Here is a 54,827-nt window from a genome sequence, read left to right as displayed (position 1 = left end):
CGTCCTAATATATTAAATAGTTCAGATTCATCTATGTTATAAAAGTCAGATATATCACGTATAAAGTGGTCAGACATAGCTTTTAATCCTCTTTCGACTTCAGATAAATAGAAAGCTGATACGCCAAGTTCTTTACCAAGCTTCGCTAAACTAAGGTCCGCATGTGCCCTCAATTGGCGTAAGTACGTTCCAGCTGTTACTTGTTTGGAAAGTTTCGCCGCTTGTTCTTCTGCTTCCTTTTTGATAGCTAATAAGTTTAGTTCGTTATTATTTAACACTAAAAACCCTCTCCTTGTAAATTGTAAATATTAGTAATTGTTATTAGAAAAGTTCTATTCTATTAGACTATTTAAAAGTATTATATAAACTATTATACACTCTTTTGTAAACCATTAAGCTTACAAAATTAAAATTTTCTAATTTTCTCTTGATTTGTAAAAATCGTTATTCTATAATTATTTTGTTTCATAAGCTTATAGGTTTACAGACATACATACAAAAATACATAGACCTAGAACGTTTGTTCTGATAAAATAATCTTATTAACCCAATTAAAAAATTTTTTTTGGTTTTTTCTCTTTTTTGCGTTACATGACCTACTAGGGGTCGGATTTAATAGTGCAAGGGAGGAAAAGCCAGTGTTAATTCGATCTATAGGCATAGAAATTGATATTCATACTTACCTATCGTCAAAAGGATTACATAACGTAAGGCCAGTTGGTAGAAACGTAATGGCATGCTGTCCATTCCACGAAGATAGCAGCCCGTCGTTCGGTGTAGATACGGAGACAGGCGTGTATAACTGTTTTGGATGTGGTGCTAAAGGTTCGTTTGGACACCTGGTGAAGTACCTAGATGATTTTGATACGGTGTATGATGCTGAAGATTACTTAATAAACATGTTTGGACGGTACGCAGTAGACGTAGACGAACCGATAGAACTTCAGTTTACAGATGACCTGCTAGGTACCGATTATTGGTTGGAAGAAGAATTGACAAGACAATACGATTTTCGTCATCCATACCTCGGTACTAGGGGTATCAGCGAGAAGTGGCAGTCCTTAATGGGAATCGGTTTTTGTAAGCGTTCAAACGCAATAACAATACCGTGGAGAGATTACCAGGGACGACTACTAACATTTAAAAAACGTAGTGTGATGAAAAAGAAGTTTTGGTACGATCCAGTGATGCCTCCTCGTGTTAAGGCAGAAACATTGTGGGGGCTGGATAAAGTTTTAAAATGGCGGCTAAATAAGGTGGCAATAACAGAAGCGGAATTAGACGGGCTGTCCGTGTGGCAAGCGGAACAAGTCGGTGATATCGGGATTGGCGGTAACCAATTCAACGATGAACAAGCAGCAACTCTGATCAAGACGATGCCGAGCGACACAGAGTTCATTTCATTCACGGATAATGACGAAGGTGGCATACTCGCTACAGAATTGATAGCAGAGAGATTAGCAGGACGTTTTAAAGTGTCACAAGTAGATTGGGGAATAATCGAACGTGAGGGTGTCAAGGACGCTAATGATTTAACTACGGATGAGGTTAGGTTATTACTAGCGAATAGGAAGACTGTAGGTTTGAAATTGTTTTGAAAAATACTAAACATTAAAAGGCGTGTAGGGGGATCGAAGGGAATGGAGACATTTAAAAAACTAAGCGACGAAGAATTGGTTGCAGCATATCAAAATGGGGATGAAGAAAGCTTTAATGAGCTATTCTTTCGTTACAATAAAGCTCTTTTAGCAAAAGCGAGACGTGCTGGTGAACAGTACAAATCAATCGATATGGAAGATTTCTATAGCTATTTCCTTGAGAAATTCCAAAGAGCGGTTGAACGTTTTGATTTAAGTCAGAACGTACCATTTAGCGCCTTTTTCAAACTAAAAATGTCCAAAGTTACCTACGATTACGTTAAACGTAAAGTGTACTCTAAAGTACGCAACGAAGACGGCACACACAAACAGTCAATCAGAGAAAGCTACACAGTTGTTTCGTACAACAGCATCGTAAGTGAAGAAACTTCCGAAAACGACGGATCAAGAGTCGGCGGTACGAGTTTCGAAGGAATCCAAGTAGACGAAGCTTCTACGTATGACCATAAACAACCCATTGAAGAGACTGAATTATTCCACTATATCCAAGATGTCAGCGATCGAGACGCTAAAATCGTATCTTACCTGGTTCAAGGTTATAAGTACGATGAGATTGCTACATTAATGGGACGTGAAGGAAACGCAAGTGCATTACGAAATTGGACAAAACGTGCAGTTAACCGCATCCGCAATAATACAATTGAATTTTTCCATAATAACGAGTCGGCTGACCAAGCACACTACTTACAAAAAATTATACAGTAACACCAATAACGTCTATCGAGAAATCGGCAGGCGTTATTTTTTTTTGTCTAAAAAACGTTACAACAGCAATTTGGGGTCGGATTTAATAGTGAAAGGACGATAAAGAAAGGAGATGAAGTGCATGGGCAAACGTCGTGAAAGCGATACTTGGGTACCGCCAATCATCATCGTAGATTAATTTTTTTAAAATTAGCGTTACAAACCCGAAAATGGGTCGGATTTAATAGTGAGAGGGACGAAACGGCGTCCTAAAACAAAATAACGGAGGGAAACGAATGAGCTTAAATGTTAACGATTTAATCCTGGCTGAAGGCGATGAAGCTAGAAAGTTAGCCGAGGAAAAGAAAAAGAAGAAAACGAGTTACGTAAAACTGAAGGATGGCGAACAGTTACGAGGTTTCTTATTAACGACTCACTTCATGATGTACATGCGTCACGGTGATTACAACAAAGGAATCAAGTCACACACTTGTTTAGATCCGAAAAACGGTAAGAACTGCTTGAGCTGTCAGCACGGTACAAAACGTGTGAAAGCAACATTAGTCCCATTCTACAACGTGGACACGAATCAAATTGAAGTATTCGACGCATCTAATAAGGCGATGAAAGTAATCAACTCTTATAAAGATGAGTACGAAGAAGAGGCTACAACTACACCGATTGCGTTAAAACGTAGTGGTGAAGATACTAGCACAACATACAGCTTAATGCCTATTCGTGTGAAACCGGCTGAGAAGGACTTATTCGTATTACCGGAGGATGTCAAGATTGATAACGAGTTCTACTTATCAGCATTGAACCCACCGGATGAAGACTACATCCGTGAAATCCTTGGATTAACGGCTGCACCTGCTGAAAGCCACGGTGATTCACCAGTGGTTGAGTTAGACAAACCAACGGATATTTCGGACGACGATCTACCGTTCTAGTACGTAGGGGCTTCGGTCCCTTCGTCTAGCATTAGCAAACTATTAAACGATAAAACGAAACTATAAAAATAAATCGGAGGCTATTAAAAATGAAAAACGAAACTACTTTAAAAAACGGTGAATTAACTAGCAGCGAGGCTGTAACTAACGTGAAGGAAACGTATCATGCGATTTACATCGTACTAGGTTTATCTAAAGACGGTATTGCGGAAGGCAGTTCAGTTTTAGAATCAGTTAAGAAACTATCTTTAGAAGAAGCTGAAAGCCAAGAGGCAAAGGTTGAGGTAGGTAGAAAGACTATGTCGTCTGCTAAAGCACAAGGTGATGAAATATTACCAATAGCAATTGAATTAGCGGCGTTAGTAGTAGCTAGTAAAAACGATGAAGGGAAAGTAGTTTATAACGTTGAGTCTCCGGTTACGGATAGTTTTGTTTTAACGTTTGATGCTGATGCTGAAGAAGGTGAAGATCAGTTTGATAAGCATTCGGATGCAATTTTGGAAACAGTCGTGGAACGTGTAAAAGCGGCCGAGAGTGAAGAAGAAGCTGAATAATAGCTAATCGGGAGGTGTAGGCGTCATGGGCGAAGTGTTAACGGGCGTTTTAGACGCCCTAGACCAAGCCGACAAAACCGAGAAGAAACGAACCGAACGAGCTAAACGAGCAGCGAAAGAAAAGAAGAAGCCGGAAACGATGGAAGAAGCGTTTGAACGAGTTTTACAAATGAAACTAAAGCCGGATGAACGAACTATTGTAATCGACATAAAACGGTTATTGGAAACTGGCGAGTTAGAACGGGTTGATCCGACGAAGAAACTATCTAAAACGGAAGTATTCACATTACACAAACAATACGACTACATACGACGTGAACGAACGAAGCAAGAGGTTATCGATACAAAGCCGGATAACTTTTGGATTGTCCAGGATACGATGACGCTAGGCAAGATACGGGAGATGCTACAGACAGAACCGTCGACCGCATGGGATACGGAAACAACTGGTCTTGATATTTTCAACGACAAGGTTGTAGGTTACTCAGCGTACTTACCGAAGCATGATATCGCATTCTATGTCCCATTTGGGCACACGACAGGTCAAGCACAGGTTAGCGAAGAAGAAGCGCTATTTGTTGCGAAAGAATACCTTAGCAATCCAAAGAATAAAACGGTTTGGCATAACTTCAAGTATGACGGCCATTTGTTGCTGAATCATGATATCACGGTAGCGAACCCATATTGGGATACGCAAGTTGTCGCTAAGATTTTATTTGAGCACGAGAGTCACAGATTGAAAGATTTGTATGCGAAATACGTACTAGGTAAACCGGATAAGGCGGTTATGTTCGAAGATTTATTCGATGATATGAAAATCTACGACAAGGACGTTATTCTTTCGGGAATCTACGCTGCTGGTGACGCCTATAAGACCTACAAGCTTATGGAATACCAAAAGCCGTATATCGACTCGTTAGACAACTTAAAAACAGTGTGGTATACGATCGAGCAGAAAATACTACCTGTCGATTTATCGATGGAGCGTACTGGTTTCTGTATTGATTTTGATTACGTAGCTGAACTATTAGCGAAATGGAAGCCGAAACTAGCTGAAGCAGAAAGGGAGATGTTACGTGCGTTTCAAATCGATGAAGCGTTTCTTAAAGAAATGTCGGAAGTCACTGGTAAGGAGTATACCGAATTTAACGTTAACTCACCAAAGCAGCTACAGTATTTAATTTATGACTATTTGGGAGTGCCAGGAGACTTCGGTAAGAAGTTTAAAAAGGCAGAACGATCAACGGCTGCTGTCGTAGTCGATGCAATGTGCGAAGAACACGAATCTCTGAAGCCGCTGCTAGAATTCCGTAAGCTAGGAAAGATTGTGAATACGTATCTTGAGAAGTTCTATACGGCTATCGAACCAGCGACAGGTCGAATTCATTCTAAGTTTAAAAATGCTAGTGACGAGGAGCAGAATAAAACGAGTTCTGCGACTGGAACAGCTACAGGACGATACTCTTCGTCTGAGTACGTATCAGCAAAAAATAGTGCTACGGGCGATACGGCGAAGGGAACAAACCTACAGAACATACCGTCAAAAGGTTTTGGCGTCGAAGTACGACGTTGCTTTGTACCACGTCCTGGATGGGCTATGATTGGGGCCGATTTATCACAAATTGAGCCGAGGGTTATCGCTCACATTCTAGCTACGTTCTATAACGATAGATCGATGCTGCAGTTCTACTTAGACGGAAAAGACTTGTACATCGAGATGAGTATGTTCGCATTCGGATTTGAACGAGAGTTTTGTGTGGATGGTGCCTACGATCCAACAGGTTCATTCCAACCTCGTAAATTGATGAAGCAGGGTGTGCTTAGTTATCTATACGGATCAAGCGCACGAAGCTTTGCTATTGCGATGAACGTTAGTGAAGACATTGCTGCAGACTTCTTTGAGAAGATGATTGAAGCATTCCCAGGTCTTGAGGCATTCCGTGAGGATGTTATTCATCAGCTGTTGCACCGTGGTAACGTGGCGTATGCGGAAACGTTGTTTGGTCGTAAGCGCCGCTTCCCGGATTACCGGAAAAACTACGCAGAGCTTCAGCGATTGAATAAGACACCACGTTGGAAGATGTCTGCAGAAGACAAGGCTAGACGTAATAAGCTATGGGGCTTAGTTGCTGGTGCAGAACGTGCTGCGTTAAACATGATTATCCAAGGTTCTGCTGCGGATATTCTGAAACAAAACATGGTCGAAATGCACAAGTTTACTAAGGAACGAGCTTACGAGATGAATGCGTCCATTCACGATGAAATTATTGATTCTGTACCGGTAGAACATATTACACCGGAGCTTATCGAAGAGATACGTTCTATTATGTGTAACACAGTTAAACTGTCGGTTCCGCTGAAAACAGACATCGTAATTATGACGAGATGGATGGATGAGTGCAAGCCGGAAGATTGGGATTTTGAAAATCACTGTCCGAAAGCTGCGTAGTTAAAGTTATGGATCCAAGGGCGTGGTCTGCTGAAGACTGATTCCGGGCTGCGCTCTTTTCTATTAACATAAACAACCTAATTTTAAGGAGTGAATAGATGAGTAACAAAATAACCCAAGAAGATATCGATAAGATCGTAGCAAGAACGCATTGGGTAGTTGAGGAGTTCCACGGTAAATGTACAGTAGTAGTTGCAAAATTACCGAACGGCTTTATCTTAACTGATTCGAGTGCTTGTGTAGACCCTGCAAACTACGATATCAATATTGGAATTGAGTGTTGCAAGAAGCGAATAATCGACAAGATTTGGTTATTAGAAGGTTACCGATTACAGTGCGAAATTTACGAACTCAAACAGAAGGGAATGGGATATTAATTATGTTTAAAGTAAAACATGCGTCACATTTACACGAGAAAACGATTAGCAAGTTAAACGAAAAGGCCGATAAATCTTTAGAGGTGTTCAAGAAAACGGAACAAAATCTAATGGAGGCAAACGCTGGCTTACATGAGACGGTTGCAGCGATTGATTACGAAATGGACCAATTAGCACACATACGTATCCAAGCGATTTCACAGTTGAAAACGAATGAAAACGTCCTAACGAATATCAAAGGTATCTTAGGTAAGGAGGACACGAATGGACTACAATAAACTATTTGGTCAAGGTGGGATGGAAGAAGCTAACGAGCGGTCTTTACGTATGCACAAAATCAACGAAGCTGCAGAATCGATAGAGGAAGACCCAGCGGTAGAGATGGCCATAAATTGTTCTGTTGCAATGGCGGCGAAGATATTTAAGACTGCAGCAGAAAACGGATTTAGCGAGGATCAGTCATTTGAGTTAGCGCACACAATGTTTAAATCAATAGTTATGCAAGGCGTCCGACAATGAGGGACGTCTTTTTTGATGCCAAAGATGCGGCTAAGTACAGCGAAACTCCACCGAATATGACAGACCAAACGCTCGCTGAAGAGTTTACGGAACAGGTAAATGCGTTCTACAGCTTACCACGTAAACCAAGAGTGCGTAAGGAAATCGTATTCAATCCAAGTGGTGTAACGAAGTGCGCTAGGGAGCTTTACTACATTAACACGAACGCTAAGTACGACACGTTACCACAAGTACCGTGGCGAGAGCGTATGAGTCGTAATGGAACAGGTTCCCATGATGTTACACAAGCGGATTATCTACGTATGGAGGAGGAACTGAAGGCAGCTGGTATCCCAGTTAAGTTCAGATTCGTTGAAGCCGAAATCAGTGGTGAAAAGTCGTATAACGTTGGTGGCTACACAGTTAAGCTGCGTGGACGTGCTGACGGTAAGATTGCTGTCCTGGATGAAGAGGGTAATGAAATCGACTATATCGTTTGGGAGAAGAAGACGAAAGACAAACGTAAAAACTTGAACAAAATCATGAAGCAGGGGAATCCACAAGACGAGCATAAAGCCCAGGGCATCAGCTACGCATTAATTTGGGGCGTGAACAAGATTATGTTCGAATACGAATCACTGCAGAAACCGGAGTGGAAGGACATTGATCCGGAGAAACCGGACTTGAAGCACTACTACGTTGAAATCGAAAAACACGAAGCACGAGCGTTGCTGATTAAACTTTCGAAGGTCGTACAAGCGATTGAAGAAGGTAAATTACCTGCGCCCGAATTAGATAAGTGTGGCTTCTGTACATTCAAAACGCAATGTAAAAAGGATGGAGGTTATGAAAATTGACGTTTGATTTTGGAGAAGCGGTAAAACAGTTGAAAGCTGGGAAACGTGTTGCACGTAAGGGCTGGAACGGTAAAGGAATGTTCCTATATTTAGTTCCTGCTGCTGCGTATGCACCTTCTACAGAGATTGCGAAAGAAGCGTTTGGAGGACAAGACGTTCCTTATGGTGCTTACATCGCAATGAAAACAGCGCAGGATAACGTCGTTCCGTGGTTAGCATCGCAGACAGACGTACTAGCTGAAGATTGGGTAGTAGTTTAACAGAATACAAGGCGATTGGTCGAAATGACTGGTCGTCTTTTTGTTTGCACGAAGGGAGGTGAGATATGTGCCAACAATGGTTCGTCACTTCGTCGTACCTGGACGTGCTCAAGCGAAACAGCGTCCACGTTTATACCGTGGAGTAGCCTATACGCCGCAAGCAACTAAGGATTATGAAGCGAAGATGCGTAACGAATACGTAGAAGCTTACGAGAACGAGGATCCGCTACAAGGAGACTTGACCGTAACAGTACGTGTTTACTTCAACAAGAAGAATCACGGTGACCTCGATAACTACGTGAAGACACTAGATGGTCTTAACAAGGTAGCGTGGGTTGATGATAAACAGATTAAAGAAATTCACGCATTTTTAGTAATCGACAAAACGGTGGAAGAACGAATGGAAATCACGATTTCACCGCTGCAATAAACCAATTAAAAAGTTATAGGAGGTACGAAAATGAACCCGAGAATAAACCCACGGTCAGCACAGACAGGATCTATATCAGAGGCAGCCGTTGAGTGGGATTTATTACGACAAGGCTTTAACGTACTTAGTCCAGCAGTGGTAACACGTTATGACCGTGTTGTCGAAGTTGCTGAGAAAAATTACGTAAGGGTTCAAGTGAAGACCGCTAGGATCGATGCGAGAGACGGGAATTTACGAGTGACTTATGACACGCCGTATAACCCGTCTGAAGTCGACCTTATTGCGGTTTACAGCCCATCAAATGGCCAAGTCTATTACATCCCAATCGATGACATACCGGAAGGGGCGAAGGGGTTCACGTTACGTACAACCGAGCGTATCTACAACCGAAAAAAGAGAGCTGGGTTAACAGCAAATGACTATAAAAAATTTCCGATGGAGGTAGTTAAATGACATTAATTATGAAAGAAGACGGCAAACGTCAATTGCCGTTCGATGAGCCACGTTTACGTGCATTCATTCAATCGATTACAAGCCGTTTCCCTAGTCTAGACACGAAGGAATACGAGCAACGTGTAATCGATTTTGTTAAATCTAAGAAAGAATATAAGGCTGAACAAATTACGAATCGCTTGATTAAAGACGCAATGGACCGTATCGGTATCGATAATGGCCAGCATCCGGATTGGACTTATATTGCGTCAGCAATCTATCTGCGCTCAATGTACAAAGCGGCAGCAAAAAATCGTGTATACGATCCTAGCGAGAAGTACGGCAGCTTCTATTCTTTAATTAAAACGTTGACTACAAAAGGTGTGTACGACGCAGCGTTACTACGTGATTACACGAAAGAAGAAATTAACGAACTAGGAGAGTGTATCGATGCTGGAAAAGATGAGGATTTTGAGTATATTGCTTTACGTACGTTGGGAGATCGCTATTTGGCGACTGACCACAGCAAGAATATTTACGAACTTCCGCAGGAAAGATTCTTAATCATTGCGATGACGTTAATGCAACAGGAAGACCGTTCTAAGCGATTGGAACTAGTAAAAGAGTCGTACTGGGCATTAAGTAATCGTTATATGACGGTGGCTACACCTACACTAGCAAACGCTGGTAAATCGCATGGCCAACTATCTAGCTGCTTCATTGATACGATTGGTGACTCGCTGCAAGGAATCTATGATTCTAATACAGACGTTGCGAATCTATCAAAAGGCGGCGGTGGAATTGGAACGTACTGGGGCTTTGTTCGTGCGAAAGGTTCTACTATTAAAGGCTACAAAGGAATCGGCGGTGGTATTGTTCCTTGGTTAAAAATGTACAACCAAACGGCTGTGTCGGTCGATCAGCTTGGACAACGTCCTGGTGCGATTGTAGCGTGGCTTCCGGTTTGGCATAAGGACATCTTCCCGTTCCTAGATTTAAAGTTGAACAATGGTGACGAGCGTTTACGTGCTCACGATTTATTCCAGGGACTAGTTATCCCGGATGTGTTCATGGAGCAAGTAGAAAAACGTGGTGAGTGGTACCTATTCGATCCGAAAGAAGTATTCGATAAGAAAGGCTACTACCTGGACAACTTCTACGATGAGAAGAAAGGTTCCGGTTCTTTCCGTGAGAAGTATTGGGAGTGCGTTAACGACCCTAATTTATCGAAGGTACGTATTAACGCAATCGATATTATCAAACCGATGCTGAAGTCACAACTAGAAACAGGTACCCCGTACATGTTCTACCGTGATGAAGCTAACCGTAAGAATCCGAATAAACACGCCGGGATTATTTACTGCTCGAATCTGTGTGTAGAAATCATGCAAAATATGAGTGCAACGGTATTCACTGAAAGCCAAATTGATGAAGAGTACACGGTTATCCGTAAACAAAACGGAGACTTCGTAACTTGTAATCTATCGTCAATCAATCTTGGGAAGGCAGTTCCGGACAAAGTTCTAGAACGACTGATCCGCATTCAAGTACGTATGCTAGACAATGTAATCGACTTGAACGAAGATCGTATCGAAGTGAAACAAGCTGTGGCTACGAATAGAAAATATCGTGCGATCGGTTTGGGTACGTTCGGATGGCATCACTTACTGGCGCTAAAAGGTATCAAGTGGGAGTCAGAAGAGTCGGTAGAGTTCGCAGACATGTTGTACGAAATGATTGCATATTACACAATCCAGGCTTCTATGGAACTAGCAAAAGAGAAAGGCGCTTATCCGGTATTCGAAGGTTCTGATTGGGCTACTGGTGAATACTTCTTAGACCGTGGATACGTTGGTGCGACTAGAGAATACACGAGATGGCATGCGTTAATGGACGATGTGTCTACGTATGGTATACGTAACGGTTACCTAATGGCGGTAGCGCCTAACGGTTCAACATCAATCATCGGTGGCTCAACGGCTTCAATCGATCCTATCTTCAAGCGTGAGTACGCTGAGGAGAAGAAAGATTATAAGATTCCGGTAACGGCTCCGGACCTTAGCGGCCAAACGTATTGGTACTACAAGACGGCTTGGGAATTAGACCAAAACTGGAGTATCAAACAGAATGCTGCGAGACAACGTCACATTGACCAATCTCAATCATTCAACCTGTACGTGAAGAACGACATCAATGCCAAGGAATTTCTGGGCTTGCATATGGCTGCGTGGAAAGCCGGTTTAAAAACAACGTACTATGTACGATCCACAGCAATTGAAATCGAGGAATGTGAGTCCTGTTCGTCTTAATGACGGGCAGGATTTTTTTTCGTTTAAAGGCGTTACAGATTCGTCTAAAGGTCGGATTTTATAGTGTAAAGCAATTTAACGACAGGAGGCGAACGAACGATGGAAACAACGAAATTTATGTTTAACAGAAATCCCATCAAAGTAAGCGATAAAACAATCGAACAGCCAAGTATTGACGTTTTAAAAAATACACCGGCTCTATGGAATGCTTCGTTAGAAGACGCACTAAAGTATGGTGGCGAACTCACGAAAGCGGCGATCGGAGCGATGGACTTACGGTTTGATCGTAAATACATCGTAGTAGATACGAAGGTTCATATGTTGATGCCTGGTATGTGCCCGGCCATTCCGAATTGGCATAGTGACGGAGTACCACGAGGCGTGAGATTACGTCCGGAAGACAAGGCTGAACCGGATATCTTTGCACAGGATCATATGAGTGACAGTCGATTCCATTTACTTGTAACGGGAGAAGGTTGCTTAACGGAATTTGTCGCTAATAAAGAAGTGGAACTAGATGTACCGGCAGAGCCACATACGGAACTATACAAGATGGTTAACAACCAGGTAAGAGCTAAGGTTGCTAACGGTGAGTTGGGCGTAGTGACAGTACCAAGCCGCACACCGGTTCAATTCGATTGGTTCGATATTCACCGTGGAATTGAGGCTACTAAACACGAGTGGCGATACCTTATCCGTGTAACTGAAACGGACCATATGCCACCGCAAACAGATTTACGTCAAATTCTTAGAACACAACAACAAGTATACGTTCCAACTGATTTCGGTTGGTAATAAAAAATAGGAGGAAACGAAATGAAAACATTACGAGTTAAACAATATGTACGATACACAACGGGCGGTAGAAAAAATACGAAAGCTATGTGTAAGAAATCATACAAACATGCAGTGGAGTTATATAAAGATTTGAACGATGGACCAACGCCTACAACGAATACTATCAGAACGATTTTAACGGAGCGTGGCAAACTAGATAAAGAGTTTATTCGGCAACCGCATCACGGTCATTTTCACAGTAACCATCCGCTAGTAAAGTGGTTAAAACGTTTCGAGGAGAGCAAACAACAGTGAAGCTACGTACTACTGTAATAATTACTGAAGTCGTCAAGAAAACAAAGGCCAAGGGATTTGAAAATATAAAAGTCGGTGACAAAGTTACTCTCACTTGGGGACTTGGTGGGCACTACAAAGGCGCTCCATACGTAGACTGCTATGTCAACGGTGAGTACGTTGATTCTAAAAATGCGGACACTCTTTACAAGTTGTTTAATGGTTACCGTAGTTGGCAAAAGGGCAGTTATGTAGACGTTATCAACTTCAAGTACGAGGAGGTAGCGGAATGAAGCATAAAATGATATGCGCCGTAGATAACAAAACGGGCTATGTATTCGACAATAGGTGTATTCGTAGCGACGGCAAAGGCGGTACAGAGGATTACGCTAGAAGAAGTTTAAAAGGCGTAGGCTCACAACGATACGGTAAAGGTTCGTTAACAAAATATCATATCGAGGTACACGAAATAGATACGGAATCCGAGTCAGAAATAATGTATGGAAGCGACCATCCGTTTAACTAAGGAGGAGAAATAATGACACTATTAGAACGAAAAATATATGACGTAACAGCGCCTAATAAATCAACCGGAATTATCAACGGTTCATCTAGTAACATACTAAACTGGAACGATGTTCGTTTCCCTTGGGCGTATAAAATGTATAAAAATATGATGGCTAACTTTTGGGTTCCGGAAGAGATTAATATGTCTCAAGACATCCTGGACTTTGAAAAACTGTCTGAAGCGGAACAATTCGCATTTAAACGTATCATCGGTTTACTGGCGTTCCTGGACAGTGTACAAACAGACTTTTCGAAGAAGGTCGCAGATTACCTTACGGACTCATCGCTAAGTGCGTTGATGACGATCCTGGCATTCCAAGAGGTTGTACATAATCAATCGTACAGCTACGTGCTTTCGTCCCTGGTATCTGAAGCGGAACAAAAAGAAATCTTCGAATACTGGAAGAACGACCCGGTGCTGCTTGAAAGAAACGAGTTCATCGCAAAAGGATACGAACGATTTGCAGCTGATCCTACGCCACAAACATTATTCGAAGCAATTGTACTAGATGTTATTTTGGAGGGCCTCTATTTCTACGCAGGGTTTGCTTTCTTTTATAATCTAGCTCGTGACCAAAAGATGTTGGCGACTAGTCGTATGATTAACTACATCAATAAAGATGAGCAAATCCACGTCTATTTGTTTACTAATATCTTAAAAGAACTGGTTGCTGAGTTCCCGGAATTAGATACGCCGGAGAATCGTCAGTTCGTAACTGATACAGTACGTGAGGCTGCGGAGTTAGAAATCAAATGGGGCGAATATATCATCGGTGACCGTTTCGAAAACATCGATATGACTGAGTTAACATCATACGTTAAGTTCATAGCGAATAAACGTGTGAAGCAGATGGGCTACGAGAAACCGTACGAAGGTTACAGTGAGAACCCGATGCGCTGGATCAAGGTGTACGAGAATCCGAATGAAGCGAAACAGGACTTCTTCGAAGGTAAATCACGTCAGTACGCAAAAGCGATTGACAACGGGATTGATGACCTGTGAGAAACGAGGAACGTGACAAGCCAACTAATGAGATGTGGTTGCTGTTGTGGGTAGCAATACTTGAGTTCCTGGATTCACTGCTCTTATAAAAGAAACGTCTATCGAGAAATCGGTAGGCGTATTTTTTTTGCGTAAAAACGTTACAGCACTTACCAAGGGTCGGATATACATATTGAGAGGTAGGTGAACGTAATGAACATTCCAATCGGAGATGATTACTTACTCACGTCGGATCCTTTTAACGTCATTCTGAACCAACGCTATCAGAAGAAGACGGAAGAAGGCCAGGAGCCGAAATACGATTTTCGACCAATTGGGTACTATCCAAATGTCATGAGGGCGTGTGTTGCTTTGCTAAAGAAACAGCTCATCGTCAGTGACACCACAAGTATTAATGAACTAATTGAAGTCGTACATACGACGGAACAGCGTATTATTGACGCAACTAAAAACATAAAAAGGGAGACAGAAGAATGATTCAAATTATTGATTTTTACCGTGATGGCTGTGAACCGTGCAATAAGTTATCAGTCGAGTTAGACAAAGTTAAGGAAGCATACGGCGACAAAGTAGTCATCGATAAGATTAACGCAGAGACGCACCCGGACATTGCTGCTGCACACGGCATTATGGGCGTACCAGTTATAAAAATGTATGTGGGTGAGGAAGTCGTTTACCAAGGTAAAGGCTACCATCCGTACGAACTGCTAGAAGCTAAGATAGAAGAGAACCTGTAAAATATCACGTACCAGACTGGTAGTATAAATTAATTTTTTAAAAAAAATTCGTCACTAGGCGTTACCAACCGTCAAAGGGGTCGGATTTAATAGTGAAACCGTATATAACCTAAAAAAATTGTGACTCAATTGGGAGGAAAACGAAGATGACGAATAATAACGAATTAGAAAACAAAGGTGAAGTGGCGACAACGGAAGGTGTGTCAGCACAACAGGTTACGAAAGTGAGCGTAATACACGTCGCTGCCGAAACTACAGAAATTGAAAATCTATCACCGGATCAAGTAACTTTTCTACGTAACTGGTGGAATGGAATAGGAGGTGACACAACCGAGATTCCGGTAGGGAACGCATTGTTGATGCTTGACCGCAGAAAAGTATCACACATGGTAATCAGCGTACAGGAACCCGGCACAGCAGAAGAAACGAAGTAAACTTTTTAATTTTCGTTAGTTGCATTACAGATTTTAACGCTCATCGATTTTTATCGGTGGGCGTATTTTTTTTTGTTTATTTTCACGTTAAAGCGTTACAAGACGCCTAAAGGGTCGGATTTCATAGTGTAAAGGCAATATGCGAAAAGGGAGGAAGACAGCTTGAATATTGAAAAGCAAGCATTGTCGTTGTTAATGAATGTACCAGTAAAGAAGCTACACGAAGCAGCAATTATTCCGCAAAGAGGAACGGAACTAGCGTCCGGATTCGATTTACATGCATTAGACGTAGTTCACGTAGACGATCTAGAAAGAGTTCCTCCGGATTATTATTCGGATGCGATCGTTTTCTACGACGGCATTACGGTATGGCCAGGTGAACGTGTACTAATCAAGACAGGAATCGCTGTACAGATGGACCGCAATATGGAAGCACAAGTACGACCACGTAGCGGACTATCGCTAAAGAAAGGTATTCACGTAGCTCTAGGTACGATTGATGCCGATTACACAGGTGATATTGGAGTGACGCTCACTAATAATGGCAACGAAGAATTTCGTATACATCGTGGTGATCGGGTTGCTCAACTAGTGTTTGTGCCGGTATTACATGACGTACAACTAAACGAAGTGGATGAATTAAACGAAACAAAACGTGGTGTAAATGGTTATGGCCATACAGGTACGTCGCAGGAGGTGAATACGAAATGATGCTATTTCTAGCAGTGTTTTCACTCATCTTTATGGCTGTGGCTACTGGGTTGAACATCTTGGGCTTAGTTATTTTGGACGAAGGGAAAGAACGTGTTAAATCGTTTGTACGTGTACTACTGTACTTACCATTCCTGGTGTTCTTCGTGCTGTATATATTTTAGTCAAAACTATTAAGCCAATAAAACGAAAATAACGGAGGTTATCAAATTATGATTCTAATCGGTGGAAAAAATACAGGGAAAAAACTAGTAAATAAGATTGCAAAACAAATCGAAGAAACGGGTTCGGCGCAAGTGGCCGCTGTAACAGAAAAGAGTGCGCTGCTTATCGATAGAGCGATTCAAAAGGTTGCGAATACGTTACGTACACGTCTTTCAGCAAATCCGGAATCCGGTGAAGTAACGATCAACGATGAGCACCGCCTGGCGTTAGTTGTAACTATCACGAAGGAGACACAGCAATGAGACGTATCTATTTAACTCTATTTCTCGCAGCTGCGATCATCGTTTCGGGAGCAGGTTTCGCAGTAGCTAGTTATCTTCATAAAGAAACGATACATGGTGTGGTAACCGATAAATATACGAAACGTTCTAACGAGCACGACAACTTCTACGTTGTACTGAAGCAGGACGATGGTGCTGAAAAGGTCCTACAAAACACGGACAGTTTCCTAATGTTTAAATTCGACTCGGCAGACGTACAAGCGAAGATCCATAAGGGAGAGAAATACGAAATGGTGGTACGTGGTTACCGCCTACCGATTCTATCAATGTTCCCTAATGTAGCAGCAGTCGAGGAGGTACGAAAATGAAGGTACAGTTACTAGCGCATACACAATTAAGTGAAAGATTCAAAGATATTCTACGAGAGGCTAACGCAGTTGAGTTCGATCAGTATGGTGGCTTAGAGTCAACGACACACGGACAAGTCGTAGCACTATCAGCGATTCGTACGTGTTATAGCGCAAATAAACCGTCGGAAATCGTAGTTAATGAAGGAAGCAAATACTTCGGCAGCAAAGCTACAGACGGTGGTACTGGTACTGAGGCTGAACGGTTATTCCGTCAAATCGTGGCCAGCAAACACACATCGACGCTGGAGCACATTACGTTCACATTCGCAGTAGAAGGAGTTAGTCGTGCTCTACTAGCACAGTTAACACGTCACCGTGTAGGTTTCTCCTTCAGCGTACAATCGCAGCGTTACGTGAAGTTTGGTAGCGGCGATCGTAGCGGTGGTTTCGATGTTGTGATACCACAAACAGTCATCGATAGAGGTACAAGCGCAGTTGCAGTATTTAAAGCAGCAATGGAGGTGACGCAAATAGATTACGACACTCTTCGTTCTCTAGGCGTACCTGCTGAAGATGCAAGAGCTGTTCTTCCCAACGCTGCTGCTACCAATTTAGTAATGACGGTTAACTTACGTGCCGCTCTAGATTTTTATGGTAAACGTAAAGCAGGTCGAGGCGCACAAGCTGAGATTGCAGCTTTTGCTGAAAGATTACGTGAAGAAATCGTTGCTGCAGAACCGTGGCTCGATCAGTTCTTCGATAAAGCATAGGAGGTGTTAATGATGTTATTTTTGTGGATTTTATTAATCGTGGGTTATATATTACCAGCTATTATTGTGTGGGCAACTATACGTTATGAGTACGTTAAAGGGATTGATACTACGCCAATGGATGGCAGTTTCGTATTAGGAGTATTGATACCCATAATGAACTTAATTATCTGTTGCATGATTTGTAGCGAATATTTAGGTAGGAAAAGAGGTTTGTTCAACTGGTTCTTCCTGCTACCTAAGGAAAAGGACAAACTATGAGTACATTCGCATCATGTGCCGCACTTAGCGGCCTAATGCTGATGGTCGGATTATTAATAAGGACAAGGCGTTCCCAATGAGGGGCGTCTTTTTTATTTCTACAAATTACGTATACGTATACGAAATGTTAAAGAAGAGGATTAATTGACAGCAAAAAATTATGATTTACAGGTTCAACCGAGATACGAGGAATACGTGGGGTAACGCCAGCATTTCGGAAAAAAACCCACGTTAAGAATTTTTCGGTTAATGTTCCCCTGATTTAAGGACAATACAAGGGGAGAAAGAAACATCTATGCTGAAAAGTGTAACGTATACTTTTGGTAAAAGACTACCTCTTTGCTATCAAGAACCTTAACCAAGATTGAATAAATTACAAAAATTATGATTTTTGGTAACTAAAGTTTTCCTTAACGCTGTTAAAAGTACTCGTTTTTATGTTGAAATTTGCTTAACGTGGTTTTTTTTTCCGTTTTGCGGTCTGTACCCCTGTTACAGCTGAAGACGCTGCAGAACGTATGAAGGAAATCCTGGAAGCAAAGCCTTGTACGTTTGATAAGTTTTAAGTTAAACTGTTTATGTCGACAAGACAAATTACCCTACAACGAAGAAAAGAGGCTCCAACCGTAATAAGGAGTCTCTTTTTCTTTTTTTTTATCGTTTAATTATCACGGAGAGTCACCGTGGCTCATCATCAGCGCTACGACTGGAGCATTTGAATCACCGTGTGTCATGTATTGGATAGTGTTGTCTTTGGACGAAGCTGCTACGTTTGTCTGAGGAGATACGCTGGTAATACCGAAAGATAGCGCTCCTGCGATAACGAAGCCTAGTATCGTTACCTTCATTTTCTTCATTACTTTAACGCCCCTTTGTTTAGTAATCTTTGTTTGGATTCATACGCTTTCAGAAAATATTCTTGAGATTTTTCTTTATTACCAATCTTATTAAATTCGACAGCTAATAATTCCCCATATTCTTGAACGTACTCATGTAAACCTTCGCTATCGAAGTAAGAAATTCCTTCATTAATGATGCCTTCTAATTTTTCCGCATCTGACGACATACACAATTCTTCTAAGATTAATAAGTGGTATCTGTACTCCGTATTTTCGATGCTACTGCAAACTTTAAATCCTTGATCAATCAGCGACAACGCCGTATCGATTTCACCGAGCTTATAACGTTCTCTAGCTTCTAAAAATAATGCCTTGTAGTGATTAGGTATCTTTGCCGTAACTTCTGATAAATGACGTACAGCCAAACTAGATAAGTTTTGACATGAGTATAGCCATCCAAGGTTGTTTCTTACACGTAGGATTAACGTTTCTTCGTCTCGCTTCTGTAGGATGTCAACAGCGCTTGTTAAGTATTCCTCGGCTTTTTCGAACTGACCTAGTTGGATACAGCACATGCCCAATACGTTTGCACATAAAGCTACGTTATTTTTATGACCAGCGTATAAAGAGAATAACTCTTGTGCTTTTGATGCGTACTGTACTGTAGATAGTGGTTGGTAGGTATGGTGGTAGAATAATGCGATTCGGTAGTAGAATTCAGCACGTTCGATATCGTCCTTGGCATATTTTAAAAGCGACTTTGCTAATCTATAATACTTCTTGGCCTCGTTATAGTTTGCTAATAACGTGTTATGGATAGCCTTGAAGAAATGGTAATAGTACGACAGCTCACCGTCTGCTGGCGTATCGAAAGCTTCAACTTTTTCAAACGAATTTTTCGTGATGCTTAGGTCATCCGTTAATAGCTTATATCTAAAATCTAATAAAGAATAAAGTAGTTTTATATCCGGGTCCTCAATAGCGATTTCCATTCCACCATCGATTTCCTCTTTTAATTGTGCTGCCGCACTTTTCTGTTGAGCAATCATTGCTTTATACCAAGCATTTAGTTTATTTGTAATCTCTTCGTTATCTGTTAGTGTAAACATGAAAACCCTCCTCATCTAAAAAACACACACCTACATACTTAGTTAGCTTTAATAATAGCAAAATCCTGGTACATTTTAACGTTAATGTATGTGTTAATTATTTTCTATAATTTATACAGAATATTCTGTTATCTATTATAACGCTTATCGGCTTTTACCGGTAGGCGCTTTTTTGCGTTACAGAACTTCTTAGGGGTCGGATTTAATAGTGAAGGGAGCGATGCTTTTTGCCAAGAAACTATATCGTCTTTGGTTTAGCTGGAACAGGGAAAGATGCATTTGCTGGAATCATGCGTAAGCAACTGAAGGTCGATACACTAGCTCTTGCGGATCCGATACGTGAGGAATACGTAAGGTTCACTGGCCGTTACGACTACAAACAAAATCGTCCGTTGATGATTGAAATTGGTGAGTCGTATAAAAAGATTTATGGCCAAGACGTTTGGTGTAAACAAGCTATCAGTCGTGGTGATTTCAGTAAAGGCGTTCTAATTATGGATGGTCGATATGCGGAGGAATACGATTTCTTCGTAAATAAATTCGGCTTTATTCCGATTCGATTAGAAGCAGACGACGATATACGATTCGAACGACTACAAAAACGAGATGGAACGATACAGCGTGAAGCGCTGGAATACGAAAAGAGACGATTCTTACCGGAAACATACGAAACGCTAACGATTAATACGAACGGGACGATTGAACAACTTGAAGAAATCGTTAGGGGGACGTTTGGATGACGCCAATTAAAATTAAACACCGTGAAACGGTAGAGTACGCAATGAATCAACCCGATATGCTACGTGTATCTATCCAGGACGGGATCATCGTTGATAAAAGAGAAAAGCACTACGCTGTTACGTTGAACAACCTGGAAAGTCAGAACCATCCGGGAGGTCGTTTAAATGGGTAGCGTAAAAATTAGTACAAACCGTAGGGAAATGTATTACGAGCAAGAATATCCGTTGTTCCATGAATTAGGCGTTAAGAAGTTCCTGGAGAGTTACGCTGATATTTGTGATAAACGTGCTAAAGGGGATCTTGACGCATCAATTATATTACTAGATTTCCAAGCGACGCTGCACCAGGCTCCGTTAAGTCAAAGGGAACGTGAAGTAGTGTATTGGCGCTACGAACGTGACTTGACGGAGAAAGAGACTGCTAGAGTCCTGGGCATAAGCAAAACCTCCGTAAAATCGTACACACAACGTGCTTGCTTGAAGCTTGCCGACGTGTTCGCAGTAACGGAGGGATACAAGAATGTTCAGCAGTGATTACGCAGCAGCTAAGAAACAAATAGCAGAAAAAGTAGAGGAGCTACACGCCCTGGAGAAAAAGCCGGGCGTTAACGCTCGTATCGAACAAGTACAAGAGATTACGGACTGCTTCGTCCAAGCAACTGGGCACAGACCGGATGACCACGTACTGAATCGTTTAGGTGATTACATACTTGTCGATTATTTGACGGATCAGTACAAACACCATAAACGTCATGACGATGAGTTCTACTTTCAAAATAAAAAACAGTTGGCCAAGCGACAGGCCCGTCATAAAGAAACGGAATACAGAGAGGACGAAAAGTAATGAAAGAAACGAAGGTTAAACATTTCTTATGTAAGGATCGATTTAATAGTCCGTCGGTAGGCGTTCCCGTCTACGTAACTGATGTGGCGTTGAAAAATGCAAAGGTGGATGGAAAGTACCGTGGAGGAACGATCGTCGAAGATTTATCCTTCGTAGACTTTCATAACAATACGTACTACGTGTTTCGTGTAAAACATGCCGATATGGAGCGTGTGTGGTCGCAAGAAGACTTAGTTGAAGTGGGCGGTATCACGTTGCCGCCTGTTAACTGGTCACTACCAAAGGAATTGAACAACTAGGAGGCTAATAGAATGGATGGAAAACAAATCGCAACAGTATTAGAAGTAATCGATGGCGACACGATCGACGTAAATGTAGGTACAGTATTCTTCGGAATGTGTTTATCTACAAATATACGAGTACGTTTTGCTAAAATTGATGCCCCGGAAGTACATGGCCAAGAAGCAGAAATGGGAATGAAGACGAAGGAATGGTTAAAGGAACGTATCCAAGGTCAACACATCTACCTGGATCTGCACGGTAAAGACAAATATGGCCGCTACTTAGCTGATGTGTACACAATGAATAATGAGGACGTTGGCCAGGAAATGCTGCAAGCTGGTCTTGTCGAACTATACTCCGCTGCACATCATAACGATGGAGTGTTAGAAAAATGATTGTAGCAACAGTAATCGTAGTTGGTGCGTTTGCAATCGGTGCATTCACTCACTACTTGGTATACAAGAGAACATAGCAGCAACGCCCGTATCGTAGAGGTACGGGTTTTTTGGTGTTTACAAAGCACGACTTGTCGTATATACTAGAAGACGTACACTACATTAGTACGTGAGGAGGAAATCACTTGATACGAAACAACATTGGGGCCTTCTGCGCTAAGAACGACATCACGATAGCTGAAGCATGTAGAAGAACTGGATTAGCTAGAAGTGTCTTAGGTCGTATTTACCACAATGAAGTAGCAAACATCAGCTTAGACACGTTGGATAAGATTTGCCGAGGTTTAGATACGACGGCCGATCAGCTGATTGTTTACGTAAAAGACGAAGAAATGTCGCACGATGATATTGCTCACAAAACACAACGTGAAATGAGTATTAAATCGCACAGTAATATGAGAAAGCGTAACAAACGCAAAAAAGCAAATGATGACGAATAGTTGATATGTAATTTTTACATAGTAACGTCTTGGTGCGAACCGAGGCGTTTTTTATTTAACTTTATATTAAATTTCGTGAAATTATAAATTGCAGTTAGGCAACTTTGTGGTATGATAAATATAGTAACTAGAAACGTGGGTGGGCGGTTGCGACCCTTTCGTCATCTGATGATGGAAGGAGGTGACCGTATGGAGATTTTACTACAATTATTACTAGCTTTTGCGAAAGGCTTCGTGACCTCGATAGCTGCCGCAATAGCGACCAAGTTAATGTCTAAACGTAATAATAAACGTAAAAGAACCACCCCGACGTCGACCAAACGTAAAAGAGGTGGTTCTAAGAAGAACAAATAACTTTCTTTTTGCAACCAATCACCTTACGGCGACAGTTACGAATTGGACGGGATGTTACCAGCATCTCGTCTTTTTATATTATGCACTTACCATAGTAAGTTAAAACCATTAATTTAATTTCTGCTTGTCCAACTAATGGGCAGGTTACCCACATTGTAAGTATGACCACCATCCAAAACGTCCGTAGTCGAGTTGTAAGGGTCGTCCATCAATTTGTTGGCATGAAGCAAGACAGTTATACCGGAATGATGTGACTTTGTCAAGCTTGTCCATGTTACCCAGCTTGTCCAACTGTCCAGCTGTCCAGCTTTTTGTATCTACGTTTATTATACCGTCAACGTCTAAAGTTGACAACTATAAACTAGTAAGATATAAAAAGTTATGTTGCATAAAAAAAGGTGACCCACGAGTGTCCCGTCGTAAATTAAATACCTTGTGCGTGTGTTAAAACTACCAAAATTGTTATAATGAATAGTACAGGAGTAATATATTTAAGGGGGACTATTAATGCCGATAGAACCAATATCAGCAACTGGAATTACACTAGAAGAAGCACAGGGTAAGTTTGAGTGGGAGTTGGCACGAAAAGATATAGACTACTGTGGTCCAAATCAAAAAGAAGTCATAGACTTTAGAGATGCTGACACAGAGTATAATTGGATGATTGTATATAAACCGTACGGCTTCTAATACGAAATACGTTTATAATAAAAAAAAGCGCCCCAGGATCGTCCCAGGGCGTTATTTTTCGTTATTCTACTTTCTGTAACGGCACCGATGCGTCTTCGTGAAGCATGCCGATCAGCTCTTTTACTTCCTCGTACGCTGCTTTTACGATTGCCGCAAACATGTCTTTCGTGATGTACGCTCTGATTGGTGCTGGTAAAGCTGCGTATGCAACATTCGTAACAACCTCTAGGTGTGCCTCGACAGCTGTGAACGTCATCTTTTCTGCTGCTAGTAAGTATTGTAACGCAACCTTACGTGCTTTTCCTTTCATATAACGTGTTGCCACGAACCCCAGCGCAACCAACGCCAGGGCGATTAAATACCAGTATTGTAATATCATCTGCTCGTCCTCCTATTTTAAGATACAGTAGTTTACGTTCACCCATTGGTTGCCGCCAAGACAAACCCAATCACCGATTCTCGCAAACACTTCGTACTCTTCGCCTTTTGCTAACTGACGGATAACATCATAATCTGCACCTGGGCCTGTACGAAGGTTTAAAGCATCCGTATTGATTACTGCAACGTAATGACGGAATGATACGTAATCCTTGTGTACATAACTGTTACCTACGTTGTACCAATCACCAACCATTCCGTAACAGATATATTCTTCACCTTTCGATAATTGACGGATAACAGAGCTACCAGTGCTTGGGCCGGATCGTAAGTTAACGCCATCAGCCGTAATTTTAGCGATACCATAGTCACCGTTTGATGCTGATACATTTGGTTGTTCCGGAGTTAATTTGTTGCCTCCGATAAACCAGTTTAAATCCTTGCTACCATTAAGAACGTTTAAGTCAACGTCACCGATTACACCAGCAAGGCGTCCTGTTTCTGTTGTTTGCCATAGATCGCAAGGGTAGACAGGCTTCGCTCCATAACGTGGGATCCATACGAAATCGGCTTTTACGTTTGCCGCACCAAAGTCTACGTACGTATGATGGCCAACATATAAACCAACTTTCTTTGCGCCAAGACGACGTAACTCATCGATGAATGCTTGTGTACCGGCTTGCATATCACCCATCGTTTTCACTTCAACGTCAGCTACCCAAAATAGAGCGTCCTTGTCTCCACGATTCCAAAAATCACGAGCCTCAACTTTTGCGTCCTCTACAGATACAAAGCGACAGAACGCATAGTTACCGTACGGAATCCCGTAGTTTTTACACCCTTGTACGTATTCTTTGTATCGTGTATCAACCGTTGTTGAACCGTCTTGTACACGAAGAATCGCTAAATCTAATTCCGTCTTTGCTTTCGAAAAATCAATCGTTTCACAGTGATGTGACAAGTCTGCAATTTTACCCATTAATAATCACTCTCCATTTGTTTTATTTTTTTTCGTCCCGTACACGCTACGTATACGAGACGTATCGTTTCGTTACTTAAATAAAATAGTAAGTAACGTACCTGCTAATCCAACAGCGGACGTAACCGCTAAATTGAAGTTACGAGCAGCTTTCACTCGCATCTCTTCGTTTTCTTTTTCTACCTCATCAATACGTTCATCAAGTCGTTTTACAACCTGTTCGTGCTCAGTACGTGGTAGGTAGCGCCTCTCAATTCTATCTGAGATAGCGTCCAGTTTTTCTGCAAGTAAGCCAAAACCTTTTTCTTGTTTTTCCATAGTAGCGTCCAGCCCCTTTTCGATCTTTTCGATCGACGCTTCTAATCTTGCAACACGTTCATTTTCCATCACATCGTCACCTCCCTTCAAAGCCGAGTAACGCACTGATCGGCTTACGCTTTGCCTTTCAGTTGTGTTACCTCATCTTCAAGGGATACTATTCTACGTTCAGCTGCCTCTAGTCTATCGATTAGTTGTTGAATTCCTCTCCACGATACTGATGTCATTGCGTAAGAATCCATTCCTTTATCGCCTTCAACTGTTACTTGTTTAGGTGCTTCTTCCGAGATAAGACCTATATGGCGTTTATCAGTATCCTCTTCATTATTGAAGTGGTACGTACACACTTTTGCTGAACGTATTATCTCAAGTGCGTCATCTGTTAACAGTTCGATGTTCTTTTTATAATCTCGACTGGATGCGTTTACGAATGTACCGGCTGCTGCGTTTACCCAGTTACTGTCGTCACTTGTACGAAATTCAAAACGTCCTTGACCTATTTGCCACTTAAATATCCCCTGGCCGTCACCGAACCTTAAAATTTGATTACCGGATGTTCTATAGACACTAAGCACCTTTGTACCGTCGTGGAAAAAGTCATTGCCTCCACCGTACGCTCTGAATTCATTGGTCGTCGTGTTGTCTTTACCAATGCCGATAAGAAGGTGAAGACGTCCATTTGCATCTTTGACACTCCAGGTAGCAGCGGATATGGCGTTAGGACCAGCCCCGATATTCCCGTATTGGTCAAAATAAATTGAATTGGAATCCGGGAAGTTTAACGAAGCGGTACCGTCTAACGTTCCTTTAATGTTGATACCGCCGGAAGGTGTGACTGAGCCATCCTGTCCGAAATCAATAACAGCTACGTCACTCGCATTGTAAATTGACACTTTCGGTTTTATTGTTGAAGTCGACTGGTAACCAATACCCATGTCTGAGCCTCCCCCGGAAGCCCCTCCATCCCAACGCATGATATACGGTTTATCTGATCCACCATAAAGCTCTGCCGTATAGATTACGTTAGCGTTCGTTTTTAATCTCGGTCTACCAACGACAAGTTCGTCGCATATCAATTGCGTAAAACGTGTACCTGTCGTATCCGTCGTATTTTCTTTTACCGCAGTATTTAACCCGGTATCGGGTTTAGTATCTGCGTAGTCCACTTGAGTATCGTTTAAAATTTCTGCCGCTAAGTACATTGGGGAAATTGTCCCAACTTTAGAGCGATATACTCTTCGACCAATTACATGCGGAGCGTTGGCCGGCCCAATCGGTAATTTCAAATTAACCTTTTGGTTTCCGGTAGTAGTCGTTACTTTTGCCCCAATTGACTTCGTCAAAGTTTCTCCTGTTATAGCGTACGTACCATCAGATTTTAAATATCCAGTAATGAAAGAAACGCTATAATAGTAATCTCCGACACCTAATCCCGTACCGGCTGCGACTGTTGCAGTAGGTGCTGCTGGCGTTGCTACTGAGGCCGCCATAGATAACTTACCTGCATCAGCTAGTCCGGAAAACGTATCATATACTTGGTTAATGTCCGAAGCTAACGGGACAGCACCACTTGAAACTTTATAAACTACCAATAAACTAACCTCCTGTTCTAACTAATTTGCATCATGCATTACCTGCCATTGGACGGATAATGTACTAGTGTTATCGTGTGTTACGTCAGTCAAGGCAACATGCGCCCATAGATTACCGTCATCGTCAAGTAACCCAGCTTCTGTAAGGGCGATAGTTTGCGTTGGATTCCCACTAGTCAGTGTTCCTAACACTTCAGATTGCATGTACGTCGCACTGTATTGGACGTAGTAATTTAAAAATGTCTCTGCGTAAGACATCTTTTTCTTCGATGCTGCAATTGGTGCCCATAGCGCCGTATCACTTGATTGTGGACCGTTCACATTCGTACCAGTTCCTAGTATGATTTGGCTCGGTGTTTTTACGTATTGTCCAGCCCATAACGCAGCACTTTGCTTACGTGCGAAGTCGGTAATCTTGTTTTTATACGTCCGGTCGAATACGACTTCACCAGTTTCTTTATCGTGCTTTACTACTCGGACGTGACCTATGGCCATTGTTGTTTCCATGTTATCCCCACTTTGCGCTCGCTCCCCATAACCAACCGCAGCTAGGTGCTTGGTAAGGAACGTTATTATGATCTTTTGCGGTGTATGTCTCACCGTTTCCCCAAACTTGATTTTGACTTACGAGAACACGCACAGACTCGCCAACTACGGATACTTCGTCAAAAGGACTTGTGTACGTCTCAAGTACGATGTTAGCCGGATCAGTGTCGTCAGATAGTTGGTTCTGCCGGATATCCGCTATTAATTGAATAAACGAATCGATTTTCATTTACGCTGCCTCCTAAACAAGATACGGTGAATCCGCAAACTCAACAGTGTAGTAAACCACCAGGGCTTGCTGATCGTTCTTTATAATCTGTTTCGATACACGTTGCACAAACATATACTCATCAATACCACCGAGTCGCTTTGTACTGAGTAAACGGAAATACTGTCCGGCCACCCAACCCGAGGTTGTCGTAGTAGTTTTGTATGCATTAAACGACCCCGTAATTTGTGCCGCCCGGTACTTCGATAACAACAATTCGCCCTTTGCTTTTACAGCATTTAACGTACTGTTTGTCAATGACTTGTCTGAGAATACCGCTTCGTAAACACCGTCTCCGACGCCTTCAATCGCTTTTGTATCACGTTGAGAACGTTGGTCTTGCGCTAACCAAACCATATCTCGTAAATAGTTGAACCGTACGACTATCAATTTTCCAGGAGGTACAGGCCCGTTATTACGGTAATTTGGTATTCTGATAAGATGTTGTGTGTAATGAATAAAGCAGGTATTCGACGTATTTCCACGGTTAGGCGCACCATCGATAATGTCCTTTTTGAGTGCCATTTTCTCACCATAGTTATTTTGACCGCCATTCTGAAAACTCGTATCAAGGTTGTATTGGTATTCGCTATCGTAAACAACTACATCAACGTCTCCCGATACAGATGAAACACGATAACCGAGCGACCATTGCTCTGTAGTACCATCTCCTTGGAACTTCAACGAATATTTCTCCGCAGAACGTGTTTTAAATCCCTTGATAAATATCTTGTTCATCTGTTGTTGGATGTTCTCCGTCAACGTCAAATCCCCGTAATTAACAAGGTCTTTATCGACGTCAAGTGTATTATTCGGTAAAGGCGAAGTGAACGTTTCGAACGAATAAAAATGAACGTCCTTGTAGTAATCTACGTACCATCCCCACTCGATTTGATCCGCTACACTTTTGATAGAATCGGATACCTTTCGATAGTCGAAGTATTGGGGTATTACCGTTGTGTTCGACTTACGTACGTTATACGTCGTAAATCCGGGCGCAGACTGTTTTACAATTTGCGAAACAACAGCACTCGGCTCCTGTTCCTGGTACCATGCTGTTACTAAATGACGATCTAGCCAATGCACGTAACTTTTACAACTCACTTCGTACTGTAACGATGTACCTTCAACAGTCTCCCGTACTTCAACGACTACGCCACCGAATTCACGGTAAGGAACTTTACTTCCGTTTGGCGCTGTCACGATATTTGCCGGGTTTTGCCACACAATTTCTTGCCCAGCTTTTGGACGAGTTGCGTTGATATTCTTTTTAGCGACTGTATCGTAGACAGTTTCATTGCCGTTTAGTTTCATAGTGAAGTTCATAACGTCGGCCGTCATAACGATGTTGTTATCGACTTTCACACTTTCATAATCAATTAAAGGCGTAATATCCAACACATTTAACAGAATTTGAATGCTATTACTATTCGCCATGTATTACCTCCTCTCATTATTAAATCCGACCCTTCTAGGCATTTGTAACGCTTATAAACACACAAAAAGGGGGCGCCATATCGCTATGGAACCCCGTGTTTCTACATTACCATTCGTACTTGCGTACGCACCGCATTTGCGATGTTTTCGCTTAACTCTTGGTCTGTTTTTGCAGAACGCCCGTCAACATTGATGATTACTTGAACATTACTGTTACGACGGTTATTTGTGTGTGTAGTCATTGCGCCACTTGACGGATGGCTCGCCGCAGAAATTCCAGCAACATTGTCTCGTACAACATCACCCGTATTTTTAAACGAGTGTTGTAGATCCAAACCGACTGACGCTACAGCATCCTTGATTTTGTCACGGTTCTGATGGATCCCGTCCGAGAACATGTTCATCATGTTAGGCATCCACACGTCAGACTCGCTTGCTGGACCATCTTTCGTAGGTGAGTGGAACCCAAGGAAATCCTTAACTTTGTTAGCTACGCTAGATACAGCGTTAGTAACTTTTGAGATTCCCGACATGATACCGTCAGCGAACATGCCAATCGCATTTTTACCCCACGTTAAGAAGTTTCTTGGCATACTTCCAAAATAGGAAACAAGATTGTTCCAAAGTCCGTGAATTACGTTCCATACACTACTAAGTCCTCCGGAAATCCCGTCAGCGAATCGATAAATCGAATCCTTAGCCCAGTTTAGGAACTTGCTAGGTAAGCCGCCAAGAATCGAATCTACGATATTCCATAATCCTCGTAGTACGCTACCAGCCATGTTGATTCCGGAACGGAAGGCCCGTTCTAGAGCAGCCATCGCTTCGCCTGGTTTACCTTGGAAAATCTTTAGCACCGCATTCAGTACGTTACTAACAATGCTTGACCATCCTTTAAGTAGAGACTCTACGATTCTAATTCCGTTAGAGAAAATCTTGCTTACGAAATTCCACGCTTGATCCGCTACCTTACCGAAATTCTCAAACATTTTGACGATGATTTTACCGAATCCGGAGTTAAATAATCCCGTGTGTTCTAAGAACTTAGCGAACCATTTAGCACCTTTTCCGACGAAACCACCCATTAAATCTAGCGCCAATAAGAACGCATTTTTCACGATTTGCCACAGGTCTTCAAACGCTTTTTTCCATTCACCGTTGATGATGTGTGTGAAAAATTGAATGATGCCGGAGAACACGCCCCAAGCATGTTTCACGATGTCCGTGATCCAATCCCAGGCAAATTTCACAATGAACTTAAAGACGTTCCACAACGTTTTCCAAGTTTCAGAGTTTTCCTGGAAGAATTTAATAAGCGCACCCATCGCCTTAGCGAAATCCGGTGACATTTTATTAAACCACTTAGCGACTTCCTTAACCCCGTCAGATACCGCTGTAATCACGGTTTTCATTCCGGAGATAAACTGCGGACCGAGGAACTTAATAACCGCATCCACGGATTTTTTGATACTCGGTGATAATTTATCGAATTCCTTCGTAATAGTCTTGATACCGCTCATTACGTCTTTTTTCACGGAGTCAAACGTTTTACCAAAGCTCGATTTGAACCACGTAGTAAATCCATTTACTTGCCCACGGATATCACCAAGGTTTTTCTTCCATGCCATTGTAAACGCCGCTATAATCGCAATTACAATCGTTACTGGCCCAACAAGTGCGCCTATAGCACCACCAACCGCTCCAAGTGCTGAAATGGCTCCAGGTAATGAAGCAGCAAATAATCCGATTGTTCCAAGGAACGCCAGGATTGAACCGCCAACTAACAGCACAACACCAGTGATTGCAGCAAACGTTGTGATTGTTCTACGTACTGTCGGATCCATCTTTAGGAAGCCTTGCATTAACCCGTGAACCAGCGCTAATAATTTAACAACTGGAACGTGTAGATCCTCACCGACCGCCTTCTTCAATGTATCAAATGTTTTCGTAACAGCATTAATTGCAAACCCTAGACCGGCCTGTTTATCTTTCATCATGTCTACTGTGATACCAGTTGCTGTAACCATACGTTGCATCGCAGCAAATTTATCCGGTGCCTCACCAGCAATAGCCATCATAGAAGATAAAGCATACTGACCGAAGATCGTTTTAATCGCCATCTGTTGCATTTCCGGATTTAAGCCGCTGATTGCGTCATGCAGCTTCTTCTGAATGTCTACGAGTGGAATTAATTTTCCGTGTGTATCGTAGAACACGTTAGAGCCATCCTTCGTAATTAAGCCCAATTTCTCCATCATACCTGCAGCTTTTTCAGTAGCAGGAGTTAAGTTTGTTAACATACGACGAAGACCAGTACCAGCCGTGCTTCCTCGGATACCGTGGTTACCAAGTGTTGCGATTGCCCCAGCTAGTTCACCTACACGCATACCTGTTGCAGATGCCTGTGGTGCGATGTATTTCATAGTCGTTAAGAAGTCATTCATGTTAACACGAGATGCTACGAATACCCCGGAAATGGCGTCCCCAATACCGGTCATTTGTGCCTTCGTATTATCACCAAACTCTGTTTTTAACGCACCACCCATTGAGTGGATGATGTCGGCTACTACGTCGGCCGTTTGGGACATATCTTCCTGGTTGGCAGCAGCCACGTTATGCACGGTTTCGAGTGCGCCACCCATGATGTCCTGGTACGAGATACCCTGCTTTGCCAGTACGTCCATTGCGTGTGCAACTTCTGTTGCTGAGAAGAAACCAGCAGAACCAAGTTGAATCGCCTTATTCTTCATTTTTTCAATCTCAGAACCAGCGAGAGTGATACGACCATGATCCATCGTCAAGTCCATTTGACTTTTAAGTTTTTTCAGTGCCTCTGCAGAACCACCAACCTCCTGGATTAAACCAGCATTGATTGCGGCCTTGGTGTTATGGATATTTTGGTCGAACTCAGCGGAGTTTTTAATTGCATCAACGAAGAATCCAGTCATGCTGCGTCCAACACCGGCAATTTGATGTCCTACGTCCATAAGGTCACCGAAATGCGCCATACGGCTTGCAGCATTTAGATGGTCACCCATTTGACGTGCTCCAGCTTCTACTTGGTTAAAATCACTTAACATAGATGCTCTCATACGATCGGCGGATGAGGCTAACTCACGAAATCCGGCTTGTGCGCTCTCTGTGCTTCCACGAACCGTGTGTAGTGCTGCGTCCATGCTTCGTACAGATTCTCGTACTTGGTGCTCTGCTGCTTCCATTCTTGTTCCGATTTCCCGGATGTCCATACCGTGAATAGCTGCGTCAATCTGTGATACACCGGAGCGAACGTCCGCAACCATACGGTCCATATTCAATGCATTTTTCATCGCTGCTTCGACTTGCTCCATATTTGCTTTTAAATTACGAGCGAAGGCGTCAAAGACTTGTTTGGCCTGGTCTTTTGCAACGATTTCCAAATTCAAACGAGCTGTTTTAGTTGTACCTGCCATTTATACGTGATCACCACCTATTCTTCTTTTTGAGATTCATTGAAAATGTGCTCTCTTTCTAGAAATAAAAAAGCTTGCTCTACACGCCAGGCAGGTTGTTCGTCCAACTGATTAAACGTCCAACCCATCTCACGGCATAAAGCAAACTCTGCATACTCCATCGGTGTGGTGTCGCTGTAGCCACGCAACGACTTATCCACCCGATCAATTAGTTTTTTGGTGTAGCCTCAGCTTTAAGCTCACCGAATTTTTGCGCTACCTTTTCGATAACAACAGCTGGTACCTTATCAATGTTTTCTTCCGTAATAGGGAAGTTAACCGGTACATTGTCCTCATCTAAGATATGGCCAGCTTTCGCTAAAGCGATTAACACTCGTTCTGCAACGTCTAAGTTAGAATCCATTGACTCGTCTTTGAACGCTTTTGCGATTGCCTTTTGTTTTCCCCAAGACATACGTTTTGGGTCCTTAATTTCGATAAATTGTCCTTCTCCTAATTCTGCTGTAAACTCAATTCTCATTTTTAAATTCCTCCAATAGTTTTATAGTTTTTTTTAGTTTGGTTGTTTACGTGATTAATAAGTAGGGATACGCCACGTATACGTACCCCGTACTAAATTGCTAGATTAGTAAGTAGCTACTGCATTTTTCAGCGTAACTGTTACCATACCTGCGTCTGTTGCGTTGTATAACGCTTTGAAGCTCATGTCTGCACGAATGTACTCTTGTGAACGATCGACAGTTACTTTTGTAATATCGACTTTCCCGAACGAGAACTCAAGAGACGTATTCGCATCTAAAGTGAACAAGATTTTCACCGCTTGTTGCGTACCATTTAAGTAAGCATTTAAATCATCTTCGTTATCGAAGTCCATCGTTAACTTACCTGTCGCTTCAATACGGCCCGTAATATAACGAGTCGGGTCCTGCGTGTTATTCCCAGCAAAGATAAGCTGGTTATCACGTTTGATTGAAACCTCACCACCCAGTAAATCAGCATCAACTGTACCGCCTAACGTAAGCGTCGATGTGAAGCCTAAAAAAGGTTTCGCAACTGTGATTGTTGGTGTTGACTTCGTAGCTACTGCAGAAGCCTTCGATTTCATTTTTGCTGTTACTTTTACAGCCGTGTCAGAATCGAATTTGAAGTCAAGCTCGTCTAATACAGCCCCAGCATAACGACGCTCAGTTACTGTATTGTAGTCTGATGCCGTGAATGTCGGTGCAAGTGCGTCTAACACCTGGAACTTATGTGTGTACGGTGCAGCCGCACCAGTAACAGTATCCTTACCTAGAATTCCAAGTAATAGATGACCGATTAAATCCGGATAAGCTGGCATACCGAACTCTACCTTACTTTGACGTGTTGTATTGTACACACCGAATGATTTCGATAAAATACCACGTCGTCCCTCATCTGTTACTTTTTTGATGTCTTCCTCGACTTTAATAGAGTCGTAAGGAATGTAAACTGCTGGTGCAACGGCTGTTCCGAATGTTGTTTCTTTACCTAACCCGAAATAGCCCAATGCGGACATTTTTGCCATTATTCAATCTCCTCCTTCGTTTTCTTCTCTTTCACATCAACGAAATTAACGTTGTAAAAATCTTTTGGTACCTCGATCACATCGCCTGGTTCCACCTCGACGTGTAATGTCGGCAGCAATACTGGTTCATCCCCTGTGTACTTAACTTTCTTCTTCATTTAGCCCTCCTGTTAGCCCGTAGTTAATATCGATACATCAAATTGCTTAATCGCTAGTAAACCGACTGTTTGGCCGTTCAACAACTGTGGTGCAGTAGTATTCGTTTGGATATACTCAACACCGGCAGAAAGAACTTTCCCACCAAACGTCGGATCCTTACGTAACTCCACATCAATGGCATCAAGGAAATCATCAAATTGTAGCTGGCCAGCACCATCGGGTGACACATCTACACCAGTAACCTCTAGACTAACTGTGTATTTAATAATCTTCTTTCCGTACGGCGCTGAAGCAGAATAGCGTTCTTCTCGTGCTTTCGGGATAGTAATTACGATACTAGGAAAGTCCGTTTGCTGAAGTAACTTAGGTCGATACTCAACAATTTTCTTAGCGCCTACCGTGGTCTTCAGTACATTCTTAACGACGCTCTTAACAAGTTTTCTCTCATTCATGTAATCACCACCTGTCGTAAGAAGGCGTCCATTTCATGAAGAAGAACGTCAATACCAGGACCTTCAGCAAGATACTCAACCGTTTTCTCTGACCAATGTGTAGGTGCGCCAGGTGTTAAACTACCCATCCCGTGGATCGTCGGAGAAAACGCTGGGCTTCCGAAACGAGAGTCAACAGGGAAGGCACGTTGTGCGGCGCCCCTTGGTGCTTGTAACGTTTGCCCAGCCGGAAAGTTCCCTTCATCCATATACAGCGCACTTAGTAAACCGTGATACTCAATTTCAAAACCGTCTGAACCATGCTTGATTTTATGCTCAATACTTCGCTCAGTTTGGCCCGTACGATGTGAACGAACATTTAACATCGGTTTAAAATATTCTTCAGCCATCTTAGCCAAGCGCTGGGCGCTCTCACGGTTCATGTGATCCCACTTGGAGTGGAACTCGTTGAATTCAGCAACTTGTTTATGCGCTGATTGCTCCCATCGAATAGAAATCATCAGCTCGTCACCACACGTTTATATGGTTGTAACAGCTCTCTTGCAACCGATAGGTCATCGGATTTTTTGGTGTTGTAACTAATCGTAGAAATTTGTGATTCCTGCATCGTAACAGCAAGGGAACCACGTTCTTTAATTAAATACATAGCCAATAGAAGAGTAGCCTGTTTAACGTTATCCGGAATAGCAGAAATCGTTGTTAGCTTGGCATGGTCGAATAGTAACGGATTCATCAACGTAACGCTGTTTCCAGCTACAGATTCAACCGTCACTGTTTCTTGTGTCGGGCCATCGTATAAAGTCAATCGTTGACCAGGAACAAGACCCGTCGGATCAGCTAACGTGACAACTTTAGAATTAGCAGCTACATTTGCCGCAAGAATCGTGTTTGTCCATCCGTTTACGTATGTGTAGCGCACTGTGATTGGTATATCTGATTTTCGGTAGTACGGTGTGCGGTTACCGATAAAGATGTTAGATTCAAGGCTAGTCATTAAATGAACGCCGTAAATCGTAAACCAACTGTCTTTCACTTCAATATCCGTTAAGTTAACCTCTTTAAACGGCTCAAGTGGTGAGGTACGGTACTCAACTTTTTGTAGTTGAATAATCGGTATGTTGTTAACGTGAACATTGATACGACCGTCTCTCGACATTCTTACTTCCTTCAATTCTGTGTTAACCGTCGCTTCTAATGTTTCTTGCTGAACAATCGTGTCTACCCAGGAACTTGCACGTCTGAGCACGTTTAATAACGACGCATCTTGTGCCGCTTGATTTCCGTAATTGTCTTGATCCAACGTCGTATAATCGATACTTGTCGGTGCTTGCTTAAACTCCGCTACTGAAATATATAAAGTCATCAGATTTCCTCCTTCCTGTATTTATCAATTACATCAATAATTGAAACTGGTAAAATGCAATTCCATTCGGTAATTTGACCCGTACGCAGTAAACTTGCAATCTCCTTAATAGCAGCTGTTACATCTTGTGGAATCTCCTCAAGTCCTGCTATATACTCGACTTCAACATCGGAATAGTCTGTTCCAAACATTGTTGGCGGCAGTGTGATGTGTGTTACCTCATCTTTCGCCTCAAGTGATACTTGGCCCAGGTCGATGTCTATGTACTTGGTGTCACCAAAGAAATCGTTGTAATCCCAATTTGACGTCTTTGCTTTAACAGAAACAATACGTACAACAGGCGTCTGACTAAGCTTGGCGCCCATTGCACCGTCGTATCGTAACTGCTCGCTATATCTTTCCGCTTTAACTTTGCGTCCGACATACCGATTGAACAAAGCCTCCGCTCGTTCTAAGTAATCCATGACTACTTCACGAACTTTAACTTTTTAAGTTCTTTTGCCGTTTCTGCATCCACCGACGCTTTACCGTCAGTAAAATGTACTGCACGTTGTCCCAAGTAAACAGACGCAGTAAATGCACCCTCAGCGTACTCCACCTCAACCAACTTTTCGTCAGACGCTTTAGCCGACTTTTCAACTGGTTTTTCAGTTTCTTCAGCTTCAACTACCTGTTCTTCAGCATCTTTTTTAGCTCTTACCATTTATTTTCACCCCTTACAGAGAAATAGTTGGGACACCCGAAGGCATCCCTTTTAACTACTAATCAAACGTTCGTTTAAACTACTATGCTCGTACGATTGCACCAACAACGTGAGCTTGTGAAGCAGCTTTTGCAACTGGAGCACCGAACATTACACCCACGTAGTTTTCTTGAAGGTTCGCTTGTGTACCTAATTGGAATACACGAGGAGCCTTAGATCCTACGTAGTGGAACTCGATTAAGTCCTCAGTTACGATTGCGAATGGGTAGTTGTGTAACCCAGCGCCAGCAGCCGCAACACCATTGATTGAAGCATCAACAGGTAAGAACGGTTCCGGAATGATTGGTAGTAAACCAGCAGCAGTTTGTAAACCAGCTACAGAGATACCTGCACCAACTGTTGCCATGTCCGTGCTAACGAACTTAACTGCGTTGTTGCTGTTCTTAACTTCTTGCTCAAGGTAATCAAGAGCTAAAGGATTGATGTAGATTGCTGTTGGACGTAACTCAAAGTTAGGATCAGCCATAAGCTTCGCAACCTCTGTACGTAAACCGTCAACGATAGAAGCATCCTTCGCAATTGTTGCAGACTTCGTAATCTGTTTTAATAAGCCAACGTACTGTGTAGTAGTTCCGTTACCTGTTTGAGCACCAGCAACTACGTCAGTACCTGTCCATAAACCTTTATCACGAAGACGAAGCATACCTTGAACCATGTCGCTCAAGTCTTTCGCTTTAAGCTGTGCGAACACGCCTTGTTGACCTACAGTTTCCATTTCGAATAGACCGTAGTCCACACGGTTTGTGATTGCTTTAACCATTACTGACTTCTGAACACGAGTTGGGATCGTGCTTGTAGCAGCAATGTTACGTGGATCAGAGAACTGACCTTCGCTAATTGTTGTTTGCTCGAAGAAATTCGAGATAGAACCTGTTGCTGGTACGTACTGAATACGTTGTCCAAGGACACCAGCACGACGAACTAAGTCCGTGATTTCAGTTTGGAACATATCAATTTCAATACCACCGCTATAGAATTGTGTAGCAGCGCTTAAATCTGTGAATTGTGCATTTAAATTTGTAGACATTAATTAAATTCCTCCAATGTTTGTTTTAGTTTTTTTATTTACGTTTCGTATACGTATACGTAACTAAACGATTATTATTTTTTGTTCGCTTTGTCACGAGCTTCGATTTTCAACGCCATACGTTCTTCGACTGATAAATCAGTACGAGCATCGATTGAAGCCATGATCTTAGACTCTTCGTCTTCTTCATTAATAGCGTACTTCGCCATTAACGTAGTAGGGTAAGCAACAGATTTACGAGCAGCCGCTTGAATAGACGCTTCGTTTTTCACTTCAGCAAGTTCAGCTTTTACAGCATCCAATTCTGCTTTTAACGCAGCAGCGTTTAACTCTTCTTCGCCTTCAGTAACAGTTGTTTCCTCAACCGTTTCTACTACTTCTTCAACAGTCTCAACAGTTTCTTCAACCGTTTCCTCGACTTCTTCAGTAACAGTTTCTTCAACGACCTCTTCGGTCACCTCAACTGTTTCTTCCGTTTTCGCAGCTTCTAGTTTCTCATCGACGTAAGTCTTGATTTCCTTAACTGCGGCAGCTAGTAACTTTTCAAAATCCAAATTATTTTCCTCCTTTTCTTCTTCAGCAGCAGCTGCAAGAGATGTATTTCGGTAAGCAGCACTGTCTTTCCAAAGAACAGACGCTCCTGTGAAATGTCCTAGACTAGCGACTATTGCAACCGATTCTCCCTCGTATTCTCCGTCGACAAGCTTTGTTCTCGCTGTTTCGTACGAAAAACCAAGGAAGTCTTGATAACGTTTAATCTTCTCCGCAGCTTCTTGAAAGTCGCTTGCGTAGATATAACCCTCAATTCGTACCGGAACTGCTCCGTTAGCTTGCGGATCACCGAGACTTGCCGCCTCAATCACGCCAATTTTTTGTTGAGGATTATGACCGTCCATCGAATCGGGCACATAATTAATTGCCATCCCCTGTAATGAAGCCAATGCTTCTGTACCAACGTCGACCGGAATTAATACCTTACGACCTTTAGCACCACCAGGAGGAGCGTCAGACGGAACACCCAGGAATGTTAACACACCGGAAAACGGCATCTTATTTGGATGTTCTAATTCACCAAATGTAAAACCAGTTGCTGCTTGTAACGTTAATGTATCGCCTTGAGCACTTTCGTCTCGGCCCTCGGCAACCGTTAATTCGTCTTCCATTTTCTTCACCTCTTTAGTTCGCTTCTAAACTACTGTCTGAGCGTTTATTCATAGATTTTTCATTCAACTTATGGGCGCCATCAACGCCGTTGTTTGTTGCTTCATGGCCGGTGTCACCCAAGCCTGGCTGATTATCCGACTCCGTTTTAACCGGACTGTCTTCTTCCTGTGCCAACGGATTCATTTGTGCTCCGTATTTCGCACGATACTCAGACAACGTATAATCGCCTTTTGAAATTCCCGTTTCGGGATCTTTCTGTAGCGGTGGTTTTCCCATTTCACTACGAATCTCGTTAATAGTAAGTACATCTAATTGCCCATAGATTTGATGGATAACTGATAAACTCTTACGATCTGAGAAACTAGTAGTAAATCGGAACTTAAAGCAAGCTACATCTTCCAGTCCCATTAACGCCAGGAATTGGTTCATGTGCTGCTCGATAGCGTGAGCCATCGGTCGAATCGCACCTTCATCTGAAACGTCATCTAACGTGTCTCCAGTAGAACGGTTAATTCCTGTAAATGCGTTGAATTTCATAGCATCTAATCCGAATGCATTCGCAATTACGGCGATTAAGAAGCTCTGCCATTGTAAGAACAATGCGTTATCACTGGTTTGGCCTAACTCAACGGAATGTACTGCGTCTGTTCCACCGACGATCGGAATCGTTGAGCGCCCTTCGATCTCATCCTTGAAATACTGACGGAACTCTTTGAGCTGTGTATCAGTAATTTCTTGTCCCATGTACAGAAGCTTTTTAGGCGTTGCTGTTGAAGCTGTTTGTCCTGCATAAGCTTGAGCATCAAGCAGATACTTTATTTGTTGGAATGCAGCTTCTAAAGGACTAAGGCCGAATGGCGTATTCGTACGTGGAATGTGCTTCCATACCATCATTTCGTTTGGCGTGAAATCGATCACTTGTCCACGTTGGTCCACTTGAGCGTATCTACGCATTGTCGGTGAACCGTTCCAGTCTAAGTAGATTTGTACACTAGTAGCATCCATTGGATATAGCAAGTACGGGTTCCTTTCGTTTCCGTTCCATTGCTTAATCTCAGCTGCGCCAAGACCAACTACAAGCATATCTTCAACCAACTGACCTACGAAGGTATTCCAGCTGTCGTCACTGTTTGGCTTATTGAGTACGTTCTTCGCAACATCAACTTGCTTCTTCTGTGCAGCTGTAAGTTTCTTTCCTTCGACTGGAGTAATATCCCACTCAAGCTTTGCGACTTGGTCACGGATATAACTGATTGCACGTCTTGGGATGGCTGTCTCCGAAAAGGTTCGTAACTGTTGCGGATTAACCTTTTGTGCTTGTACCGAGCGGCCGTTTGTTGAATATCCGTAGAAAAAAGGATTATCTACGTGATTACCTTGCGGCGCCTTTCCTCTAAAAGCGTTAAACGCTGCACTCAGCCTGTTTACTAACTTCACTGTTATAACCTCCCTTCACTATTAAATCCGACCCATTTTGGCTGTTGTAACGTTTCTACTAGAAACTTTTTAAACTCTACCAAAAATAAGCTGACTACCTTTCCCTTTAGCAAGAGCAATCGCCATATTTAAAGCATCGATGGCGTCATCGTTCTTTCCTTTTGGGAAATAGATAAGTTGTTCTTCCAGCTCACGTTGTGTCGCCAATATACGAACTTGTCCATTCGTCATAAGTGGCTCAATTGCTGAAATACGAACCTCTTTCTTCACGGTCGATTTGTACTCTTTAATAGGTAAGTAGATACCTTGTTCCGCAGAACGCTTCACAACTTCATCTTTAAAGAATTGTTGGAAGGCGATTGTTTCAATATTGAACATCACGTAGTCGAACATTTCTGCTTTACGGAAGATGTCCTGGATGATTGTATCCGGGTTACGACGTTTGATATCGACATCTAGAACGTACATAATACCTGTCTTACGGTGTCTACCAAGCGTAAGGATAACCGACGGATCAGCTCGTTTTGTTTTACCAAGTGACGGGTCACACGCTCCAAATACATCTAATTCATCCAAATTAATATCTTCCGGCTCGTAATACCAAATCTTATGAAAGATACGAGAGTTTTCGTCAAGAGGTTCGTTTTGATATTCACTGTTGAATGCAAGACGGTTCGTTGCTCGTTTCTCCATCAATGCAAGTAAATCTAAACGCTCCGGCCATAATACAACCGCTCCACGGTGCATTTCCTCACGATTTTCTTCGTAGAACTCCATCGCTTTCTTACGAGCGAGTCGTGCAGCTTCCATCGGATTATCACCTTCATCTCGGTTGTGGTACATTTCTTCCCACTTGTTCCAAAGATCCATTCTTTCCGGAAATTCCTCAATCGCTCTAAATTTGAACGGCTGCCATTCCGCAAAGTTATTGATAATCTGTGAAAGAACCGAGTTATAGTGGATAATCGTACCGACTAAGAAGAATTTCGACTTCTTCGGGTCACCCAGTGGCATTACTGTACGTAATAACCAGTCCATCATTTTTGCGATACGATCCGGTGTACTACAGCTGTCGTCCGACTCAATATCATCCATGATTACTGATGGACGAAATGAACCGTAACGCAGACCACGTAAACCTTCTCCAGCACCGTGTGCAGAGATTTTAACTTGGTTAGCTGTGATAATTTCAAGAGAATTCCATGTGCTACCTTTTAGGTTTCCGAAATCCGCTTTCAACAAATCGTTATCTTCCAGTTCTGACTTAATTACGTCTAAGAACTTACGGGCGTTATCTTGCTTGTCCCCAATGATTACCCAATAGCGTTCTTCTACATCCTCAACGTAGACAGTACACCAAATAGGGAAGATATTCGTTACGATAGTCGATTTTGCATGTGATCGGGGAGCCGCTATTGCCGTTTTTTGCTCCCAAGGATCCATAACCGTGTCACGTAAGTGTCTTGCTAATTCGTAGTGAAACTTTGGTGATGGCGTATCCGCTTTTAAAAGGTCATGCGGTGGGTCACCTGTGAAGTAGTTCTTAGCGAACACCATAATATCTTGGAAACCAGCTTCAATACGTTGTAATTTCGTGATTTCCTGTAAGACATTGTAGTAATTAACCGCCGCTTCCGGCTTCTTCCCGAACTCCACTTTCAACAGTTCCGCATGACGCTTTAATAGGGAGATGCGCTCCAGGCGTTCAGCCGACTTCATTAGTCATCCGAACCTTCCTGGAGTGCTGCCTTCTCCAATTTTGCAATCTCCTCAAGCAGCTGGTCGTTCGTTTTACCGTCTAAACCAGTTACTTCAAGGTCAACTTCAGAAACAACTTCACGTCGTTCAACAAGTTTACCAGCACGTTTCAACGCTAATTCAATAGCTTTAACCGATCCTCCGTTTACTGCCTTCATAAGTTGACGATAGATTTGAGGTGTATTCGCATCCATGTATTTATCCGACAGGTCGTTTACTAGATCCAGGAACTCACGATCCTCTTTCCAGCGGTAGAATTGTCGTTCAGAGATACCAACCGCCTCGGCGATCTCTTTGTTCGTCATCTTACTAGAAAAATCGGTCATTAAACGTGCAGCTTCTAATTGTTCCTTTGAAAACTTGGTATAATCGATTTCTTTTGCCATTCTAATGACCTCCTTAATTGTTTTTTAAGCGAAAAAGAGCGCCAAATGGCACTCTCTCTACTACCTTTCTATGGTTTGTTCTGAGAATTCTCGGTTTACAACCGGCTCAGATTCGCTGTAGACGTATATAAAAAGAGAGGAGAGGTCACGTTTCGTAACCTCACGCTCTACAACCGTCTAAAATTAGGTGGACATAGCGTCCATGTGGTGCCGGATGTGGGATTCGAACCCACGATTTCTGCTCTTTTTTATCGACGTCGTGCAGCGCCTTGCCTCTTGGCTAACCCGGACATAAAAAAGACTCACCTGGTCCGCTGCCGATTAATCAGCAAGCGTGGTAAGTTCTGTATTTTAGTGACCGCCTTTGTTTACTCGGCGAGATTACGGTCAAACTCGCATCCTCACAATAAAAACGCTACCCCCTCCGAATCCGACCCACGAATAATCGTCGGCCTCCTCGGAACAAGTAACGTTCTTTTAATTATTTAGACTACCGAATATATCGGGCCTAAACGTACATACGTATACCGACTAAAACGTCACTATTGACGCTAATATCTTTTTTACTAATCGGTATACTATTCAGTTGTAAGAAACGGAGTTATCCTTAAAGACGCAAATAATATTAAAAATATTATTTAAATCTTTTATAACGTTTTACGTTTAAAACAAACGATTAAAACGTTTATACGTTATACGTTTAACCCCCCTCACTAATAAATACAATGAAACAGCATTTTGGACGGCAAGAAATTGAAACTTTTTTAATTTTTTTTAATAAATTTGCTAAAAAGCCTGTTATATCAACGTTTACAGTAGCAAAAAATTTTTAAAACTTTTTTCGTTTTTCTGCCGTCCGGATTTTTCGTCCTGTACGTTGCCGCCGGATTTGACCTGCCAATTTTGTCGTGTTGCCATTTCTGACGCATACGCCATTTTTGTCGTGTTGCTAGTGTATGATACCGCCAAATTTGTCGTGTTGTCGTTGCCATCGGATTAGTATACGACTATATAATAGGAAGAAACTCGTCAGAAGACGTTCCCGACGTCCACCAACGAGTGTTGCTACTACTTCAGTAAACCTTTCAGATGTACGACCGTGTCGACTAAATACTCCGGGTGATTCATTACCGCTATTCCAATAAACACCGATAGCACGATTGTTGCGATGCCGCCGATTACGATATTTGTTTCTCCGTCTTTCGTCTTCTTATACTCAAACAATTTCATATGTATATACCTCGCTTAACGTATTCACCCGTACTATTTTTCCGAGTGTATACGTATATCCAAAAGTTTTTCAATTTATCCTTCGAGGTTTCGTAAATTTTTTTTAAAAAATTTTTTGCGGCATACGTTATTGCACTGATCCGTCATCTGCAGCAGGGGTGGCACCCATCCGTTTCCATTCGCTTCCATTCGTTCCCAGTCGTCGAGGTTCGTAATTTTGACGAGAATGTGTGCGTTACACCAGGCGTAGTGTTCTTGCGGTGTCGGTCGGCTCTTGTGCTCGGGTGGCCCGGCGTCGGTGCGCTCGTATAGTGGTTCAAGGCCCGTCCTTATGCGGTTTGTAGCGCTTATGCCTTCTTTTTCCTTCCTATAACGTTCACATACCGAACGGTTTGTGTACGCCGTTCCCTTTTCTTCCCAGTTGTTCCCATCCGTTCACCGTTCGGCCCTCGGGTTTGTGGACGCTCTGTCCTTCCCGGCCGTCTACCTGGTGCCCGTCGTCTGTCTCGCTGCGTGTCGTCCTACCTGGTGGACAGTGAGGCCCCGAGGTTTGGAGCGTGTACGATGTCCCGGCCCATTACACCTAACGTTTTACTGTCTTTTTACGTCCTCATACGAAACCATACATATAAACACGCTTGAACCCAATAATACCAACGCTTTAAGACGTATAAACACGTTAAAATAGATAACGTTTCTTCATTATAGGGAAAACAAAAGGTCGATGTCATACGTTCTCATATGTTCCCACCGTCTGCCAAAAAAGTGAAAATAAAAAAATCGATAAAAGCGATCGCCGGGAAAATGTTCCGTTTGGATCGTAATTCTTTTAAAAATCGTTTGTTCCCGTATAAAAACCGCTTGCAAGTCTTTTCGTAAAAAAACTTTTTCTCGTTCGGCCTTACTGCCACAAGGGATTGAACGTCTTGTACTCCATTCACGCAAAAAAAACTTTTAAAAAAGTGTTGCACGTCTTGTCGTACGATGATATATTTAAATCACCGAAAGGGACGCAAACGAAAAAGCAACAGCGAAGGTTATTCCTTCAGCAAAGCTTTTCGAACAACGTTCTCGACGGTAAAAAAAAACTTTTTAAAAAAGTGTTTTACAAGACGTACAATCGATGATAAATTGATTACATCGACAAGACGTACAACAAACGTTTTTCGAAAAGTAACATTACCCACTAGGTAACACGGGTAAAACAATTGAAAGCAAGTAGGCTGTTGTGAAACGCTCCGAACGTGAGTAGCCGTGTTTATGAATTCACGGTTAACAAAAATAGCACATTGATAATTTAATACGCTGAATGGGCAAACGACGTACCGGGCAGAGCATACGCTTTACAGTATGCAACGACGCTAGGCGGTATGGTATCCATGACCACAAGATGCATGGACGGAGCGACTACAAAAATAGTTGCGATGATGATAAGCCGGTAAGCAAAGCTAGTAACAACTCCAAACTTTTACGCTAGGAAAAAGACGCTTGATCAGACCGCACAACCAGTCTGTAGATTTTTAGTCAAGCGGTCGTTTCTAGCTATGGGCCAACGATACAAACGTTAGTCGATAGCTACAAATGACAACGTAGCAAATACTTATTAGGAGTGTTTACGATGAATGAAAAGCAGTTACGCAACTACCTAAAAAACCACGGTATTGCAAAGGTGTACGTATTCCAGGCAAAAGGCCACGACATTATTACAACGACGGTTTTTCGATTGGAAGACATCAAAAGTCGTCACCTACATAAAACGGTGGAATACTACAAAGCACATCACGGTGAACTACGTTTCGAACTAGTTATATAGTTCGTTCTACATCGTTCACAAACCAACGTTCACAATTAGCCACACTGAAGAGTCGTAACGACGACGAAACGCCGAACGGCGTCTGTGGATACAAAACAGCCACAAGAAAGAAGGTGAAAAAATGGAGAACAAGCAAGTAACAATTAACAAGTTAGCTGATATTTACGATTCAATGGGTTACATCGCTGTAGCTCGTGCAATCCGTAACGGCGACCAGGCAAAAGAAAACGCAATGTTCGCTTTAAACCTGTTCCGACGTTCATTAATTAGCAGTCGTAGAAACCCGGAAACGGGCCTTGTTACTCATCCGTCAAAGGAAAAGTTAGCAAGCGCTCACGAGTTATGCGATGCAATCTTAGTTATGATTCGAAAAGTATTATAAACCAAAAGGAGAGTTACATATGATGTTACTAGAAAATACACAACCAAAAATCAGCACAGGCAATATGAAGGTGAAAGACACGTTCATTTGGTCTTTACCTCCATTGAAAACATGCCCAGGTGCAACAGCTGCATGTAAGAAAAGCTGCTATGCAAAGAAAGCTTACCTTGCGTATCCATCCGCTAAAAAAGCGTGGGAACACAACGACTTACTTACTTGGCATGCGGACTTCGTAGAAATCATTACAAACTGGTTAAACGGTGAACTTAATAGTCGTCGTAAAACATCTAAGTTCAAATACTTCCGTATCCATGAAAGCGGCGACTTTTACAATCAACGTTACCTGGACCAATGGAAAGAAATAGCTAGACGTTTCCCAGGTATTAAGTTCCTAGCTTACACGAAAAGCGGCTGGTTAGATTTCAGCAACTGCCCGGAGAATCTCATGATCCGTGTATCAGTATGGGAAGATACAAACCCACGCTTAGTTAAAAACGTAGTCGACGAACTACCTCGTGCAATCATGGACGGCATGGAAGAAAAGGGGAAAACATTCCACTGCAAACCTACTTACAAATGTCACGAATGCCGTTTCTGTTGGGATAGTCAAAACGACGTTAAGTTTTCTTTACACTAAAATTTACGTATACGTAGACGAAACGTAAACAAGGGGAGATGTTCACATGTTCAAACAATTACGCTTAAAACAAGGTTTCAAAGAAACGCTAGTAGCTGCTGCAATGATAGCTTTCGGTTACTTAATCGTTTATATCTACTCATTCGCTTTTACTTACTTCAACTAATATCCACACTGATGAGTCCGGATGACGCCCGGACGAAACGAGTCGCTACGGCTCGTATGTGGCAGTCAATAACCACGATTGAATTTTAGGAGGTAGTTAGTTATGAAAATTCGTCAATCAATCGAAAAAGCGTTAACAAAGGCAAGGGAAAAAAGAGGAGTCGCAACAGTCGCAACAGTTCGCCAAGATACAGTAAGAAAAGCCATCGAGCGTGGAGAGTTCGAAAAAATAAAATGTGCTTACAGCATGACTGATGACTACGCTTGGGACGCTGTAAACAATAACGGTTGGAAAGATAATGTAAGCCAAGAAACAATGGCGAGAGAATACAGCATCTTAACGCCTAGCTGTTGGGTGTCACCAAAAAAATTCATCATCAACGGCAAAGAGTGCTACGAAATTAGCATCAGCTTCCACTCCAATTTAGCCTACGACATGTACGTACCAGTAAGTTAACCACACTGATGAGCTGTAGTGACAGCGAAACGCCGTTAGGCGTCTGTGGATAGTACCACAAATAACAACTAGGAGGAGTAAACGTGCTAGAAATCGTAAAAGACCGGTCGTTAGTTCAAGGCCAAAAAGTAAAAGTATACGTTAACTTAAACCAGCAAGGGCGCTTTAGCATAGTCGACGCAAAGTCGGGCTTAGTAGTTGCTTACGCTGAAAACGTATTAATTAGTCAAGCAAAGTTCCACGTAGGTGAATCCGGAAGACAAAAAATCCTGGTTACACAACGTAAAAGAGTTCATGCCTGGGTAACAGGTTACTTCGAAGCTGCGGACCTAGTCTGTCCTGATCAGCTAACAAATGAAATTTACTACAACCCTTACACTCACGAAAAATTCAATTCCACGGCTAACGGCGAAATCATTAGCCAAGCAGACAGCGTGTACTTCGTAAATAAGCGCTGCTACATCTAAAACTTAATAGTTACAAAACGGCCTACGGGTCGGATTTAAAAAACGAATATAACAATTTGGAGGAGATTTATTATGAAAAACACGACAGTAGCGGTAGAAGAAAGCTTTGTATCAGAAATTGTAAGAGTTAACTTTTTGTTAGACCACCAGGAAATGGATTTTGTAGGGTACGAATTCGTAACTGCGGAAGACATCTTAATAGAAGAAAGCGACTGTGAACAAGACCTTTTCCGTCTAGACATAGACAAGAAAACTGGTGAAATGACAGTGTACTGTGCGTACAGCGAAGACTTTGACATCATGGAAGAGGCAACGCACCACTTCGATACAGAAAAACTTTTAGAAAACATCAAGGCATGGATTGAAGAAAGAAAAGGTACTGACGACGAGATTGGCAACCAAGGTCAAGCGTTTGTAAAATACGTAAAGCTTTGTGACGAAGGTTACGATTGTCACGATGCAATCTTAATGTGCTACAAGGATGAAGATGAAGAGTAAACCACACTGAAGAGAACCGGATAGCAACCGGTCGAAACGTCGAGAGACGTCTGTGGGAGCTATTAGCCACAAATTACAAACGAAAGTAGGAGTTACATATGACAACGATTATTAGCTTTGATAAACCAGCAAGCGAACTACCAACAAAAATCAAGAATTGGAGCGAACTGCCGCAAAGCGTACAAGCGCAGCTATTAACTTGTGATTACTACGTAGTACGTAACAATATCGAGCTTGTTTTCTACAAAGGCCGCACGATGGAAATTAGTTGTAGCTACACGGAACTATACGACCACAAATTAATTACTCATGCATATAACCGTCACGGGGACATGTTCCAAGGTAAATACGAGCTAGATTACGAAAAATGGGCCACTACCTTAGATACGGAGCACCAAAACAACGAATTACGCAGCTTAGTTAGAAAGTTAGCAGCAGAACTAGAAGACGCAACAAGCTTCATGGAAACGATGGAAGAATACGCAGAAGAACATGAACACAACGCTGATGACGAATGGATTCGTAAAACATCAAAAAACAACCTGGTAAAAATAGCTGAACGTATTTTAAACGGTGAAGTAGTCGAAGAAACACGTTGTGCAGCTTGTCTAAACAACTTACCGGAAAATACAAAACCTTACGAAGACACAAAGGAGCACTTCTGTAGTCAAAATTGCTTAGAAACATTGTACGAAGACGCCATCCCAAGTTACTACAATTAATAGCCACTCTGACGAGTCCTACCAGGGACGAAACGCCGGATCACTACGGCGTCAGTGGAGCATCCACAAATATAAAAATAGGAGGTTACTTTATGCGTAAATTAGACATCGCAAAACGCATGGTAGATATCGTAACGAAAGAAGAAGGGAAGCAGCTAGAATCGTTCCGTATCGTTAAGTGGTATGTAACTGGCTTCAACGGCAACATTCGTGCAGCGTCTACAGTATCAGCGGAGTACAGCAAAGAAGAACTACAAGAAGCGCTTGTTGACTTCGAGAATGAAAAAACAAAAACAGATAAAGAGGAAAAAAGGAGCGTAAGCAAAATGAAAACAGACCAATTACAAATAGCGGTAGAAAACGGGCTATTCGCAAGAAAGCCAGCAAACGAAGTTACGATAAACGATGTTATTATCATTCCTACAACTCCAGGCATTGCAAAAGTTACAAACGCAGAGCACGGCTCGGTTACTGGCTCAGATATTTGGTTCAAACGTTTAGCAGACGAAGAAAGCGATACAGTTAGTATTGATCCGGAAGAAACCGTATTAGTAGCTGTATTTGATAATCAGTCAATCGTACCAATAAAAACGATTCAAAGAGGCGACATTATCAGCTTCAACTTAAACGGCACACAGTACGGAAGAGTAGTCGGTATTCATAACTATAACGATAACCGTGGTATGTGGGTTGATTGGTACGACGAAGAAGCAGGTTTTAACCGTACAAGAGGCTTTATAGATGCTAGGACGCCGGTATGGTTATTTACGAAAACTCCAGTAAAACCAGCACCACAAAAGTCATTCCGTGAAGAATTAGAAGAACTAATTGCGAAACATGCGGTACGTCACGAAGAAACAGAGTTTGGTTATGTAGCTGATTTTGGTGATGAAGTTTTACAGCTAGATTTAATTGACGAATCTAACGAAATCGATGAATTTAAGGAAGGTGAAGAATAATGGTAATAGTCGTATGGGCATCGCAATGTGAACGCTGGCATTTGGACCTGGAGAAGAACAATATGGGATTAGTTACTTGTCGTTTAGTTGATTCGCAGGACAACGTTACGTATCGTCCAGTGATACAAAAACAATTATCGTGGGAAAACGTACCAAACATAGCAGACGACTTATACAAAACAGTCGTATCAGCAATTCAAAAACTATATAAGCAAGGTATTTTATACAGTAGAGTTGGTAGATTACCACACACTATCGACCTAGCAATGTAAGTTTCTTCGTAGAAACGCCTTACAAACCATTACTTCGAAATTATATTACTATTGTAGTACGTGAAATTATATTAAAGGGGAGACGTGCAAAATGTTAGTAGGGGAAAAACACAGTATTGTTGAACGTCGTGAACGTCAAGAGGAGTTAGAACAAATTCGTATAGAATTCGGTCAGTTATTACGTAGGGAGCGCTTGAGCAGGACTTCATATACGATAAGTCGTTTAAGTGAAGCAGTAGGCGTTAGCGCAAAATATCTTAGTGAAATCGAGCGTGGGCTTAAATTACCGGAAGACGGCTTGATCAAGAAATTAGCGGATGCAATTGGAACTTGTGAACTGGAATTGTTCAAGACAGCCAAGCGTGTGCCGTATTCTTTACGTAAAGAACTGGAAGAAGACGTTCTACTCCTGGAGGTAATGTTTAAGATGATTAACACGGCACCTCGTAGACGCCGCAAGTTGTTCGATAAACTTATGGAAATCCTATAGACAAAAGTGTACGTCATGTAGTACGATTTTGATATCACAAATATTGGAGGCTGTAATCATGGAACAATCAAACGGTAAGATAGGTGTATTCTTTGGTTTTTTAGGTGGCGCTTACCTACTAGGTAAAACGTTATTTGGTACACCGGATACAGCAGAAGAAATGCAAAAGCAGGATACTAAACCACCCGTCGTACAAAAGGTTGACCAGCACAAAAAGGAACGATTAGTTAGCGATATGAGTGACGCCGAGCTACAGAAAATCGTGGACGCCAACAACAACAAACTGGACCAACACGCAAAGGACGTAAAGGACCGTGCGGACAAGATAAATGCCGAAGAAGCAAAACACTATAACCGGGAATTGATAGCCTCCATCAAAGAAGCAAGTAAACCTGTAGATAAAAAAGCAGAAGCTGAAGCAAAAGCGAAAGCAAAAGCACAGGATAAAGCGGAACAGAAAGCAGCAAAAGATAAGGAAAAAGCAGAACAAAAAGCGGTGAAAGAGAAAGAAAAACAGGAGAAGAAAGAAGAAGAGAAAAAGAAGAAATTGAATAGTGGCGATGTTACGTTTGATGGCAGCTCAGACGACGCAGGGACAGGGGCCGTCGACGATAACAAAGATAATGTACCTAAACAGCACAAGACGTCCACAGCGAAGCAAGAGACGCCTAAAACACCAAAGGAATCTAAACAGCAAGACCCGGTACGCCTAACGCCTCATGAGGAACAACGTAACAGGGAAGAAACAACGAATCATAACTTCCCGAACGCCAATCGTATTGATCCGTACACACTGACAGAATAACATCTACGTGTACGTATCGTATACGTAGATTTTGTATAAACATACAGCTTAAATAACGTGATAGGAGGGTATCAACATGCTAAACGAATATGTGTGTGAAAACGAAGAGTGCGGCTACATAATTTGGGACGCAGGTAAACCAACAGTGCATAAATGCCCAAAGTGTAGCAGTCCAACAGAGTTTTTCGAAGCAGTAGAAGAAAATATTTTATAAAAAAACCAGGAGGATTACGAATGTATAAATTAATTATAACTTACAATTCACCAAAATTAGGTAGAGATGTCATAGAGGAGTTTACCTTTGAAACAAAAGAGAAGTTTAATGCCGCATACAAAGATATCGTTATTAAAAATCATGAGTTAGGTGTTGAGTACGTAAAATATGATTTCGAATTGACTGTGAATTTAACGTTATAGGGCCGTAACAGGCCCCGTTTGTAATGCCGCCATAGCACGTTCCAAGCCGTGTTGAAAAAGGCAGAGGACAAACGTATAATTACTTATAAATTTCAATAGGGGAGGTCTAGGTATGGTTACAATTAGTGTTGCAGACCACGTAAAGGAAGCCGCAAACGTGTTGCATTCTGAATTAGGTGACGAAATTTTCCGTATGGATCCGCACCAAGTTTCTGAATCGATGTACACGATGGGATACGAAATAGAAGCCGTTTGGTTCCTTGGTTACGATAAAAATGATGAACTTGTGGTAATCGAGGAAAAATTTAACGCAATTATCGACTATTTACGTACGCAAAAAGCTAAGAAAACGCTGTAATATAGCTGTTTAACGTCTCTAGGAACCATTGTCGATTATGGAATATTTTTCTTTTTATAAAGTTTTAGGATATTGACCACGTCCTACATGTCGTATATACTATGTTTGAGAAGGGCGTAGGAATGGCATATTATATGTGTAAAGTATTCTAAAAATAGATAAAAGGGAGCACTGGTGATGAGACTAGAGAAACTTAGCAGTACGGAAATAGAAATTGTATCTAATATAGCAGCAAAAATATTTGATAATTTAGACCCTAGCGAATCAATAAAGTTAACTAGTAGACAAGCGTTTATTCTTGGAATGTTACACGGGCGTGAACACGCACTTAACGAAATAGGCATTTTCGATGATGAAGACGATGACTCTAAGTTATATGAACAGATAAAAAAGAATAGGGAATAGTGCTTAATATATTTTTAAGAGAATATATAGAATTACATATAAAATAAAATACTAATAAACTGTATTTACTATAATCAGATATACATAACGTATCTTTTGACTCGCATTACGTATTTGCGAGTCTCTTTACGTCTACGTATCGGTTACATTGTGTAGCGTTCACAAACTATGGTAAGATGAACGCAAAACAAATTAAGGAGTTGTTTCGTATGAGTAGCAGTAATCGTCTAGATAATGAGGCGGCAAAAGCAGCAGCGGAAGCGGCAGTTAGTAATAAAGCGTCTGAACCCGGTTCATTCGTTCCACCAGTTAGCCTACCAAAGCCAAAAAGAAAGATGTCCTTCGACGATATGTATGATCGGGATACGGTCTACATTGAACGTGAACTAAAAACATTCATTGAAAGTATTAAAGACGTCGGTAAACGTGGTACAAAAACACATATCATTAACGAGGCGTTAAAAATCTATCTTAGCGATATCGAAAACGTAAAGAAGCATCTTACGGAGGAGCAGCTGGAAGCGTTGTACGGAGCAGTCGAATAACGCATAGCAGTTTCCGAATCTTCTTGTCAGAATACCTGGAAAGATGTAGAATTAAGACAAGAAAGCATTAAAAAAGACGCCCTAATGGATTGGCAGTCCAGGCGTCTTCCGGCGACACACAGAAAAGGCTTCTGTATGTAATATGTTAGGAGCGGTAACTCCTAATTTGCTAAAATAAGGCTTTATTTGTTCTTAGTATATCACGGAAAACAAATTACATACAACCCTTTTCTACGTGTGTTGAAGCAAGGTAATACAACACGCAGAGGAGAGATATTATATGAACGAGCAAGTATCAAAGTTATCAGATGAAGGGTACAAGCCGGAGGGGTATATCCATTACCGTAAAATAGATACGGGGAGCACTAGGTCACAAGTAGTTAAACGAAAAGGCAAAGAGGATAAGGTAAATGAAGTTTTACAGGTTAAAAAGGTATTAGAAGATAGAAAGATACCATTTAACGTAGTTGACGAACTAAACTTAGATGTTACAGGTTCACTAGTCCCATCAAACGGAAAAGACTTTACGTTAACTCACAACTATTTCTTAGATTACTGGGGCGCTATTATGGGCCATTCAGCGGTGATGGCGTTCATACACTTAGAACGATACGCTTACGGACACAAACGACATTGTTTCCCGGAGATCGATCAGATATGTTTAAAGATGCAAACGTCTCGTCCTACTTTAAATAAATACATGGACATCCTGGAAGCGAATAGTTTCATTGCTCGTATCTATAGAAAGAACGAGGATACGAAAAAGGACGCTTCACCATTATTCATCATTAGACGATACATACCGTTCCTTAGTGCGGAACAAGTAAACCAGTTACCTAAAAAATTACGTGAAGAACATGATAAATTCGTAAGTAACCTAAAAGGAATTATGTTGAGCGATAACAGTGAATTAAAATCGCAAGCTGAAATTAAAAAAGCATTATCTACTTCTGAACGATTCGGTAGCAAAGAGAAAAAAGAACCAACAACGGAGCAAATACGTAGATACCAGGCAATCAAGTTAGGTACGATGGAAACGGAAGATGTAGAATGTCACGTTAATCTACAACAAGCATTAAGAGAACGTGTTTCAAAACCTTCTTACGATACATGGCTTGGTCACGCAGTGTTTACGTTTAACCGACAAACAAAAGAATTGATAGCGTCATTCCCTATGAACTTCCAACGTGAATGGGTGCAAGGACACTATGACGATATAATCAAAGAATGCGTAGCGGATACGTTAGGCGAAGTTACAATTTCATATAAAACACATGAGAACGAAATCGAGGCGGGGGTTTAACCCTCGTCTTTTTTTTTTTGCGTTGTACGTCTTGTGCTATACCTCGTATCAATAATATCCTCTGTGGATTTTCTGTTAGTAACCAGTATTAAAAAATTTAACACTACCAGCATTAAAAATCTTAACACTAGTATTAAAAATTTTAACACTAGCATTAAAAAATTTAACACTAGTTATCCACAAGCATTAAAAATTTTAACACTACTTTTCCATAGGTTTTCAACAGACTACAGTATTAAAAAATTTAACACTGGAAGGCAGTATTAAAAAATTTAACACTTAGTATTAAAAAATTTAACACGTAAGAATTTAAATCTAT

General features: G+C 41.9%; 78 protein-coding genes and 1 pseudogene (1 of these 79 running past the window's edge). 53 read left to right on the top strand and 26 right to left on the bottom strand.

Annotated elements, in window-relative coordinates:
• Nucleotides 1–278, bottom strand: the 5' portion of a protein-coding gene (locus ACTFSI_RS25860) for a helix-turn-helix domain-containing protein (protein ID WP_284993968.1). It extends 151 nt beyond the left edge of the window; only the first 278 of its 429 coding nucleotides appear in the window; the start codon lies at nt 276–278; its stop codon lies off the left edge, out of view.
• 360 nt (nt 279–638) lie between these two features.
• Between ACTFSI_RS25860 and ACTFSI_RS25855 the strand changes: the two genes are divergently transcribed.
• From ACTFSI_RS25855 to thyX, 27 genes and pseudogenes are all read left to right on the top strand, one after another.
• Complete coding sequence (locus ACTFSI_RS25855; RefSeq protein WP_440045746.1) at nt 639–1,598, top strand: CHC2 zinc finger domain-containing protein; 960 nt, start codon at nt 639–641, stop codon at nt 1,596–1,598.
• 75 nt (nt 1,599–1,673) lie between these two features.
• Nucleotides 1,674–2,363, top strand: coding sequence for a hypothetical protein (locus tag ACTFSI_RS25850; protein WP_440045745.1), 690 nt, complete (start codon nt 1,674–1,676; stop codon nt 2,361–2,363).
• 275 nt (nt 2,364–2,638) lie between these two features.
• Nucleotides 2,639–3,292, top strand: a complete 654-nt coding sequence (locus ACTFSI_RS25845; RefSeq protein WP_168411385.1) for a hypothetical protein — start codon at nt 2,639–2,641, stop codon at nt 3,290–3,292.
• An 89-nt stretch (nt 3,293–3,381) separates the two neighbouring features.
• Complete coding sequence (locus ACTFSI_RS25840; protein ID WP_416504728.1) at nt 3,382–3,846, top strand: hypothetical protein; 465 nt, start codon at nt 3,382–3,384, stop codon at nt 3,844–3,846.
• Nucleotides 3,847–3,871: 25 nt separating this feature from the next.
• Nucleotides 3,872–4,726 (top strand): annotated as a pseudogene (locus tag ACTFSI_RS25835) (hypothetical protein); the annotation flags it as partial.
• A 6-nt stretch (nt 4,727–4,732) separates the two neighbouring features.
• The gene (locus ACTFSI_RS25830) at nt 4,733–6,295 is read left to right on the top strand and encodes a DNA polymerase A family protein (protein WP_440045753.1); all 1,563 of its coding nucleotides are present in this window, start codon (nt 4,733–4,735) and stop codon (nt 6,293–6,295) included.
• 98 nt (nt 6,296–6,393) lie between these two features.
• The gene (locus tag ACTFSI_RS25825) at nt 6,394–6,672 is read left to right on the top strand and encodes a Gp49 family protein (protein WP_168411388.1); all 279 of its coding nucleotides are present in this window, start codon (nt 6,394–6,396) and stop codon (nt 6,670–6,672) included.
• A gap of 2 nt (nt 6,673–6,674) precedes the next feature.
• Entirely contained in the window at nt 6,675–6,950 is a 276-nt protein-coding gene (locus ACTFSI_RS25820) for a hypothetical protein (protein WP_168411389.1), read from the top strand.
• A gap of 49 nt (nt 6,951–6,999) precedes the next feature.
• On the top strand, nt 7,000–7,191 hold the full coding sequence (locus ACTFSI_RS25815; RefSeq protein WP_438877680.1) for a hypothetical protein: 192 nt from the start codon (nt 7,000–7,002) through the stop codon (nt 7,189–7,191).
• Nucleotides 7,188–8,027 carry a PD-(D/E)XK nuclease family protein gene (locus ACTFSI_RS25810; RefSeq protein WP_168411391.1) on the top strand — a complete coding sequence of 280 codons (840 nt, stop codon included), beginning with the start codon at nt 7,188–7,190 and terminating at the stop codon, nt 8,025–8,027. Before ACTFSI_RS25815 ends, ACTFSI_RS25810 begins: the two co-directional genes overlap by 4 nt.
• Nucleotides 8,024–8,287 (top strand): DUF2829 domain-containing protein, encoded by a 264-nt coding sequence (locus ACTFSI_RS25805; RefSeq protein ID WP_168411392.1) that lies wholly within the window; start codon nt 8,024–8,026, stop codon nt 8,285–8,287. The genes ACTFSI_RS25810 and ACTFSI_RS25805 overlap by 4 nt, the downstream gene beginning before the upstream one ends.
• Nucleotides 8,288–8,345: 58 nt before the next feature.
• The gene (locus ACTFSI_RS25800) at nt 8,346–8,717 is read left to right on the top strand and encodes a RusA family crossover junction endodeoxyribonuclease (protein WP_440045744.1); all 372 of its coding nucleotides are present in this window, start codon (nt 8,346–8,348) and stop codon (nt 8,715–8,717) included.
• Nucleotides 8,718–8,747: 30 nt separating this feature from the next.
• Complete coding sequence (locus tag ACTFSI_RS25795) at nt 8,748–9,170, top strand: group I intron-associated PD-(D/E)XK endonuclease (RefSeq protein ID WP_168411394.1); 423 nt, start codon at nt 8,748–8,750, stop codon at nt 9,168–9,170.
• A complete protein-coding gene (locus ACTFSI_RS25790) occupies nt 9,167–11,458 on the top strand; it encodes a ribonucleoside-diphosphate reductase subunit alpha (RefSeq protein ID WP_440045743.1) in 2,292 nt (763 codons plus the stop codon). Before ACTFSI_RS25795 ends, ACTFSI_RS25790 begins: the two co-directional genes overlap by 4 nt.
• Before the next feature lie 99 nt (nt 11,459–11,557).
• A complete protein-coding gene (locus ACTFSI_RS25785) occupies nt 11,558–12,253 on the top strand; it encodes a hypothetical protein (protein ID WP_440045742.1) in 696 nt (231 codons plus the stop codon).
• 21 nt (nt 12,254–12,274) lie between these two features.
• A complete protein-coding gene (locus ACTFSI_RS25780; protein WP_440045741.1) occupies nt 12,275–12,550 on the top strand; it encodes a hypothetical protein in 276 nt (91 codons plus the stop codon).
• Nucleotides 12,547–12,822, top strand: a complete 276-nt coding sequence (locus tag ACTFSI_RS25775) for a hypothetical protein (RefSeq protein ID WP_284993985.1) — start codon at nt 12,547–12,549, stop codon at nt 12,820–12,822. The genes ACTFSI_RS25780 and ACTFSI_RS25775 overlap by 4 nt, the downstream gene beginning before the upstream one ends.
• The gene (locus ACTFSI_RS25770) at nt 12,819–13,055 is read left to right on the top strand and encodes a hypothetical protein (RefSeq protein WP_440045740.1); all 237 of its coding nucleotides are present in this window, start codon (nt 12,819–12,821) and stop codon (nt 13,053–13,055) included. Before ACTFSI_RS25775 ends, ACTFSI_RS25770 begins: the two co-directional genes overlap by 4 nt.
• Nucleotides 13,056–13,067: 12 nt before the next feature.
• Complete coding sequence (locus tag ACTFSI_RS25765; RefSeq protein WP_440045739.1) at nt 13,068–14,099, top strand: ribonucleotide-diphosphate reductase subunit beta; 1,032 nt, start codon at nt 13,068–13,070, stop codon at nt 14,097–14,099.
• Between the two features lie 192 nt (nt 14,100–14,291).
• Entirely contained in the window at nt 14,292–14,576 is a 285-nt protein-coding gene (locus ACTFSI_RS25760; RefSeq protein ID WP_440045738.1) for a hypothetical protein, read from the top strand.
• Nucleotides 14,573–14,836 (top strand): thioredoxin family protein, encoded by a 264-nt coding sequence (locus ACTFSI_RS25755; RefSeq protein ID WP_168411401.1) that lies wholly within the window; start codon nt 14,573–14,575, stop codon nt 14,834–14,836. The genes ACTFSI_RS25760 and ACTFSI_RS25755 overlap by 4 nt, the downstream gene beginning before the upstream one ends.
• A gap of 146 nt (nt 14,837–14,982) precedes the next feature.
• Nucleotides 14,983–15,270 (top strand): hypothetical protein, encoded by a 288-nt coding sequence (locus tag ACTFSI_RS25750; RefSeq protein ID WP_440045737.1) that lies wholly within the window; start codon nt 14,983–14,985, stop codon nt 15,268–15,270.
• A 162-nt stretch (nt 15,271–15,432) separates the two neighbouring features.
• Entirely contained in the window at nt 15,433–15,981 is a 549-nt protein-coding gene (dut, locus tag ACTFSI_RS25745; protein WP_247603555.1) for a dUTP diphosphatase, read from the top strand.
• Nucleotides 15,978–16,145 (top strand): hypothetical protein, encoded by a 168-nt coding sequence (locus ACTFSI_RS25740; RefSeq protein WP_284993993.1) that lies wholly within the window; start codon nt 15,978–15,980, stop codon nt 16,143–16,145. Before dut ends, ACTFSI_RS25740 begins: the two co-directional genes overlap by 4 nt.
• A 48-nt stretch (nt 16,146–16,193) precedes the next feature.
• Entirely contained in the window at nt 16,194–16,448 is a 255-nt protein-coding gene (locus ACTFSI_RS25735) for a hypothetical protein (RefSeq protein ID WP_284993994.1), read from the top strand.
• Nucleotides 16,445–16,795, top strand: coding sequence for a DUF1523 family protein (locus ACTFSI_RS25730; protein WP_284993995.1), 351 nt, complete (start codon nt 16,445–16,447; stop codon nt 16,793–16,795). The genes ACTFSI_RS25735 and ACTFSI_RS25730 overlap by 4 nt, the downstream gene beginning before the upstream one ends.
• On the top strand, nt 16,792–17,547 hold the full coding sequence (thyX, locus tag ACTFSI_RS25725) for an FAD-dependent thymidylate synthase (RefSeq protein WP_284993996.1): 756 nt from the start codon (nt 16,792–16,794) through the stop codon (nt 17,545–17,547). Before ACTFSI_RS25730 ends, thyX begins: the two co-directional genes overlap by 4 nt.
• Nucleotides 17,548–18,476: 929 nt before the next feature.
• Here thyX and ACTFSI_RS25720 read toward each other — a convergent pair.
• On the bottom strand, nt 18,477–18,656 hold the full coding sequence (locus ACTFSI_RS25720) for a hypothetical protein (RefSeq protein WP_440045752.1): 180 nt from the start codon (nt 18,654–18,656) through the stop codon (nt 18,477–18,479).
• Nucleotides 18,657–18,664: 8 nt separating this feature from the next.
• On the bottom strand, nt 18,665–19,756 hold the full coding sequence (locus ACTFSI_RS25715; RefSeq protein ID WP_284993998.1) for a tetratricopeptide repeat protein: 1,092 nt from the start codon (nt 19,754–19,756) through the stop codon (nt 18,665–18,667).
• Between the two features lie 227 nt (nt 19,757–19,983).
• Here ACTFSI_RS25715 and ACTFSI_RS25710 point away from each other — a divergent pair, with 227 nt between their 5' ends.
• The 9 genes from ACTFSI_RS25710 to ACTFSI_RS25670 all read left to right on the top strand — a co-directional run bounded on the left by ACTFSI_RS25710 (nt 19,984) and on the right by ACTFSI_RS25670 (nt 23,561).
• Entirely contained in the window at nt 19,984–20,496 is a 513-nt protein-coding gene (locus tag ACTFSI_RS25710) for an AAA family ATPase (RefSeq protein WP_168411410.1), read from the top strand.
• A complete protein-coding gene (locus ACTFSI_RS25705; protein ID WP_168411411.1) occupies nt 20,493–20,669 on the top strand; it encodes a hypothetical protein in 177 nt (58 codons plus the stop codon). The genes ACTFSI_RS25710 and ACTFSI_RS25705 overlap by 4 nt, the downstream gene beginning before the upstream one ends.
• Nucleotides 20,662–21,030 carry a sigma factor-like helix-turn-helix DNA-binding protein gene (locus tag ACTFSI_RS25700; RefSeq protein WP_168411412.1) on the top strand — a complete coding sequence of 123 codons (369 nt, stop codon included), beginning with the start codon at nt 20,662–20,664 and terminating at the stop codon, nt 21,028–21,030. The genes ACTFSI_RS25705 and ACTFSI_RS25700 overlap by 8 nt, the downstream gene beginning before the upstream one ends.
• Nucleotides 21,017–21,340, top strand: a complete 324-nt coding sequence (locus tag ACTFSI_RS25695; protein WP_168411413.1) for a hypothetical protein — start codon at nt 21,017–21,019, stop codon at nt 21,338–21,340. Before ACTFSI_RS25700 ends, ACTFSI_RS25695 begins: the two co-directional genes overlap by 14 nt.
• The gene (locus ACTFSI_RS25690) at nt 21,340–21,639 is read left to right on the top strand and encodes a hypothetical protein (RefSeq protein ID WP_168411414.1); all 300 of its coding nucleotides are present in this window, start codon (nt 21,340–21,342) and stop codon (nt 21,637–21,639) included. The genes ACTFSI_RS25695 and ACTFSI_RS25690 overlap by 1 nt, the downstream gene beginning before the upstream one ends.
• Nucleotides 21,640–21,651: 12 nt before the next feature.
• Entirely contained in the window at nt 21,652–22,017 is a 366-nt protein-coding gene (locus ACTFSI_RS25685) for a thermonuclease family protein (RefSeq protein ID WP_168411415.1), read from the top strand.
• Between the two features lie 185 nt (nt 22,018–22,202).
• On the top strand, nt 22,203–22,517 hold the full coding sequence (locus ACTFSI_RS25680) for a helix-turn-helix domain-containing protein (RefSeq protein WP_168411416.1): 315 nt from the start codon (nt 22,203–22,205) through the stop codon (nt 22,515–22,517).
• Between the two features lie 189 nt (nt 22,518–22,706).
• On the top strand, nt 22,707–22,871 hold the full coding sequence (locus tag ACTFSI_RS25675) for a hypothetical protein (protein WP_168411417.1): 165 nt from the start codon (nt 22,707–22,709) through the stop codon (nt 22,869–22,871).
• A 507-nt stretch (nt 22,872–23,378) separates the two neighbouring features.
• Complete coding sequence (locus tag ACTFSI_RS25670) at nt 23,379–23,561, top strand: hypothetical protein (protein WP_168411419.1); 183 nt, start codon at nt 23,379–23,381, stop codon at nt 23,559–23,561.
• 61 nt (nt 23,562–23,622) lie between these two features.
• Here the strand turns inward: ACTFSI_RS25670 and ACTFSI_RS25665 are convergent, their stop codons facing one another.
• From ACTFSI_RS25665 to ACTFSI_RS25555, 23 genes are all read right to left on the bottom strand, one after another.
• A complete protein-coding gene (locus tag ACTFSI_RS25665) occupies nt 23,623–23,886 on the bottom strand; it encodes a hypothetical protein (RefSeq protein WP_440045736.1) in 264 nt (87 codons plus the stop codon).
• A gap of 66 nt (nt 23,887–23,952) precedes the next feature.
• The gene (locus tag ACTFSI_RS25660; protein ID WP_168411421.1) at nt 23,953–24,918 is read right to left on the bottom strand and encodes an SH3 domain-containing protein; all 966 of its coding nucleotides are present in this window, start codon (nt 24,916–24,918) and stop codon (nt 23,953–23,955) included.
• A 72-nt stretch (nt 24,919–24,990) separates the two neighbouring features.
• Complete coding sequence (locus ACTFSI_RS25655) at nt 24,991–25,305, bottom strand: hypothetical protein (RefSeq protein WP_168411422.1); 315 nt, start codon at nt 25,303–25,305, stop codon at nt 24,991–24,993.
• Nucleotides 25,306–25,349: 44 nt separating this feature from the next.
• Nucleotides 25,350–26,828, bottom strand: coding sequence for a tail fiber domain-containing protein (locus ACTFSI_RS25650; RefSeq protein ID WP_168411423.1), 1,479 nt, complete (start codon nt 26,826–26,828; stop codon nt 25,350–25,352).
• 21 nt (nt 26,829–26,849) lie between these two features.
• Complete coding sequence (locus tag ACTFSI_RS25645) at nt 26,850–27,335, bottom strand: hypothetical protein (RefSeq protein ID WP_168411424.1); 486 nt, start codon at nt 27,333–27,335, stop codon at nt 26,850–26,852.
• Between the two features lies 1 nt (nt 27,336).
• Nucleotides 27,337–27,603, bottom strand: coding sequence for a hypothetical protein (locus tag ACTFSI_RS25640; protein WP_168411425.1), 267 nt, complete (start codon nt 27,601–27,603; stop codon nt 27,337–27,339).
• A 12-nt stretch (nt 27,604–27,615) separates the two neighbouring features.
• Complete coding sequence (locus ACTFSI_RS25635) at nt 27,616–29,079, bottom strand: hypothetical protein (protein WP_168411426.1); 1,464 nt, start codon at nt 29,077–29,079, stop codon at nt 27,616–27,618.
• A gap of 101 nt (nt 29,080–29,180) precedes the next feature.
• Nucleotides 29,181–32,528 carry a phage tail tape measure protein gene (locus tag ACTFSI_RS25630; protein WP_440045735.1) on the bottom strand — a complete coding sequence of 1,116 codons (3,348 nt, stop codon included), beginning with the start codon at nt 32,526–32,528 and terminating at the stop codon, nt 29,181–29,183.
• A 17-nt stretch (nt 32,529–32,545) separates the two neighbouring features.
• Entirely contained in the window at nt 32,546–32,716 is a 171-nt protein-coding gene (locus ACTFSI_RS25625; RefSeq protein WP_168411428.1) for a hypothetical protein, read from the bottom strand.
• A 20-nt stretch (nt 32,717–32,736) separates the two neighbouring features.
• A complete protein-coding gene (locus ACTFSI_RS25620) occupies nt 32,737–33,048 on the bottom strand; it encodes a hypothetical protein (protein ID WP_168411429.1) in 312 nt (103 codons plus the stop codon).
• 105 nt (nt 33,049–33,153) lie between these two features.
• Entirely contained in the window at nt 33,154–34,074 is a 921-nt protein-coding gene (locus tag ACTFSI_RS25615; protein ID WP_168411430.1) for a phage tail tube protein, read from the bottom strand.
• On the bottom strand, nt 34,074–34,232 hold the full coding sequence (locus tag ACTFSI_RS25610) for a hypothetical protein (protein ID WP_168411431.1): 159 nt from the start codon (nt 34,230–34,232) through the stop codon (nt 34,074–34,076). Before ACTFSI_RS25610 ends, ACTFSI_RS25615 begins: the two co-directional genes overlap by 1 nt.
• A 12-nt stretch (nt 34,233–34,244) precedes the next feature.
• A complete protein-coding gene (locus ACTFSI_RS25605; RefSeq protein ID WP_168411432.1) occupies nt 34,245–34,685 on the bottom strand; it encodes a hypothetical protein in 441 nt (146 codons plus the stop codon).
• A complete protein-coding gene (locus ACTFSI_RS25600) occupies nt 34,682–35,107 on the bottom strand; it encodes a hypothetical protein (protein ID WP_168411433.1) in 426 nt (141 codons plus the stop codon). Before ACTFSI_RS25600 ends, ACTFSI_RS25605 begins: the two co-directional genes overlap by 4 nt.
• Before the next feature lie 77 nt (nt 35,108–35,184).
• Nucleotides 35,185–36,048 carry a hypothetical protein gene (locus ACTFSI_RS25595; RefSeq protein WP_168411434.1) on the bottom strand — a complete coding sequence of 288 codons (864 nt, stop codon included), beginning with the start codon at nt 36,046–36,048 and terminating at the stop codon, nt 35,185–35,187.
• Entirely contained in the window at nt 36,048–36,512 is a 465-nt protein-coding gene (locus ACTFSI_RS25590; protein WP_168411435.1) for a hypothetical protein, read from the bottom strand. Before ACTFSI_RS25590 ends, ACTFSI_RS25595 begins: the two co-directional genes overlap by 1 nt.
• Before the next feature lie 2 nt (nt 36,513–36,514).
• Nucleotides 36,515–36,751, bottom strand: a complete 237-nt coding sequence (locus ACTFSI_RS25585; RefSeq protein WP_168411436.1) for a hypothetical protein — start codon at nt 36,749–36,751, stop codon at nt 36,515–36,517.
• An 82-nt stretch (nt 36,752–36,833) separates the two neighbouring features.
• On the bottom strand, nt 36,834–37,838 hold the full coding sequence (locus tag ACTFSI_RS25580; RefSeq protein WP_168411437.1) for a hypothetical protein: 1,005 nt from the start codon (nt 37,836–37,838) through the stop codon (nt 36,834–36,836).
• A 74-nt stretch (nt 37,839–37,912) separates the two neighbouring features.
• A complete protein-coding gene (locus tag ACTFSI_RS25575) occupies nt 37,913–38,872 on the bottom strand; it encodes a hypothetical protein (protein WP_168419870.1) in 960 nt (319 codons plus the stop codon).
• 142 nt (nt 38,873–39,014) lie between these two features.
• Nucleotides 39,015–40,439, bottom strand: coding sequence for a phage portal protein (locus ACTFSI_RS25570; protein ID WP_168411439.1), 1,425 nt, complete (start codon nt 40,437–40,439; stop codon nt 39,015–39,017).
• Between the two features lie 69 nt (nt 40,440–40,508).
• Entirely contained in the window at nt 40,509–42,095 is a 1,587-nt protein-coding gene (gene terL, locus ACTFSI_RS25565; protein ID WP_168411440.1) for a phage terminase large subunit, read from the bottom strand.
• A gap of 62 nt (nt 42,096–42,157) precedes the next feature.
• Nucleotides 42,158–42,583, bottom strand: coding sequence for a phBC6A51 family helix-turn-helix protein (locus ACTFSI_RS25560; protein WP_168411441.1), 426 nt, complete (start codon nt 42,581–42,583; stop codon nt 42,158–42,160).
• 1,068 nt (nt 42,584–43,651) lie between these two features.
• The gene (locus tag ACTFSI_RS25555) at nt 43,652–43,813 is read right to left on the bottom strand and encodes a hypothetical protein (protein WP_168411368.1); all 162 of its coding nucleotides are present in this window, start codon (nt 43,811–43,813) and stop codon (nt 43,652–43,654) included.
• A gap of 1,618 nt (nt 43,814–45,431) precedes the next feature.
• On the opposite strand from ACTFSI_RS25555, the gene ACTFSI_RS25550 reads away from it, so the two are divergent.
• From ACTFSI_RS25550 to ACTFSI_RS25470, 17 genes are all read left to right on the top strand, one after another.
• Complete coding sequence (locus ACTFSI_RS25550; RefSeq protein ID WP_168419872.1) at nt 45,432–45,626, top strand: hypothetical protein; 195 nt, start codon at nt 45,432–45,434, stop codon at nt 45,624–45,626.
• Between the two features lie 121 nt (nt 45,627–45,747).
• Nucleotides 45,748–46,008 carry a hypothetical protein gene (locus ACTFSI_RS25545; RefSeq protein ID WP_168411443.1) on the top strand — a complete coding sequence of 87 codons (261 nt, stop codon included), beginning with the start codon at nt 45,748–45,750 and terminating at the stop codon, nt 46,006–46,008.
• A gap of 19 nt (nt 46,009–46,027) precedes the next feature.
• Nucleotides 46,028–46,645, top strand: a complete 618-nt coding sequence (locus ACTFSI_RS25540; RefSeq protein WP_440045733.1) for a GP88 family protein — start codon at nt 46,028–46,030, stop codon at nt 46,643–46,645.
• Between the two features lie 268 nt (nt 46,646–46,913).
• Entirely contained in the window at nt 46,914–47,267 is a 354-nt protein-coding gene (locus ACTFSI_RS25535) for a hypothetical protein (RefSeq protein ID WP_168411445.1), read from the top strand.
• A gap of 83 nt (nt 47,268–47,350) precedes the next feature.
• Nucleotides 47,351–47,734, top strand: coding sequence for a hypothetical protein (locus tag ACTFSI_RS25530; protein ID WP_168411446.1), 384 nt, complete (start codon nt 47,351–47,353; stop codon nt 47,732–47,734).
• Between the two features lie 72 nt (nt 47,735–47,806).
• On the top strand, nt 47,807–48,232 hold the full coding sequence (locus ACTFSI_RS25525) for a hypothetical protein (RefSeq protein WP_168411447.1): 426 nt from the start codon (nt 47,807–47,809) through the stop codon (nt 48,230–48,232).
• Between the two features lie 98 nt (nt 48,233–48,330).
• The gene (locus ACTFSI_RS25520; RefSeq protein ID WP_168411448.1) at nt 48,331–48,954 is read left to right on the top strand and encodes a hypothetical protein; all 624 of its coding nucleotides are present in this window, start codon (nt 48,331–48,333) and stop codon (nt 48,952–48,954) included.
• Nucleotides 48,955–49,046: 92 nt separating this feature from the next.
• Nucleotides 49,047–49,913: a hypothetical protein gene (locus tag ACTFSI_RS25515; protein WP_168411449.1), complete on the top strand. Its 867-nt coding sequence runs from the start codon at nt 49,047–49,049 to the stop codon at nt 49,911–49,913.
• A complete protein-coding gene (locus ACTFSI_RS25510) occupies nt 49,913–50,185 on the top strand; it encodes a hypothetical protein (RefSeq protein WP_168411450.1) in 273 nt (90 codons plus the stop codon). Before ACTFSI_RS25515 ends, ACTFSI_RS25510 begins: the two co-directional genes overlap by 1 nt.
• Before the next feature lie 91 nt (nt 50,186–50,276).
• Complete coding sequence (locus ACTFSI_RS25505; protein ID WP_168411451.1) at nt 50,277–50,675, top strand: helix-turn-helix domain-containing protein; 399 nt, start codon at nt 50,277–50,279, stop codon at nt 50,673–50,675.
• A 58-nt stretch (nt 50,676–50,733) separates the two neighbouring features.
• Nucleotides 50,734–51,480, top strand: a complete 747-nt coding sequence (locus ACTFSI_RS25500; RefSeq protein ID WP_440045732.1) for a hypothetical protein — start codon at nt 50,734–50,736, stop codon at nt 51,478–51,480.
• 76 nt (nt 51,481–51,556) lie between these two features.
• Nucleotides 51,557–51,694 carry a hypothetical protein gene (locus tag ACTFSI_RS25495; RefSeq protein WP_168411453.1) on the top strand — a complete coding sequence of 46 codons (138 nt, stop codon included), beginning with the start codon at nt 51,557–51,559 and terminating at the stop codon, nt 51,692–51,694.
• 20 nt (nt 51,695–51,714) lie between these two features.
• Nucleotides 51,715–51,897, top strand: coding sequence for a hypothetical protein (locus ACTFSI_RS25490; protein WP_438877688.1), 183 nt, complete (start codon nt 51,715–51,717; stop codon nt 51,895–51,897).
• 112 nt (nt 51,898–52,009) lie between these two features.
• Nucleotides 52,010–52,255 (top strand): hypothetical protein, encoded by a 246-nt coding sequence (locus tag ACTFSI_RS25485; protein WP_168411455.1) that lies wholly within the window; start codon nt 52,010–52,012, stop codon nt 52,253–52,255.
• 174 nt (nt 52,256–52,429) lie between these two features.
• Nucleotides 52,430–52,660: a hypothetical protein gene (locus ACTFSI_RS25480; protein WP_168411456.1), complete on the top strand. Its 231-nt coding sequence runs from the start codon at nt 52,430–52,432 to the stop codon at nt 52,658–52,660.
• Nucleotides 52,661–52,869: 209 nt separating this feature from the next.
• Nucleotides 52,870–53,205 (top strand): hypothetical protein, encoded by a 336-nt coding sequence (locus ACTFSI_RS25475; RefSeq protein ID WP_440045731.1) that lies wholly within the window; start codon nt 52,870–52,872, stop codon nt 53,203–53,205.
• Nucleotides 53,206–53,485: 280 nt separating this feature from the next.
• Complete coding sequence (locus ACTFSI_RS25470; RefSeq protein WP_168411458.1) at nt 53,486–54,508, top strand: DnaA N-terminal domain-containing protein; 1,023 nt, start codon at nt 53,486–53,488, stop codon at nt 54,506–54,508.
• Nucleotides 54,509–54,827: the final 319 nt, after the last annotated feature.

The sequence above is a fragment of the Bacillus cereus group sp. MYBK101-2 genome (assembly GCF_051918845.1).
In the GTDB taxonomy this organism is placed as follows: Bacteria; Bacillota; Bacilli; order Bacillales; family Bacillaceae_G; genus Bacillus_A; species Bacillus_A paranthracis.
The sequence above is the reverse complement of the archived record's forward strand: the minus strand, read 5'-3'. Positions and strand labels throughout refer to the sequence as shown.

Bases quoted from the DNA above. Each gene is read 5' to 3' on its own strand.
- ACTFSI_RS25845 (WP_168411385.1), top strand. From the start codon at position 2,639: ATGAGCTTAAATGTTAACGATTTAATCCTGGCTGAAGGCGATGAAGCT.
- ACTFSI_RS25840 (WP_416504728.1), top strand. From the start codon at position 3,382: ATGAAAAACGAAACTACTTTAAAAAACGGTGAATTAACTAGCAGCGAG.
- ACTFSI_RS25830 (WP_440045753.1), top strand. From the start codon at position 4,733: ATGGAATACCAAAAGCCGTATATCGACTCGTTAGACAACTTAAAAACA.
- ACTFSI_RS25825 (WP_168411388.1), top strand. From the start codon at position 6,394: ATGAGTAACAAAATAACCCAAGAAGATATCGATAAGATCGTAGCAAGA.
- ACTFSI_RS25820 (WP_168411389.1), top strand. From the start codon at position 6,675: ATGTTTAAAGTAAAACATGCGTCACATTTACACGAGAAAACGATTAGC.
- ACTFSI_RS25815 (WP_438877680.1), top strand. From the start codon at position 7,000: ATGCACAAAATCAACGAAGCTGCAGAATCGATAGAGGAAGACCCAGCG.
- ACTFSI_RS25810 (WP_168411391.1), top strand. From the start codon at position 7,188: ATGAGGGACGTCTTTTTTGATGCCAAAGATGCGGCTAAGTACAGCGAA.
- ACTFSI_RS25795 (WP_168411394.1), top strand. From the start codon at position 8,748: ATGAACCCGAGAATAAACCCACGGTCAGCACAGACAGGATCTATATCA.
- ACTFSI_RS25790 (WP_440045743.1), top strand. From the start codon at position 9,167: ATGACATTAATTATGAAAGAAGACGGCAAACGTCAATTGCCGTTCGAT.
- ACTFSI_RS25785 (WP_440045742.1), top strand. From the start codon at position 11,558: ATGGAAACAACGAAATTTATGTTTAACAGAAATCCCATCAAAGTAAGC.
- ACTFSI_RS25780 (WP_440045741.1), top strand. From the start codon at position 12,275: ATGAAAACATTACGAGTTAAACAATATGTACGATACACAACGGGCGGT.
- ACTFSI_RS25770 (WP_440045740.1), top strand. From the start codon at position 12,819: ATGAAGCATAAAATGATATGCGCCGTAGATAACAAAACGGGCTATGTA.
- ACTFSI_RS25765 (WP_440045739.1), top strand. From the start codon at position 13,068: ATGACACTATTAGAACGAAAAATATATGACGTAACAGCGCCTAATAAA.
- ACTFSI_RS25760 (WP_440045738.1), top strand. From the start codon at position 14,292: ATGAACATTCCAATCGGAGATGATTACTTACTCACGTCGGATCCTTTT.
- ACTFSI_RS25755 (WP_168411401.1), top strand. From the start codon at position 14,573: ATGATTCAAATTATTGATTTTTACCGTGATGGCTGTGAACCGTGCAAT.
- ACTFSI_RS25750 (WP_440045737.1), top strand. From the start codon at position 14,983: ATGACGAATAATAACGAATTAGAAAACAAAGGTGAAGTGGCGACAACG.
- ACTFSI_RS25740 (WP_284993993.1), top strand. From the start codon at position 15,978: ATGATGCTATTTCTAGCAGTGTTTTCACTCATCTTTATGGCTGTGGCT.
- ACTFSI_RS25735 (WP_284993994.1), top strand. From the start codon at position 16,194: ATGATTCTAATCGGTGGAAAAAATACAGGGAAAAAACTAGTAAATAAG.
- ACTFSI_RS25730 (WP_284993995.1), top strand. From the start codon at position 16,445: ATGAGACGTATCTATTTAACTCTATTTCTCGCAGCTGCGATCATCGTT.
- thyX (WP_284993996.1), top strand. From the start codon at position 16,792: ATGAAGGTACAGTTACTAGCGCATACACAATTAAGTGAAAGATTCAAA.
- ACTFSI_RS25720 (WP_440045752.1), bottom strand. From the start codon at position 18,656: ATGAAGGTAACGATACTAGGCTTCGTTATCGCAGGAGCGCTATCTTTC.
- ACTFSI_RS25715 (WP_284993998.1), bottom strand. From the start codon at position 19,756: ATGTTTACACTAACAGATAACGAAGAGATTACAAATAAACTAAATGCT.
- ACTFSI_RS25705 (WP_168411411.1), top strand. From the start codon at position 20,493: ATGACGCCAATTAAAATTAAACACCGTGAAACGGTAGAGTACGCAATG.
- ACTFSI_RS25700 (WP_168411412.1), top strand. From the start codon at position 20,662: ATGGGTAGCGTAAAAATTAGTACAAACCGTAGGGAAATGTATTACGAG.
- ACTFSI_RS25695 (WP_168411413.1), top strand. From the start codon at position 21,017: ATGTTCAGCAGTGATTACGCAGCAGCTAAGAAACAAATAGCAGAAAAA.
- ACTFSI_RS25690 (WP_168411414.1), top strand. From the start codon at position 21,340: ATGAAAGAAACGAAGGTTAAACATTTCTTATGTAAGGATCGATTTAAT.
- ACTFSI_RS25685 (WP_168411415.1), top strand. From the start codon at position 21,652: ATGGATGGAAAACAAATCGCAACAGTATTAGAAGTAATCGATGGCGAC.
- ACTFSI_RS25675 (WP_168411417.1), top strand. From the start codon at position 22,707: ATGGAGATTTTACTACAATTATTACTAGCTTTTGCGAAAGGCTTCGTG.
- ACTFSI_RS25670 (WP_168411419.1), top strand. From the start codon at position 23,379: ATGCCGATAGAACCAATATCAGCAACTGGAATTACACTAGAAGAAGCA.
- ACTFSI_RS25660 (WP_168411421.1), bottom strand. From the start codon at position 24,918: ATGGGTAAAATTGCAGACTTGTCACATCACTGTGAAACGATTGATTTT.
- ACTFSI_RS25655 (WP_168411422.1), bottom strand. From the start codon at position 25,305: ATGGAAAATGAACGTGTTGCAAGATTAGAAGCGTCGATCGAAAAGATC.
- ACTFSI_RS25645 (WP_168411424.1), bottom strand. From the start codon at position 27,335: ATGGAAACAACAATGGCCATAGGTCACGTCCGAGTAGTAAAGCACGAT.
- ACTFSI_RS25640 (WP_168411425.1), bottom strand. From the start codon at position 27,603: ATGAAAATCGATTCGTTTATTCAATTAATAGCGGATATCCGGCAGAAC.
- ACTFSI_RS25635 (WP_168411426.1), bottom strand. From the start codon at position 29,079: ATGGCGAATAGTAATAGCATTCAAATTCTGTTAAATGTGTTGGATATT.
- ACTFSI_RS25630 (WP_440045735.1), bottom strand. From the start codon at position 32,528: ATGGCAGGTACAACTAAAACAGCTCGTTTGAATTTGGAAATCGTTGCA.
- ACTFSI_RS25620 (WP_168411429.1), bottom strand. From the start codon at position 33,048: ATGAGAATTGAGTTTACAGCAGAATTAGGAGAAGGACAATTTATCGAA.
- ACTFSI_RS25615 (WP_168411430.1), bottom strand. From the start codon at position 34,074: ATGGCAAAAATGTCCGCATTGGGCTATTTCGGGTTAGGTAAAGAAACA.
- ACTFSI_RS25610 (WP_168411431.1), bottom strand. From the start codon at position 34,232: ATGAAGAAGAAAGTTAAGTACACAGGGGATGAACCAGTATTGCTGCCG.
- ACTFSI_RS25605 (WP_168411432.1), bottom strand. From the start codon at position 34,685: ATGAATGAGAGAAAACTTGTTAAGAGCGTCGTTAAGAATGTACTGAAG.
- ACTFSI_RS25600 (WP_168411433.1), bottom strand. From the start codon at position 35,107: ATGAACCGTGAGAGCGCCCAGCGCTTGGCTAAGATGGCTGAAGAATAT.
- ACTFSI_RS25595 (WP_168411434.1), bottom strand. From the start codon at position 36,048: ATGACTTTATATATTTCAGTAGCGGAGTTTAAGCAAGCACCGACAAGT.
- ACTFSI_RS25590 (WP_168411435.1), bottom strand. From the start codon at position 36,512: ATGGATTACTTAGAACGAGCGGAGGCTTTGTTCAATCGGTATGTCGGA.
- ACTFSI_RS25585 (WP_168411436.1), bottom strand. From the start codon at position 36,751: ATGGTAAGAGCTAAAAAAGATGCTGAAGAACAGGTAGTTGAAGCTGAA.
- ACTFSI_RS25580 (WP_168411437.1), bottom strand. From the start codon at position 37,838: ATGTCTACAAATTTAAATGCACAATTCACAGATTTAAGCGCTGCTACA.
- ACTFSI_RS25560 (WP_168411441.1), bottom strand. From the start codon at position 42,583: ATGGCAAAAGAAATCGATTATACCAAGTTTTCAAAGGAACAATTAGAA.
- ACTFSI_RS25555 (WP_168411368.1), bottom strand. From the start codon at position 43,813: ATGAAATTGTTTGAGTATAAGAAGACGAAAGACGGAGAAACAAATATC.
- ACTFSI_RS25550 (WP_168419872.1), top strand. From the start codon at position 45,432: ATGAATGAAAAGCAGTTACGCAACTACCTAAAAAACCACGGTATTGCA.
- ACTFSI_RS25545 (WP_168411443.1), top strand. From the start codon at position 45,748: ATGGAGAACAAGCAAGTAACAATTAACAAGTTAGCTGATATTTACGAT.
- ACTFSI_RS25540 (WP_440045733.1), top strand. From the start codon at position 46,028: ATGATGTTACTAGAAAATACACAACCAAAAATCAGCACAGGCAATATG.
- ACTFSI_RS25535 (WP_168411445.1), top strand. From the start codon at position 46,914: ATGAAAATTCGTCAATCAATCGAAAAAGCGTTAACAAAGGCAAGGGAA.
- ACTFSI_RS25525 (WP_168411447.1), top strand. From the start codon at position 47,807: ATGAAAAACACGACAGTAGCGGTAGAAGAAAGCTTTGTATCAGAAATT.
- ACTFSI_RS25520 (WP_168411448.1), top strand. From the start codon at position 48,331: ATGACAACGATTATTAGCTTTGATAAACCAGCAAGCGAACTACCAACA.
- ACTFSI_RS25515 (WP_168411449.1), top strand. From the start codon at position 49,047: ATGCGTAAATTAGACATCGCAAAACGCATGGTAGATATCGTAACGAAA.
- ACTFSI_RS25510 (WP_168411450.1), top strand. From the start codon at position 49,913: ATGGTAATAGTCGTATGGGCATCGCAATGTGAACGCTGGCATTTGGAC.
- ACTFSI_RS25505 (WP_168411451.1), top strand. From the start codon at position 50,277: ATGTTAGTAGGGGAAAAACACAGTATTGTTGAACGTCGTGAACGTCAA.
- ACTFSI_RS25500 (WP_440045732.1), top strand. From the start codon at position 50,734: ATGGAACAATCAAACGGTAAGATAGGTGTATTCTTTGGTTTTTTAGGT.
- ACTFSI_RS25495 (WP_168411453.1), top strand. From the start codon at position 51,557: ATGCTAAACGAATATGTGTGTGAAAACGAAGAGTGCGGCTACATAATT.
- ACTFSI_RS25490 (WP_438877688.1), top strand. From the start codon at position 51,715: ATGTATAAATTAATTATAACTTACAATTCACCAAAATTAGGTAGAGAT.
- ACTFSI_RS25485 (WP_168411455.1), top strand. From the start codon at position 52,010: ATGGTTACAATTAGTGTTGCAGACCACGTAAAGGAAGCCGCAAACGTG.
- ACTFSI_RS25475 (WP_440045731.1), top strand. From the start codon at position 52,870: ATGAGTAGCAGTAATCGTCTAGATAATGAGGCGGCAAAAGCAGCAGCG.
- ACTFSI_RS25470 (WP_168411458.1), top strand. From the start codon at position 53,486: ATGAACGAGCAAGTATCAAAGTTATCAGATGAAGGGTACAAGCCGGAG.